The sequence below is a fragment of the Streptomyces sp. M-16 genome, from assembly GCF_052114405.1.
Lineage (GTDB): Bacteria > Actinomycetota > Actinomycetes > Streptomycetales > Streptomycetaceae > Streptomyces.
Map to the genome: position 1 here is coordinate 1 of NZ_JBFRER010000043.1, position 54,111 is coordinate 54,111.

The following is a 54,111-nucleotide window of genomic DNA, read 5'->3' on the forward strand; positions in this document are numbered from 1 at the left end:
GCCGGGAGCGGCCGCGGGCGCGGCCGCCCCGGCCGCCGCCGGCGGGCGGCCGCCCCGGTCAGGACGGCGAGCAACGGTACGCACCACACCCACAGGTGCGGCCGGTCCAGCAGCAGGGCCCGCCCGGCCGCCGACAGGTGGCGGGCCCAGAAGTCGGCGGAGGCCTGCGGGAGGACCAGCAGGCCGAGCAGCGCGGTCCCGGCGAAGCCGGCCAGCGCGGTCAGCCCGGCCCGGACGCGGCCGGTGAGCAGCAGGTACGGGATGAAGACCGCCGGGGTCAGGGTGATCCCGGCGGCGGTGCCCAGCGCGAAGCCCTTGCCGAGCGCGGCGCGCGGCCGGCCCAGGTCCCAGACGGCGAGGCAGGCGAGCGCCAGGTTGATCTGGCCGGGCAGCGGGCTCTGGAACAGCGGCTCCAGCCACAGACCGGCGATGGTGGCGGCGAGGACGGCGCCCGGCCGGGCCCGCAGGCCGGCGAGGCGGCAGGAGAGCAGGACCAGCAGGGCGAGAAGGCAGCCGTTCCCGAGGACGAGGACGGCCTTGAGCACCCCGGCGGGCAGCCAGGCGGCGGGCGTGAACAGGATCGTCGCGAACGGCGGATAAGCGGCGGGCGGACGCCATTCGGCCCCGGAGAAGCCGTACAGCAGGGCGTCGGCGGTCGGGATGCGCAGGACCACGCACAGCACGCCCAGCGCGAGCAGCGAGCCCGTGACCAGCACACCGACCAGGGGCGACGGCGAGCGGGCGGAATCGGAGCTGCGGGTCACGCGCGTGACCCTAGTGGATCAGCGCGGAGGTGCCGCCGGTATCAGGCCATCGCGGGCCGACCGGTCAGCGGCGTATGACGCCGGCGTCCTCGGAGTACTCGCCCAGGACGACGACGCTCACGGCGGTCGTGGCGAAGACCTTCGCGGCGCGCAGCACGTCGCCGAACAGGTGACGGTGCCGGGATTCGGAGGTGGCGGTCGCGCCGCTCGGGCGGCCGCCCTGAAGTGGGGTGAAGGTTGCGGTGCTCATGTATCCATGGTGCGCCTGTGCCGCCCGCTCCACATCGCCCTGCGGGCGGAACCGCACGGGCCCCGGCGTCCTCCTCACGGCCCATGCCGCCCTCTAGTGGCACCCCCGAGGTCTGACACTCCCCCGTATGACACCCGTACGGAGGTCCTGCCCCCACGGGACCTCGGACCCGGTAATCCGTTCGCGCCGGCCTGCCGCGCTGACTACAATCGCCGCTCTTGCCGCCTCCCGCCGCCGTACCGGGGAGAGCCACCCGCCGGACGGCAACCGGCGGGCTTCTGTTGCCGCACAGCTGGAGGCAGTCCCGTGCCCGCGCACGCCCCTGAAACCACCCCCGACGCCACGGCCGACCCGCTCGGCCGGGAACGCGGCCACCTGAGCGCCTCGCGCGCCGCCCTGCGCGCCATGCGCGAGGACGTGGAGGCCCTCGACATCCGCGACGTCACCGCGAACTGGGTCAACGCCATCGTCCTCCAGGCGCAGATCGACGACCGCATCAAGGCCCTCGCCGACCTCACCCACACCCCGCTCTTCTTCGGCCGCCTCGACTACCTGCACGCCCCGGGCGCGGACCTGGCCGAGGGCGCGGAGGGCGAACAGTTCTACATCGGCCGCCGCCACGTCCACGACGCCGACGGCGACCCGATGGTCATCGACTGGCGCGCGCCCGTCTCGCAGCCCTTCTACCGCGCCTCGAAGAAGGACCCGCAGGACATCGCGCTGCGCCGCCGCTTCGGCTACACCGGCGGCGAGCTCACCGCGTACGAGGACGAGCACCTGTCCGACCCGGCCGAGGCGGCCGCCGTCAGCAAGCTCCTCCAGCAGGAGATCGAGCGCCCGCGCGTCGGCCCCATGCGCGACATCGTCGCGACGATCCAGCCCGAACAGGACGAGATCGTCCGCTCCGGCCTGTCCGGATCGGTCTGCGTCCAGGGCGGCCCGGGCACCGGAAAGACGGCCGTCGGCCTGCACCGCGTCGCCTACCTCCTCTACGCCCACCGCGAGCGGCTGGCCCGGACCGGCACCCTCGTCATCGGGCCGAACCGTTCCTTCCTGCACTACATCGAGCAGGTCCTGCCCGCCCTGGGCGAACTGGAGGTGAAGCAGGCCACCGTCGACGACCTCGTCGCCCGCGAGGGCCTGGAGGTACGCGGCACCGACACCGCCCAAACCGCCGTGGTCAAGGGCGACGCCCGGATGGCGACGGTCCTGCGCCGCGCGGTCCGCTCCCACGTCACCGAGCCGGCCGAACCCCTCATGGTGGTCCGCGGCTCGCGCCGCTGGCGCGTCCCGGCGTACGAACTCGCCGAGATCGTCTCCGAACTCCAGGACCGCGACATCCGCTACGGGGCGGCCCGCGACGCCCTCCCGCAGCGGATCGCCCACGCGGTCCTCGTCCGCATGGAACAGGCGGGCGAGGCCCCCGACGACCGGGTGCAGGACGCGGTGGCCCGCAACGCGGCGGTGAAGGCGGCCGTCAAGGCGGTCTGGCCGCTGGTGGAACCGGCGAAGCTGGTGCTGCGCCTCCTGTCGGACCCGGAGTTCCTGGCCGCACACGCCGACGGGATCCTCACCGAGGACGAACAGAAGCTCCTGCTGTGGCCGAAGCCGTTCCGCAGCGTGCGGTCGGCGAAGTGGTCGGCGGCGGACCTCGTCCTCATCGACGAGGCCTTTGACCTGGTGGAACGCACCCACTCCCTGGGCCACGTGGTCCTCGACGAGGCCCAGGACCTGTCCCCGATGCAGTACCGGGCCGTCGGACGCCGCTGCACGACCGGCTCCGCGACCGTCCTCGGCGACCTCGCCCAGGGCACCACCCCGTGGGCCACCCGCAGCTGGGACGAGGCCCTCACCCACCTCGGCAAGCCGGAAGCGGCGGTGGAGGAGCTCACGGCGGGCTTCCGCGTGCCGCGCGAGGTGATCGCGTACGCGTCACGGCTGCTGCCCTCCATCTCGCCGGGCCTGGCCCCGGTGTCCTCGGTCCGCGAGACCCCGGGGTCCCTGGTGGTCTCCGAGACGGCGGACCTGACCGCGGACGTCGTGACGGCCTGCCGGGACTCCCTCGCGCACGAGGGCTCCATCGGCCTGATCGCGGCGGACGCGCGGATCCCCGTACTGGCGGAAGCGCTGCTGGCGGCGGGGCTGCCGTACCTGTCTCCCGGCGAGGAGACGACGGCGCAGTCGCGGCTGACGCTGGTACCGGCCTCGCTGGCCAAGGGCCTGGAGTACGACTACGTCGTCCTCGACGAGCCCGCCGCCATCGTCTCCGGCGAACCGGACGAACGCACCGGCCTGCGGCGCCTCTACGTCTGCCTCACCCGCGCGGTCTCGGGCCTCACAGCCCTCCACACGGCCCCCCTCCCCCCACCCCTGACCCCCTGACCCCCAGCCCCCGGCGCCTCAACCGCCGACGAGGCCGGCTTTGCCGGGCCACGAAGCAGCCGGGGGCGGGGACGGGGTGGGGTGTTGGCCGGGACGTAAAACGTGATGTGTTGGCGCGAGGTACCCAGCCGCCAACGCAGCCCCGGACAGGGCGCCATAAATCATGCAGTCCCGGACGACACCCCACCCCGGCACCGACCCCGGCCACCCCGCAGCCCCCGGCCACGGCAACGGCGTCCCCGACCCCGCCCGGTCACGGCAAAGGCCCGGCCAGGGCAACGGCCACCCCCACCCCGCCCGGCCAGGGCAACGGCTAGCCCACCGCCTCCCGCCACCGCGCCACCGCCGCCGCCGAGACCGGATGGTCCCAGCCCGACGGCCGCGCCGCGCCACCGATGTGGAAGGCGTCGACGCCCGCCTCGCGCAGCACCGGCACGTGACCGAGGCCCAGCCCCCCACCGACCAGCATCCGCGCCCCGTACCCCGGCTCACCCGCCCGCGCGGCCTCCGCCAGCAGCACGGGCAGCCCCTCCGAGACCCCGGCCGCCGACCCCGCCGTCAGGTAGGTGTCGAGCCCCGGCAGGTCGGCGAGCGCCTTGCGCAGCTGGTCGCGGTCCGCGGCCCGGTCGATGGCCCGGTGGAAGGTCCAGCGGCAGCCGTCCAGCTCCGCCACGACCGCCTCGACCGCCGCCAGGTCCGCGCCGCCGTCCGGGTTCAGGAACCCGAGGACGAACTCCGTCGCCCCCTCCGCCCGCATCCCCCGCGCCGCCTCCACCAGCCGGGAGACATCGCCGGCCGCGAACCCGTCGGCCTTGCGGAGCATCACGCGCAGCGGGATGTCGACCGCCGAGCGGATCGCCGCGAAGGTCTCGCGCGACGGCGTGAGCCCGTCGGCGGCCATATCGGTGATCACTTCGAGTCGGTCCGCCCCACCGGCCTGCGCGGCGACCGCGTCCTGCGCGTCGAGGGCGATCACCTCCAGGAGCGCACGGTTGCTCATTCGATGCCGTCCTTTGTTCCGGTTGTCCGGATAGGGAAAATAGGTCTAGTCCAATATCCAGGGTACGGGCCCACCACCGCACTCCACCAGCGCTATCGCGCCACCCCCACAATGTGCGCATGAACGCAGCCACCCCGCACAGCGGTGCCACCGCCGACACCGCCGCCCTGCGCGCCCGCTGGCGGGCCACCGCCACCGCCGCCGGAGCCGCCCACGACCCCGGCCCCTACGCCGACCGCCTCCTCGCCGCCTGGGCGGAGCCGCACCGCCGGTACCACACCACCGCGCACCTGGCCCACGTACTGGACCGCGTCGACGTACTCGCCCCGCACGCCGCCGACCCCAGCGCCGTGGAGCTCGCCGCCTGGTTCCACGACGCCGTCTACCGCCCCGACCGCTCCGAGAACGAGGAACGCAGCGCCGCCCTCGCCGAGCGCGCCCTCGTGGAACTCGGCGTGGACCCAGCCCGCACCGCCGAGGTCGCCCGCCTGGTCCGGCTCACCGTCACCCACGACCCCGCCCCCGGCGACAGCGACGGCGAGGTCCTCTGCGACGCCGACCTCGCCGTCCTCGCCGGTGCACCGCAGGCCTACGCCGCGTACGCCGCCGCCGTCCGCGAGGAGTACGCGTTCGTCCCCGACGAGGCCTTCCGCACCGGCCGCGCCGCCGTCCTGCGCCAGCTGCTCGCCCTCCCCCGCCTCTTCCGCACCCCCCACGGCGCAGAGCACTGGGAGGCCCCGGCCCGCGACAACCTCACGGCGGAACTCCGGCAGCTCACCTGACCCGACCGGGCCCCCGGCGCCTCCTCCGACCTGACACACTCCGCCCCGCCGGGAATGCGCCCTCCGCCCCGCCGGTTCGTGAAGGACATGCCCGCAGCCCCCGTACGCCCCCGCATGCCCGTTGCCGTCTACATCCTCGGCCTGTCCGTCTTCGCACTCGGGACCAGCGAGTTCATGCTGTCCGGGCTGCTGCCGCCCATCGCCGAGGACATGGACGTCACGATCCCGCAGGCGGGCCTGCTGATCTCCGCCTTCGCGATCGGCATGGTCGTCGGGGCCCCGCTGCTGGCCGTCGCCACCCTCCGTCTGCCGCGCCGCACCACCCTCGTCGCCCTCATCAGCCTCTTCGGCCTCGGGCAGGTCGCGGGCGCGCTGGCCCCCACGTACGGGCTGCTCTTCGCCTCCCGCGTGGTCTCCGCCCTCGCCTGCGCCGGGTTCTGGGCCGTCGGCGCGGCCGTCGCCATCGCCATGGTGGACCGGGACCAGCGGGCACGCGCCATGTCCGTCATGATCGGCGGACTCTCCATCGCCAACGTCCTCGGCGTCCCGGCCGGCGCCTTCCTCGGCGAGCGGTTCGGCTGGCGGGCCGCGTTCTGGTCGGTCGGAGCGGCCTCCGCCCTCGCCCTCGCCGGCATCCTGGCCCTGATCCCGAAGATCCCGCTGCCCGCCGAGAAGCCCCGCCTCGGCCGCGAGCTGCGCATCTACCGCGACCGCCAGGTGTGGCTGTCCATCGGCATCACCGCGCTGGCCGCCGGCGGCGTCTTCTGCGCCTTCAGCTACCTGTCGCCCCTGCTCACGGACGTGGCCGGGCTGGACGCGGCGTGGGTGCCGTGGATCCTCGGCCTCTTCGGCGTCGGCGCGCTCGTGGGCACCACCATCGGCGGGCGGATCGCCGACGCGCACCTGTTCGGGGTGATGATCTGGGGCATCACCGCCTCCACGGTCTTCCTCGCGGCGCTCACGGTCCTGGCCCCCAGCGCGGCGGCCGCGATCGCCCTGTCCTTCCTGCTGGGCGTCTCGGCGTTCTTCACCGCCCCCGCCCTCAACGCCCGCATGTTCAACGTCGCGGGCGCCGCCCCGACCCTCGCCGGAGCCACCACCACCGCGGCGTTCAACCTCGGCAACACCGGGGGCCCCTGGCTCGGCGGCACCGTCATCGACGCCGGACACGGCTTCGCGAGCCCCGCCTGGGCGGGCGCCGCCATGACCCTCGCCGCGATCGCCCTCACCGTGATCGCCCTGCGCCTGGACCGCCGTACGCCGCCCACCGCCAGCACGGTGATCGCCTCGGGCACCGCCGCCCCGGCCCCCGCGCCCCAGCCGGCCGAGGCCTGACCCACCCCGGCCGCCAAGGCCCGCGGCCCGTACCGGCGCCGGGCCCGGGGCCCGGGGGACCGGCCTCAGGCCGGGCGGCTCTTCGGCCGCCGCAGCCCCGCATCCGTCAGCCGGCGCACCAGCTCCTTGCTGCCGATCTCCACCGCCCCCGCCCCGACCGCGTCCGCGTACCGGTGCGAGGGCACGTCGTAGTGGTCCCGCTCGAAGGCCCGGGGCGGGCACCCGATGCCCGCCGCGAAGGCGTGCAGCTCCTCGTACGAGACGTCGCTGACCAGGTGCGACCACATGCGGCCGTGCCCCGGCCAGACCGGCGGGTCGATGTACACCGTCACGGGCGGCTCACCGGCCCGGATGGAAGACGGGCCCGAGGCCGCCCACCGCCGCCACCCGCACGCCCGCCTCGGAGCACACCCAGTGCGGATCAGGCCCCAGCTCCGGCTCCACGTCCAGCGCGTGCGGCTCCCCGTGCGCGCACACGGGGCACAGCGGCCAGCGTCCGTACTTCTCCAGCAGCGCGTCCTTCACGTCCTGCGCGACGAGTCCGGCAAGGTAGTCGACCCCCTCGGGCCACTGCTCCACCCACCACCGGCGGTGCGTGACCGAGTCCTCGACGAGGGAGACGACGTCGGCATCGGCGACCTCGCCGGCGGCGATGTCGGCGAGAACAAGTGCACGGGCGACATGCAGCGCCTGTTCCAGGGGGGTCGCGTGGTCCATGCGCCCATTGTGGACCCGTACCGGGCCGGTGGCTAAGGCCCTTTCGCCGGGGGTCCGAAGTCCCGGCGCGCCGGGACCCCGTGCACCTTGACGCCCCCAGTCCGCGAAAATAGCTTTCAAGGGTGAGCCAGAGCGCGAAAGAAACCTTCGCCACCGCACCGGCACCCTCACCGGCCACCGATCCGGCCGGTCCGGCCCCCGACGCGGCCCCCGCGCCCACCCCCTCCGCCCTGCGGGCCCGGATCCGCGGGCTCGGAGCGTCCATGACACGGTCCGTGCGGGTCGTCGCCGAAGCCGTCGCCGCCGATCCCGCCGGGTGCTCCCGGCTCACCGTCACCGCCCTCGCCGAACGCACCGGCACCAGCGAGGCCACCGTCGTCCGCACCGCCCGCCTCCTCGGCTACCCCGGCTACCGCGACCTGCGCCTGGCCCTGGCCGCGCTCGCGGGCCGGCAGGAGTCCGACGCGGCCCCCGCCGTCACCGCCGGCATAGCCGTCGACGACCCCCTCTGCGACGTCGTCGCCAAGCTGGCCCACGAAGAGGCGCAGACCCTCGCCGACACCGCCGCCGCACTCGACCTGGCCCAGCTGTCCGCCGCCGTCGACGCCCTCGCGACCGCCCGTCGCATCGACGTCTACGGCGTCGGCGCCTCCGCCCTCGTCGGCCAGGACCTCGCACAGAAGCTGCTGCGCATCGGCCTGATCGCACACGCCCACCACGACCCCCACCTCGCCGTCACCAACTCCGTCCAGCTCCGGCCCGGGGACGTGGCCGTCGCCGTCACCCACTCCGGCGGCACGGGCGACGTCATCGACCCGCTGCGCCACGCCTTCGAACGGGGCGCGACCACCATCGCCGTCACCGGCAGCCCCTCCTCGCCCGTCACCCACTACGCCGACCTCGTCCTGGCCACCTCGGCCGCCCGCGAGAGCCGGCTGCGCCCGGCCGCCATGTCGAGCCGGACCAGCCAGCTCCTCGTCGTCGACTGCCTGTTCGTCGGCGTCGCGCAGCGGACCTACGAGACGGCCGCGCCCGCGCTCGCCGCGTCCTACGAGGCCCTCGCCCCCCGCCACCGCGCCACCGCGCCCCGCACCGCCCGCCAGGAGTCCCGCCCATGACCGCGTACGCCGCCCTCCGCGCCCAGCTCGACACCCTGACCACCGAGGCCTTCCGCCCCGAACTCGCGGACATCGACCGGCTCCCCACCCTGGAGATCGCCCGCGTCATGAACGCCGAGGACGCCACCGTCCCGGCCGCCGTGGCCGGCCGGCTGCCCCAGATCGCCGCCGCCGTCGACGGGATCGCCGCGCGGATGGCCCGTGGCGGGCGCCTCGTCTACGCGGGCGCGGGCACCGCCGGCCGCCTCGGGGTCCTGGACGCCAGCGAGTGCCCGCCCACCTTCAACACCGATCCGGAGCAGGTCGTCGGCCTGATCGCGGGCGGCCCCACCGCGATGGTCAAGGCCGTCGAGGGCGCCGAGGACTCCGCGGAGCTGGCCGCCGCGGACCTCACCGCCCTCGGCCTGACCACCGACGACAGCGTCATCGGCATCTCCGCCTCCGGCCGCACCCCGTACGCGATCGGCGCCGTCGAGTTCGCCCGCTCCCGCGGCGCGCTCACCGTCGGGCTGTCGTGCAACGCCGGCTCCGCCCTCGCCGCGGCCGCCGAGCACGGGATCGAGGTCGTGGTCGGCCCGGAGCTGCTCACCGGATCCACCCGGCTGAAGGCGGGCACCGCGCAGAAGCTCGTCCTGAACCTGATCTCGACCGTCACGATGATCCGCCTCGGCAAGACGTACGGGAACCTCATGGTCGACGTGCGCGCCTCCAACGAGAAGCTGCGCGCCCGCTCCCGCCGCATCGTCACCCTGGCCACCGGCGCGCCCGACGCGGAGATCGAGGCCGCCCTCACCGCCACGGACGGCGAGGTCAAGAACGCCATCCTGGTGATCCTCGGCGGCGTCGACGGCCCGACCGCCGCCGCCCTCCTCGCCGCCTCCGGCGGCCACCTGCGCGCCGCACTCGCCGAGGCCCGCTGAACCCCGCCCGTACCGCTGAACCCCACCCGTACCGCTGCCTCACCCGTACCGATGGACCCCGCCCGCTCCCCCGACGCAAGGCGAACCACCACCATGTCCACTGACAAGAACCGCGCCACAGCCGCCGCGATCCTTCCTCTGGTCGGCGGCCCGGACAACATCACCTCCATCGCCCACTGCATGACCCGCCTGCGCATCGCACTGCGCGACCGTTCGCTCGTCCGGCACGAGGAACTCAAGGCCCTCCCGGCGGTCCTGGGCGTGGTCGAGGACGACACGTACCAGATCGTGCTGGGCCCCGGGACCGTCGCCCGCGTCACCCCCGAGTTCGAGGCCCTGGTGGCCGAGGCCCGCACGCAGGCCGCCCCGGCGCCCGCCCCCGGAACCGCCCCCGCACCCGCCCCGGCACCCGCCGCGGCGCCGCACCCCGCCGTCACCTCGGCCGAACTGGCCGACCGTGGAGCGGCGCTGAAGGACGCCCAGAAGGCCCGCAACGCCACCCCGTTCAAACTGTTCCTGCGCCGCGTCGCGAACATCTTCGTCCCGCTGATCCCCGCCCTCATCGGCTGCGGGATCATCGCGGGCCTGAACGGCATGCTCACCAACCTCGGCTGGCTCCCGGCGCTCGTCCCCGCCCTCGCCGCGATCTCCTCCGGCTTCATGTCCCTGATCGCGGTGTTCGTCGGCCACAACACCGCCAAGGAGTTCGGCGGCACCCCGGTCCTCGGCGGCGCGGCCGCCGCGATCATCGTCTTCCCCGGCGTCGCGAAGATCGACGCCTTCGGCCAGCACCTCTCCCCCGGCCAGGGCGGCGTCCTCGGCGCGCTCGCGGCGGCGCTGCTCGCCGTCCAGGTGGAGAAGTGGTGCCGCACGTGGGTGCCCGAGACCCTGGACGTACTGGTCACCCCCACCCTCACCGTGCTGGTCTCCGGCCTGGTCACCCTCTTCGGCCTGATGTTCCTCGCCGGCGCGGTCTCCACCGCCATCGGTACCTTCGCCACCTGGCTGCTGGCCACCGGCGGCGCCTTCGCCGGGCTCGTACTGGGCGGGCTCTTCCTCCCCCTGGTGATGCTGGGCCTGCACCAGGCCCTGATCCCCATCCACACCACCCTCATCGAGCAGACCGGCTACACGGTGCTCCTGCCCATCCTGGCCATGGCGGGCGCGGGCCAGGTCGGCGCGGCCATCGCCGTCTACTGCCGGCTCCCGCGCAACCGTTCGCTGCGCACCACCATCAAGTCCGCGCTCCCGGCCGGTTTCCTGGGCGTCGGCGAGCCCCTGATCTACGGGGTCTCCCTGCCACTGGGCCGCCCCTTCGTCACCGCCTGCGCGGGCGGCGCGGCGGGCGGGGCCTTCGTGGGCCTCTTCAACCAGCTCGGCATCGGCTTCGGCTCCACCGCGATCGGCCCCTCGGGCTGGGCCCTCTTCCCGCTGCTGGCCGGCAAGGCGGGCATGGGGGCCACCGTCGCCGTCTACGCGGGCGGCCTCGCCGTCGGCTACCTGGTCGGCTTCGCCGCGACCTACTTCTTCGGCTTCACCCGGCAGATGCTGGCCGAGCTCGACACCGACCCGGACCCGGCGGCGGACAGCCCGGCCGCCGGTCCGCGGAAGCAGCCGGTGCCGGCGTAGGGACGGACCGCGGGGCGGCGGCGGTGCCCCGGCGCCCTCGCCGCTGCGGTTGGCGCTGAAGTCGTCGTCCAGAGGCGATCATTCGCCCCTGTCGCCCCGGTCCGCACCCCCGGGCACGGACCTGGAGAATCCACCCGTACGGGCGACCGGGCACCCGATGTGCCGAGGTCACGGGTTCGGGCCCGCGCCGGCTCCGCTCCCCCGGGGCCCCAAGGCCCGCGCCCCGCGCCGCTTTCAGGCCCGGTACACCCGCAGCTGCGAGACCTCGTAGGACATCCGCGTCAGCTCCGGGCCGGGCGCCGGGTGGTACCGCCCGGCCGACACCGACAGGTTCACGATGAGGTACGCGCGCCAGCTGCGCCCCACGCCCCGGCGGTCGGAGAAGACGCGCGCGCCGTTGACCCACCAGACGACCGAGGTCCTGCCGAACTCGACCACCAGGTCGACCCAGGCTCCGGGCCGGACGGCGGGGTCGCGGTAGTAGCGGTGTGCCTCGCGGACGTGGTTGGAGAGTTCGAGCAGGTCGGGGTTGTCGGGGTGGTACTCGAAGACGTCGATCTCCTGGCCGCCGTCGCGCCAGGTCCAGATCGCGGGCCAGGCTCCCGTCTCGGCGGGCAGCCGTACGCGCGCCTCCAGCACGTCGCCGGTGCGGACCATGAACCCCTCGTCACTGCCCTCGGTGGTGAGCAGTCCGGTGTCCCAGTTCCCGTCGGGGCGCAGGGTCGCGAGGAAGGTCCCGCCGCGGCTGTAGGCGGGGTCGGCGACGAGGTGGTCGAGCTTGTTGTCGCCCGGGTTGACCGGGCCGCCGTCTGGATAGGCCCAGGAGCGGCCGGCCACCCACTGGGTGGTCGAGGTGAAGTCGGCGGTGAAGGCGGGGGTACGGCGCGGGGCGAGCCCGGGCAGCCCTCCGCCTCCACCTCCGGGAGCGAGGCGGCGCGTCAGGCGCCGCAGCCATCCGAACGTTTCCGGTTCCATACGGGCGTTGTGCCCGCCCGACGGCGGCTCACGCGGCCGTTCTCACTCAGAGTAATCATATGATTGCGCTGCGGAAAGGAAGGCCCTGATCAGGTCCGGGGACTTCACCCCGCGCTCGCTCTCGACCCCGCTGGAGACGTCCACACCCCAGGCCCGGGTCGCCGCGACGGCCTCCCGGACATTGCCCGGATTCAGCCCGCCGGCCAGCAGCCAACGGCCCTCGGGGGCGACGAAATCCGCAGAACCCCAGTTCCAGGGCTTGCCGGAACCCGGGTCGGGCGCGTCGATCAGCAGCAGGTCCTCCCCGTACTCGCCGCAGCGCTCCACCCGCGCGGCGGTGGCGCGCAGCAGGGTGCGGCCCGGCGCGCGCAGGGCCTCGTAGTGCGCCGGCGGCTCGTCCCCGTGCAGTTGCACGCCGCGTACGCCGCTCTCCTCGGTGAACCGGCGCACCTCCTCGACGGACTGCCCCCGGAACACCCCGACGGTGAGCACCCCGGCGGGCACCCGCGCGGCCAGCTCGCGCGCCGCAGCGGCCCCGATGGTCCGGGGGCTGCCGGGCGCGAACACGAACCCGACGGCATCGGCCCCGGCCTCCACGGCCACGTCGACGTCGCGGGCCGTCTTGAGCCCGCAGATCTTCACGAAGAGATCGCTCATACCCCCAGTCAACCAAAGCCCCCCGATCGGCGGCGCCCCGTCTCGGCACCCGGGCGCGACCGGCCGCGCCCCACCCTTCGCGATCGACACCAGCGGCTTCCGGGCCACCCGGAAACGCCCGAGGGCGGCACCCCCCGCAGGGGGTGCCGCCCTCGTTCGAGAACAGCCGATCAGCCAGGGGCCGATCAGAAGTCCATGTCACCGCCCGGCATGCCGCCGCCCGCGGGGGCACCGGCCTTCTCGGGCTTGTCGGCGATGACGGCCTCGGTCGTCAGGAACAGCGCGGCGATCGACGCGGCGTTCTGCAGCGCGGAGCGCGTGACCTTCGCCGGGTCGATGATGCCCTCGGCGATCATGTCGACGTACTCGCCGGTGGCGGCGTTCAGACCGTGGCCGACGGCCAGGTTGCGCACCTTCTCCACGACGACGCCGCCCTCAAGACCACCGTTGACGGCGATCTGCTTCAGCGGGGCCTCCAGCGCGAGCTTCACGGCGTTGGCGCCGGTCGCCTCGTCACCGGTGAGCTCCAGCTTCTCGAAGACCGAGGAGGCCTGCAGCAGGGCCACGCCACCGCCGGCGACGATGCCCTCCTCGACGGCCGCCTTCGCGTTGCGAACGGCGTCCTCGATGCGGTGCTTGCGCTCCTTGAGCTCGACCTCGGTCGCGGCACCGGCCTTGATGACGGCCACGCCGCCGGCCAGCTTCGCGAGGCGCTCCTGGAGCTTCTCGCGGTCGTAGTCCGAGTCGGAGTTGTCGATCTCGGCGCGGATCTGGTTGACGCGGCCCTGGACCTGGTCGCTGTCACCGGCACCGTCGACGATGGTGGTCTCGTCCTTGGTGATGACGACCTTGCGGGCGCGGCCGAGCAGGTCGAGACCGGCGTTCTCCAGCTTGAGGCCGACCTCCTCGGAGATGACCGTGCCGCCCGTGAGGATGGCGATGTCACCGAGCATGGCCTTGCGGCGGTCGCCGAAGCCCGGGGCCTTGACGGCGACGGACTTGAAGGTGCCGCGGATCTTGTTGACGACCAGGGTCGACAGGGCCTCGCCCTCGACGTCCTCGGCGATGATCAGCAGCGGCTTGCCGGACTGCATGACCTTCTCCAGGAGCGGCAGCAGGTCCTTGACCGAGCCGATCTTGGAGTTGACGATCAGGATGTACGGGTCGTCCAGGGACGCCTCCATACGCTCCATGTCGGTCGCGAAGTAGGCCGAGATGTAGCCCTTGTCGAAGCGCATGCCCTCGGTGAGCTCAAGCTCCAGACCGAAGGTCTGCGACTCCTCGACGGTGATGACGCCTTCCTTGCCGACCTTGTCCATGGCCTCGGCGATGAGCTCGCCGATCTGGGTGTCGGCGGCGGAGATGGAGGCCGTGGAAGCGATCTGCTCCTTGGTCTCGACGTCCTTGGCCTGGGCGAGCAGGGCGGCGGAGACGGCCTCGACGGCCTTCTCGATACCACGCTTGAGGGCCATCGGGTTGGCACCCGCGGCCACGTTGCGCAGACCCTCGCGGACGAGGGCCTGGGCGAGGACGGTGGCGGTGGTCGTACCGTCGCCGGCGACGTCGTCCGTCTTCTTGGCGACTTCCTTGACCAGCTCGGCGCCGATCTTCTCGTACGGGTCCTCGAGCTCGATCTCCTTGGCGATGGAGACACCATCGTTGGTGATCGTGGGGGCGCCCCACTTCTTCTCAAGGACGACGTTGCGACCCTTGGGGCCAAGGGTGACCTTGACGGCGTCGGCGAGCTGGTTCATGCCACGCTCGAGACCGCGCCGGGCCTCCTCGTTGAACGCAATGATCTTGGCCATCTGAAGTGGTCCTCCCGGACAGGGGTGGATTGCTCCGGACCGCGCCCGCGCCCGCGACGGACGGCCTGCGGAGCCGGCGGTTCCTTCCCGCCGGACCCGTCGGGCCTCACCGACCCGGTCCTCGTCTTAGTAGCACTCTCACCTGGAGAGTGCTAACGCCAATGATTAGCACTCGACCCCCGCGAGTGCAAGCGGCTTCGGGCAATGCCGGGCGGCTTCCGGCCTCTCCGGCGGGGCGACGCACGAGGGGCCCGCATCCCGTGACCGGGATGCGGGCCCCTCGTACGTCTGTTGCGTCGGTGGTCGATCGCGCTCGGTCTCAGCCGGCAGCAGCGAGCTTGACCATGTCCGCCTGCGGACCCTTCTGGCCCTGCGAGATCTCGAACTCGACCCGCTGACCCTCTTCAAGGGTGCGGTACCCGTCCATCTGGATGGCGCTGTAGTGGACGAACACATCCGCACCACCGTCGACCGCGATGAAGCCGTAGCCCTTCTCCGCGTTGAACCACTTGACGGTGCCCTGAGCCATGCCTAACTCCCCTATTACTGGCCCTTGCGCGGTACCGCACTTCGCGGTCCCGGGTCAGAACTTGCGCCGGAACGCCTCGACCGGGGCTGAATGTATCCGCACCGCTGCTGTCTGCAACAGGTCAATCCGACGAGAATTCTGGACACGCGGAAACATAGAAATAGAGTGAAAATTTGGCATATGGCAGGGCAACTCGGGCCAGACAATCTTCGCCAAAGCCCCAAAGGGCGCACGCATGTTGACTCAATGTCAACCCTCACGGGGCCCGCTCATATGCGGCGGGCAAGAGCACCGGAGGGGACTTCCCCAACTCTACCGCGCCCAATCAAGCAGAATTGCCCCCTCCGCTTATTAGCGGAGGGGGCAATTCTACTTTTCGGGGTCTCAGCCGCCCGCGACGGCAGGAATGATCGAGACGCCGGCGCCGTCCGGCGTCGCCGCCTGCAGGCCGCCCTCGAAGCGCACGTCGTCGTCGTTGACGTAGACGTTCACGAAGCGGCGCAGCTTGCCCTGGTCGTCCAGGACGCGCGCGGCGATGCCCGGGTGGCTCTTCTCCAGGGACTCGATGACCTCGGCCAGGGTCGAGCCCTCGGCCGGGACCTCGGCGACGCCGCCGGTGTAGGTGCGCAGGATGGTGGGGATGCGGACGTTGACGCTCATGGCGCTACCGCCTTTCCGGGAGTCGTGGGAAGGGTCAGGCCAGGCCGGCGGCGCGGAACGCGTCYAGGCTCGGGCGGATGGTGGCGGTCTGACCGCTGTCCGCGGCCACCGCCTCCAGGGTCTTGAGGCCGTCACCGGTGTTCAGGATCACGGTGGTCAGCGCCGGGTCGAGCTGCCCGTTCTCGATGAGCTTCTTCGTCACACCGACGGTCACGCCGCCCGCGGTCTCGGCGAAGATGCCCTCGGTCTGCGCCAGGATCTTGATCGCCTCGACGACCTGGGTGTCGTTGACGTCCTCGACGTAGCCACCGGTGCGGCGGGCGATGTCCAGGACGTACGGGCCGTCCGCCGGGTTGCCGATGGCCAGCGACTTGGCGATGGTGTCCGGCTTCTGCGGGCGGACCACGTCGTGGCCGGCCTTGAAGGCGGTGGAGACCGGGGAGCAGCCCTCGGCCTGGGCGCCGAAGATCTTGTACGGCTTGTCCTCGACCAGGCCGAGCTTGATCAGCTCCTGCAGACCCTTGTCGATCTTCGTCAGCTGGGAACCGGACGCGATCGGGATGACGATCTGGTCGGGCAGCTGCCAGCCGAGCTGCTCGCAGATCTCGTACGCCAGGGTCTTGGAGCCCTCGCCGTAGTACGGGCGGAGGTTGACGTTGACGAAGCCCCAGCCCTCGCCCAGCGGGTCGCCGATGAGCTCGGAGCAGAAGCGGTTGACGTCGTCGTAGTTGCCCTCGATGCCGACGAGGTCGCCACCGTAGACACCGGCCATGACGACCTTGCCCTGCTCCAGGTCGTGCGGGATGAACACGCAGGAGCGGAAGCCGGCGCGGGCGGCCGCGGCGCCGACGGCGCCGGCCAGGTTGCCGGTGGAGGAGCAGGACAGGGTGGTGAAGCCGAAGGCGCGGGCCGCCTCGACGGCGATGGCCACGACGCGGTCCTTGAAGGAGTGCGTCGGGTTGCCGGAGTCGTCCTTGACGTACAGCTTGCCGGTGACGCCCAGCTCCTTGGCCAGGTTCCGGGCGTCCACGAGCTTGGTGAAGCCGGGGTTCAGGCTGGGCTTGGAGGCCACGTCGGCGGGGACGGGCAGCAGCGGGGCGTAGCGCCAGATGTTGTTCGGGCCGGCCTCGATCGCGGCGCGCAGCGCCTCGGGGTCGCCGAGCGGCAGGTCGTAGGCGACTTCCAGCGGGCCGAAGCACTCGACGCACGCGAAGATCGGGCCGAGCTCGAAGCGGGTGCCGCACTCGCGACAGGAAAGGCCGGTGGCGGGTCCGAGATCGACGGAACCGAGGTCGGTAGAGGTGGCGACAGTCTGTGCAGCCATGACGGCGAGGCCCTTTCTCCTCATCTTCCCCATGGCGCACTTCGCCATGAGACGGAATTGGCACCTTCCCTAGCCGGGGACCTCGCGGGGGTGCGTGTCGAAAACGCATCGCGAGAACCGACTGGAGGGTTGCCGGGGCTTCAACGGGCCGTGTCCCTCTGCCCCTCTGGATGAGCGGTATGGCACCGGCACACGCGCTCTGTGGCGCGCCGGTGCGTTTGTGCGCGGGGACCCCGGCATGCCGTGGTCCCTCGCGTTGTTCAAGACTGTAACCGAAGGGCAGGGCGGTTGAGACAGCCGTCCGAACCGCGAGATGGATCACATATCGGCCGATATCGCCGAGGGTCACCGAGGAACCAGGGAGTGCTGAGGGTGCTGGATGAGGTGGAGCGCTGGCTGGCAGACCGCTCCTGGTCCGCCGCCGACCGACCGCTCGACCAGCTGCTCGACCGGAAACGGGCGGCCGGGACGACGGTCAGCGTGGTGCTGCCCGCGCTCGACGAGGAGGCGACGGTCGGGGAGATCGTGGAGGTGATCCGGCGCGATCTGATCGACGGCCTGCCGACCCCCCTGGTCGATGAGCTGGTGGTGGTCGACTCCGGGTCCAGCGACCGTACGGCGGAGGTCGCGGCCAAGGCCGGCGCCCGGGTCGTGCACCGGGACGCGCTGCTGCCGCGGATCCCCGCGCTGCCCGGCAAGGGCGAGGTGCTGTGGCGTTCGCTGCTCGCCACCACCGGTGACGTGGTCTGCTTCGTCGACGCCGACCTGCGGGACTTCTCGTCGTCCTTCGTCTCCGGGATCGTCGGCCCGCTGCTGACGGATCCGCAGGTGCAGTTCGTCAAGGCCATGTACGACCGCCCGCTCGCGGACGCCCCCGGCCAGGGCGGCCGGGTGACCGAGCTGGTCGCCCGCCCCCTGCTCAACCTGCACTGGCCGCAGCTGGCCGGCTTCGTGCAGCCGCTCGGCGGCGAGTACGCCGTACGGCGCTCCCTGCTGGAACGCCTCCCCTTCCCCGTCGGCTACGGCGTCGAGCTGGGCCTGCTGGTGGACGCGCTGCACACGGTCGGGCTGGACGCGCTGGCCCAGGTCGACGTCGGGGTCCGGCTGCACCGGCACCAGGACGGGCGGGCGCTGGGCCGGATGGCCGCCGCGATCTACCGGACGGCGCAGGTCCGGCTTTCGCGCGCGCACCTCGTGCGGCCGGAGCTGACCCAGTTCGAGCGGGGGCCGGACGGGTTCGTTCCGCGCACCTACGCGGTGGACACCGAGGAGCGGCCGCCGATGGCGGAGATCAAGGAGTACGCGGGCCGCCGCGTCGCTTGACGGCCGCCGGAGCGGTGCCGCACACGAGTTTGAGCCGGGGCGGACCGGGCTAGGTTCGCCCCATGGCTTCTCAGGTACTCGTCGCCGCGAACCGCGGCCCGCTCTCCTACGTCCTCTCCGACGACGGCACGCTCAGTGCCCGGCGCGGCGGGGGCGGGCTCGTCTCCGGCCTGTCGGCGGCCCTGGCGAAGCAGCCGGGGGCCCTCTGGATCTGCGCGGCCCTCTCCGACGCCGACCGGGAGGCGGTGCGCCGGGGCACCTCCGAGCCGGGGGTGCGGATGCTGGACATCGACCCGGCCGTGTACGACGGCGCGTACAACGGCATCGCCAACTCGGTGCTCTGGTTCACCCACCACCACCTCTACGACGTCCCGCGCGAGCCGGTCTTCGACGCGGCGTTCCGCCGGCACTGGGAGGCGTACGTCGCCTACAACCGGACCTTCGCCGAGGCGCTGGCCGAGGAGGCCGCCGAGGGGGCGCGCGTCCTGGTGCAGGACTACCACCTGGCCCTGGTCCCGGGGCAGCTGCGCGAGCTGCGCCCCGACCTGCGGATCGCGCACTTCACCCACACCCCGTGGGCGTCGCACGAGTTCATGGGGATGCTCCCGGACGACGTCCGCTCCCAGCTGGTGTGGGGCATGCTCGGCGCGGACCAGCTGGGCTTCCACGCCTGGCGCTGGTCGGTGAACTTCATTACGGGGGCCAACGCGGACGACGCGACCGGCATCGCGGAGCCGTCCCTGCCCAGCGGGGTCCCGGAGCGCGGGGTGTGGCACCGCAAGGCGGCCGCCGACGGGCGCGGACACGGCCCGAAGCGGTTCACCGAAGTCCGGCAGTACCCGCTCGGCGTCGACGCGGACGACCTGCGCGCGCTCGCGCACCGGCCGGTCGTGGACGACAGGCTGGCCGCGCTGCGGGCGGAGGTCGCGGGCCGCATGACGATCGTCCGCGTGGACCGCACCGAGCTGTCGAAGAACATCCTGCGCGGGCTGCTGGCCTACCGGGAGCTGCTCGTCACGCACCCCGAGTGGCGGGAGCGGGTGGTGCACCTGGCCTCCGCGTACCCGTCCCGGCAGGACCTGGCGGTGTACCGGGCGTACACGGACTCGGTGCGGGAGCTGGCGGCGGAGATCAACGAGGAGTTCGGGACGGCGGACTGGCAGCCGGTGCTGGTGTCGGTCGAGGACGACTTCGCGCGCTCGCTGGCGGCGTACCGGATGGCGGACGTGGCGCTGGTCAACCCGGTGCGGGACGGCATGAACCTGGTCGCGAAGGAGATCCCGGTGGTCTCGGAGGACGGCTGCGCGCTGGTGCTGTCGACCGGGGCGGGGGCGCACGAGGAGCTGAAGGGCGACGCGATCACGGTGAACCCGTACGACGTCACCGCGACGGCCGAGGCCCTGCACGAGGCGCTGTCCATGCCCCGGGCGGAGCGGGCGGAGCGGACGAAGCGGCTGGCCGCGGCGGCCACGGCGCTGCCCCCGGCGGCCTGGTTCGAGGCTCAGCTGGCGGCGCTGGCCGGGGTCTGAGCGGGGGCGGTCGCGGTCGCGGGCCGCAGGCCCGGGAGGCACAGGGCGAGGGCGCCGAGGAGGAATCCGTAGCAGGAGACCAGGCCGTGGCCGTTGGCCTGGGCGAACCAGAGGACGAGGCCGAGTGCGGGCACCCCGGCGGCGAGCAGCAGCTCCTTGGTGGGGCCGGCCGCGGGGTTCCCCTCGGCCGCGGCGACGCGGCGCGAGCGCAGGGCGCGGAGCAGGAGGGCGGCGGCGAGGGTGGCCCCGAGGAAGTAGGTGGCGCCGGAGCTCCCGGCGAAGTTGCGGGGGTCGGTGCTGTGGTGGCCGCCCACGCCGAGCAGCGCGTCGAGGTGCTCCGGCAGGAGGATCCCGGCGAGGAACAGGGCCAGGGTGCGGGGAGCTCCCCAGAACCAGTCGGCCAGCGCGGCGACGGCGGCGAGGGTGGCGATGTTCCAGGCGCCGCCGAGGAGGCCGCCGTTCTGCATGAACACGGCGGTGACGACCCGCCACCACCCGCTCTCGGCGGGGTCGTCGTCGAGGGCGTCCATGGCCCCGGACCAGCACAGCTGCGTGACGACCCCGGCGAGGGCGAGGGCGGTCAGGGCCACCGCCGCCCAGGGGATACGGCGCCCGCGCAGGGTGTCCCGGCCGAGGAGGTCGAGGCCCCCGTTGAACATCATCACCATCAATGCCGCCGTGGTCACGTTGAACACGATCGCGCCCATCGCCGCCACCCCCCTCCGGTCGTCGTGGGATGACAGTAGCCCTTCGGACGGGCATTTTCAAACAGTGTTAGAAATGGGCGTAGGCTGGCCCCGTGAAGCTGACGAAGGAACGCATCATCGACGCGGGCATGGCGGAGTTCGCCGAGTCCGGCTACCACGGCCTGTCCATGCGGCGCGTGGCCCAGCGGCTCGACGCGAAGGCGGGCAGCCTCTACTACCACGTGCCCAGCAAGGGCGTGCTGGTCCGGCTGATGGCGGACCGGGTGGCGCGGCAGGCCTACGACGCCGGCACCGCAGCCCTCGCCGCGCTGGATCCCGGCGCGGGCTGGCAGCAACGGGTGGAGGCCCAGGCCCTCACGTTGCGCGACGGCATCCGGCGCCACGCCGGGGGCGCGGTGATGTTCGCCGACAGCCCGAAGGTGCTCAGCACCGGGGCGCTGTCGGTGATGGAGCGGCTGCTGGAGACGCTGCGCGCGGCCGGCGTGCCGGAGGCGGACTGCGCCGTCGGGGCCGACGCGCTGCTCAGCCACCTCACGGGCTTCGTGCTCCAGGAGCAGAGCGAGTCCCCGGAGGCGCCCGTCGGGCCCGAGGACGTCGCCGCGCTGCTGGAACGCTTCCCGCTGACGGTGGCCGCCGCCTCGGCCCACGGGGAGGACGAGAAGTTCCTGCTCAGCGTGCGCCTGATCTGCGCCGGCCTCGCGACGCTGATCCCCTGATCCCGTGGTCCCCTGATGCCGTGGTCCCCTGATCCCGTGGTCCCCTGATCCCGTGGTCCCGCACTCCCCGCACGGGCGGGCCCCCGGGCCCGGCGGGTCAGGCGGTGCGGAGGGCCCCGGCGAGGGTCGCGAGGAAGGCCGTCACGGCGGCCGGGCCCGGGAGGACGAGGTCGGCGCGGGCGGCGAGTTCCGGGACCTCCGCGGAGCCGCTGCACACCAGCAGCCCCGGCAGGCCGTCGGCCCGGCGCTTCTCGACCGCCGAGAACGCCGCGAGGTCCCCGAGGTCGTCCCCCGCGTAGAGCACGGCCCCGGCCTGCCGCTCCTCCAGGAACTCCGTCAGGGCGACGCCCTTGTCCATGCCCGGCGGACGCAGCTCCAGCACGGCCCGGCCGGGCTCGACCATCAGCCCGTGGCGGGCGGCGAGCTCCGCGAGGGGCTCCCGCAGGGCGGCGAACGCCGCCTCCGGGTCCTCGGCCCGCCGGGTGTGCACGGCCAGCGCGCGGCCCTTCTCCTCGATCCAGGTCCCGCGCCACGCGCCGATGGCGTCGAGGAAGCCCGGCAGCTCGGCCCGCAGGGCGGCCACTCCGGGGTGTTCGGCGGGGGCGTGCACGATGCCGGTGACGGCGTCCCAGCGCTCGGCACCGTAGTGGCCCAGGACGACGAGGTGTTCCAGACCGGGTACTCCGGCGAAGCCGCCGTAGCGGACGGCGACCCCGGCCGGGCGGCCGGTGACCACGGCGACGGCCGCGACCCGCGGGGCGAGCGCGGCGAGCGCCGGTACGGCGTCCGGGTGCGCGCGGGCCTGGTCCGGGTCGGGGACGATGTCGGCGAGGGTGCCGTCGAAGTCGAGGGCGACGACGGCGTCGCGGGGTGCGCGGAGGAGGGCTTCGAGTCCCTCGCGTCCGGCTGCGGTGGCGGGCACGGGCATCGGCAGGTCGTGCGGATGGCTCCCCATGCAGATGACCCTACCGGCGACGCCCGGACGCGCCCACCCCTTCGCGGACAGTCACCTACCGCCGGGCCCGCTGGGCCTCGCGGATCCGCCGGAGCCGGTTGACGGTGCCCGGTGCGTGTTCGAGCGCCCGTGGATCGTCCATCAAGGCGTTGAGCAGCTGGTAGTAGCGGACGGGGGTCAGGCCGAGCCCTTCCCGTATCGCCCGCTCCTTGGCGCCGGGCCCGGGCCAGGTGCGGCCTTCGTACGCGAGCACGGCGGCCTCCGTGGCCGTCAGCCGCCCGTCGTCCGTCATACGGCCAGATTAACGCCGCCCGCCGACAGTGCCCCCGCGCGGGGCGCCGGCGGCGGGCGCCGCCGCCTCAGTGGTCGCCGTCCGCCTTGCGTGCGCTCGTCGCGATGTCCTCCAGGACCTTCTCGGGCTGTCCGCCCGGCTGGACGACCTGTCCGATCTTCTGCTTGATGTCCTCGCTGACCCCGGCCCAGGACTTCTTGCCGACCGGGTAGAGGCGGGACGTCGGCAGGGCGGTCAGGAAGGTCTTCAGCTGGGCCGCCGAGCCGCCCGTGCTCGCGTCCATGGCCCGGTAGCCGCTGGTGGTGACGGGCAGCAGGTCGTACATGGACGTGAAGGCGGTCACGTTCTTCGCCGAGTACAGGTGGTCCAGGAACTTCCCGGCCTCCTTCTTGTGGCCGTTCTTGAAGGCCATCACCCAGTCCGCGACGCCCATCGCGGAGTGGTCGGCACCGTCGGTGGTCGGCATCGGCACCATGCCGAACTTCACGCCCTTGCCCGCGGCCTGCTTGAGCAGGGTGGGGTGGCCGTTGAGCATGCCCACCTCGCCGCGGGTGAAGGCGTCGAAGGCGGCCTGGCGGTCCAGCTTGCCCGGCTCGACCGGGCCGGTCAGGCCCTGCCCGACCATCTTGTCGCGCAGGAACTCGAAGGACTTCACGTTCTCCGGGGAGTCGATCGCGTACGCCTCCTCGTTGTCGGTGTAGCCGCCGCCGCCCGCGAGCATCCACATCATCGACTCGGCCTGGGCCTCCTCGCGGCCCAGCGGCAGCGCGAAGGGGGTGGGCACGCCCGCGCCCTTGAGCTTCTTGGCGGCCGCCTCCAGGTCCGCCCAGCTCTTGGGCTGCCAGGGGGTCGAGCCGTCCTTGGGTATCACTCCGGCGTCGCCGAGCAGCTTGGTGTTGTAGAAGAGCAGCCGGGTGCTGGCCACGAAGGGCATCCCGTACTGGACCCGCTTGACCTTGCCCGCGTCGGCGAGCGGTGCGAGGAAGTCGGCCTCGGTGTTGACGGAGAGCAGCTCGTCGGCGGTGTAGAGCTTGCCCGCCTCGGCGTAGTCGGCGTAGGCGCCGATCTGCGCGATGTCGGGGGCCTTGCCCGCCTTGACCATCGCGGCGACCTTGGCGTCGACCTCCGACCAGGAGTAGACGCTGACCTCGACGTGCACGCCGGGGTTGTCCTTCTCGAAGGAGGAGGCGAGTCCCTTCCAGTAGGTCGCGGAGGAGTTCTGCGGATTGTCGCCGTAATCGGCCGCCACGACCCGCAGGGTCACCTCGTTGTCCCCGCTGAGACCCGACACGGTTCCACAGCCCGTCAGCGTCGCCGTCAGGCACAGTGCGGCCCCGGTAGCGGCCAGGCTCAGGTAACGGCCCTTCACGGTTCTCGATCCACCCCTGTTTGTACGTACGATTCGACGTAAGGTCTACACCACTTTGACGGCTCCTCCACAACCGGAACGGCGTGGCGCCCGGACTGTGTCCGGACCGTATCCGGACCAGGGTCCCGAATTTGTATGGCGGCTCAACAATCCCTTCAATGGACTAGACCTTTCCCTCCCGAGCACGCGAGACTGTCTCCTGTGAAACCCGTGAAACACGTCATCGCCCTCGATGTGGGCGGCACCGGGATGAAGGCCGCCCTCATCGCCCGGGACGGCAACCTGCTGCACGAGGCGCGCCGCGCCACCGGCCGCGAGCGGGGCCCCGAAGCCGTCGTCGAGACGATCCTGGACTTCGCCGACGAGCTGCTGCGCCTGGGCCTCGAACGCTTCGGCACGACCGCCTCCGCCGCCGGAGTGGCCGTCCCCGGCATCGTCGACGCCGAACGGGGCATCGCCGTCTACGCCGCCAACCTCGGCTGGCGCGACGTCCCGCTGCGGGCGCTCCTCGGAGCCCACCTGGGCGGCGTCCCCGTCGCCCTCGGGCACGACGTCCGCACCGGCGGGCTCGCCGAGGGCCGCATCGGCGCGGGCCGGGGCACCGACCGCTTCCTGTTCGTCCCGCTCGGCACCGGCATCGCCGGTGCCATCGGCATCGCCGGCCGCATCGAGGCCGGCGCGCACGGCTACGCGGGCGAGATCGGCCACATCGTGGTCCGTCCCGGCGGTCCCGCCTGCGGCTGCGGCCAGCACGGCTGCCTGGAGACCCTGGCCTCCGCCTCCGCCGTCTCCCGCGCCTGGGCCGCCGCCTCCGGCGACCCGGCGGCCGACGCGGCCGACTGCGCCAAGGCCGTCGAGTCCGGCGACGCGCGCGCCCGCGAGGTCTGGCTCACCGCGATCGGCGCCCTCGCCGACGGACTGGTCACCGCGATCACCCTGCTGGACCCGAGCACGCTGATCATCGGTGGCGGGCTGGCCGAGGCGGGGGAAACCTTGTTCACACCACTTCGGACGGCCGTCGAGGAGCGCGTGACGTTCCAGCGGCTGCCCGAGATCGTTCCGGCGGCCCTCGGGGACACCGCCGGATGCCTGGGCGCAGGGCTGCTCGCCTGGGACCTACTCGCCACGGAGGTACCTGCCTGATGTCCGGAAGCGCACACAGCACCGTTCTCTCCGGCGCCAGGGTGGTGCTGCCCACCGGGACCGTCGCGGGAGGCCGGGTCATCGTCGAGCGCGACCGCATCGCGGGCAGCGCCCACGAGGGCGCCGAGATCGTCGACCTGTCCGGGCACTGGATCGTCCCCGGCTTCGTGGACATGCACAACCACGGCGGCGGCGGGGCCTCCTTCACCTCCGGCACCGCCGAGGAGGTCCTCCGGGGCGTACGCACCCACCGCGAGCACGGCACCACCACCCTCACCGCCTCCACCGTCACCGGCGACCTCGACGAACTGGCCCGGCGCGCCGCCCTGCTCGCCGAGCTCACCCAGCAGGGCGAGATCGCCGGCGTCCACTTCGAGGGCCCCTTCATCAACCCCTGCCGCAAGGGCGCGCACAAGGCGGACCTGCTCCGCGACCCCGACCCGGCCGAGGTCCGCAAGCTGGTCGACGCCGCGCACGGCACCGCCCGGATGTTCACCCTCGCCACCGAACTGCCGGGCGGACTGGACTCCGTACGGCTGCTGGCCGAGCACGGGGTCATCGCCGCGATCGGCCACACGGACTCCACGTACGACCAGACCCGCCAGGCCATCGACGCCGGCGCGACCGTCGCCACCCACCTCTACAACGCGATGCCCGGCCTGGAGCACCGCGCCCCCGGGCCGATCGCCGCCCTGCTGGAGGACGAACGGGTCACCGTCGAGCTGATCAACGACGGCACCCACCTGCACCCGGCGATGCTGGAGCTGGCCTTCCACCACGCCGGCGCCCACCGCGTGGCGCTGATCACCGACGCCATGGACGCGGCCGGCTTCGGCGACGGCACCTACCACCTCGGTCCGCTGGAGGTCGAGGTCAAGGACGGCGTCGCCCGCCTCGTGGAGGGCGGCTCCATCGCGGGCTCCACCCTGACCCTGGACACCGCCTTCAAACGGTCGGTGACCGTCGACCGGCTGCCCGTCGAATCCGTGGTCCAGGCGATCTCGGCCAACCCTGCGAAACTCCTCGGCCTCTACGACGAGGTCGGCTCGCTGGAACCGGGCAAGTACGCCGACCTGGTCGTCCTCGACGCCGCGTTCGACCTCAAGGGCGTCATGCGGCGCGGCGAATGGATCGTCAACCCGCTGTCCTGAGCGGCCTTCCGGCGGTACGGAGCGACGCGGCGGGCCCTCGGGACTGGGCCCGCCGCCCGGTATTTGGCATGATCCCGGCATTCACCGAGACCGGGGCTGGCCATGATCCTCACCGTGACGCTCAACACCGCACTCGACGTCACCCACCGGGTGCCGCGACTGCTCCCGCACGCCTCCCACCGGGTCACCGGCGTCGCCGAACGCCCGGGCGGCAAGGGCCTGAACGTGGCCCGCGTGCTCGGCGCGCTCGGCCACCCGGTGACCGCGACGGGCTTCGCGGGCGGACCGGCCGGCACGCTCGTACGCGAACTGCTCGCCGGCTGCCCCGGGGTCACCGACGCCCTCGTCCCCTGCTCGGGCACCACCCGGCGCACCCTGGCCGTCGTCGACGAAACCACCGGCGACACCACGCAGTTCAACGAACCCGGCCCGCAGATCACCGCCGGGGAATGGTCCGCCTTCCTGGACCGCTACACCGAACTCGCCGCCGGGGCACGCGCGGTGGCCCTGTGCGGCAGCCTCCCCCCGGGCGTCCCGGTCGGCGCCTACGCGACCCTCGTACGGACGGCCCGCACCGCCGGGGTCCCGGTCCTGCTGGACACCAGCGGCGAGGCCCTGCGCCGCGGCGTCGCCGCCCGGCCGGAGATCATCAAGCCGAACTCCGCGGAACTGGCGGAGCTCACCGGCTCCCGCGAGCCGCTCCCCGCCACCCGCGACGCCCGCCGCCGGGGCGCCCACGCGGTGGTCACCTCCCTGGGTCCCGGAGGGCTCCTCGCCGCCACCCCCGACGGCACCTGGCAGGCGGCCCCGCCCCGCCCCCTGTCCGGCAACCCCACCGGCGCGGGCGACTCCGCGGTGGCGGGCCTGCTCTCCGCCCTCACGGAGGGCCTGGACTGGCCGGCCCGGCTCACCCGCGCGGTGGCCCTCTCGGCGGCCACCGTCCACGCCCCGGTGGCGGGAGAGTTCGACCCCCGCACCTACGAGGAGGTACGGGGGTCGGTGAAGGTCACGCCGCTCCGGTAGCGCGTCGCGAGGGGGCGGCGCGGGGCACGCCCCCTGCGGCGCCAACTCGCATCAGCCCTTGGTGTGCCCCTGGCCCAGCCTCAGCTGGTCGAAGATCACGTCGCACTGGTTGCCGGCCTCGCACGAGATCTTCATCGCGTTCGACCCCTTCTTCAGGGTTATGAACGCGAACGTGCGGGTCCACCCCTTGTCCCACGCCCCGGCCTCGGCCTTCGCGAAGTTCGCCAGGTTCAGGGACTGGTTCGGGCTCTGCCCGTTGACCGTGAGGGTCGTCTTCGCGTCCTTGCCGGGCACCGCGTAGTTCACGAACAGCGTGTAGTCGCCGGCCTCGGGGACCTCGACCGTCCAGGTCAGCGCGGCACCCGGCGTGTTGAAGTTGCCGACGTACTGGCCGCCCGCACTCTTCGACCCCTGCACCGTGCTCTGCAGCACCGCACCACCGGTGAGCGCCATGCCCGCGCCGGCGGCCTCGCCCTTCGGCAGCGGGCTCTGGGAGGGCTCCGGGGAACCGCTGGGATCGGTGCCGCCGGGGTTCTTCTGGGGCGCCGACGGCTGCGGGGACTGGGACGACGCCTTGTTGTCGCCCTTCTTGTCGTCGCCCTTCTTGCCGAAGATCAGCGCGGCGCTGATGCCGATCGCCACCGCGGCGACCACCGCCACCGCGGCGATCAGCAGGCCCTTGCGGCTGGAGCCGCCGCCCCCGCCGTGGCCGCCGCGGCCGCCGGGCAGGGGAACGTGCTGGGTGTGCTGCTGCTGCGCCGGAACGCCGTAGCCGCCCGCCTGGAGCGCCTCGGGAGCCTGGTACTGGGCCTGGTAGGCCGGGGCCTGCTGCTGCGGCGGGACCGCGCCGCGCTGGCCGCCGTACGTCCGCTCGCCCACCGTGCGCACCTGGTTGTACGAGGTACGGGGGACGCCGGGCTGCGTGCCGGGCGGGCCACCGACCGCGGGGCCGGGGTAGCCGTATCCGCCGCCCTGACCGGGCGGGGTGGCTCCGGCGGCCTGGCCGTCCGCGTAGAGGTAGCCGAACGGGTCGTCGTCCTCGGGCTGGTTCGCCCCACCGTGCGGGCCGTTGTGCGCGGGCGTCGTCATCGCAGGTCACTCCTTTCGACCCACGGGAGCCTACCCCGAACACGTGCGCCCACGAGCGGCCGATCAGGTTACCCGGCCCGCCGGTGTGCCTTGGAACGGGACCTTTTCTCGATGTACATCCGCTGGTCGGCGGAGCGCAGCACCTCGTCCGCCGACATCCCGCAGCTGGCCCAGCCGATCCCGAAACTCGCCCCCACGCGGACCGCGCGGCCGTCCACCCGGATCGGCGGGATGATCGCGTTGCGCAGCCGTACGGCGAGGTCGGCGGCGTCGGCGGCGCCCAGTCCGTCGGCGAGGACGACGAACTCGTCACCACCGAGCCGGGCGACGGTGTCACCGTCCCTGACGCACGTCGTCAGCCGCCGGGCGACCTCGATCAGGACCGCGTCGCCCGTGTGGTGACCGAACCGGTCGTTGATCGACTTGAAGCCGTCGAGGTCGCAGAAGAGGACGGCGAGCCCCTTCGTCCCGTCGTCGACCTCCGTGGCGGGCGCCACGATGTGGACGTGGTGGTCGTACGGGCCGTCCGCGTGGGACGTGAAGGCGCCGGAGAAGTCGAAGGGGTCCGTCCCCGGCGCCGCCCCGGAGCCCGGGACGGCGCCCGCCCCGACGCCGGGGGCCGGGAAACCGTAGTCGGAGCCGTCGTGCCCGTCGGGGCGAAACCCGTGCTCCCCCGCACCACCCGCCTCGGGGCGCGTCTCGAAGGCCGCGTCGAGCGCCTCCACCGCGGTGGCCCGCACCGACTGGGGCCGCCGGCACAGCCGGGCCCCGAGCCGGGAGCGCAGCTCGGCGCTGTTGGGCAGGCCGGTGAGGGAGTCGTGGCTGGCGCGGTGCGCGAGCTGGAGCTCGTGCCGCTTGCGCTCCTCGATGTCCTCGACGTGCGTGAGCAGGAAACGGGGACCGTCGGCGGCGTCCGCGACGACGGAGTTGCGCAGCGAGACCCACACGTACGTGCCGTCGCGCCGCCCGAGGCGCAGCTCGGCGCGCCCGCCCTCGGCGGAGGTGCGCAGCAGGGTGCCGATGTCCTCGGGGTGCACGAGGTCGGAGAAGGAGTAGCGGCGCAGGACGGAGGCGGGCCGGCCGAGCAGGCGGCACAGGGCGTCGTTGGTGCGCAGCAGCCGGCCGTGCTGGTCGCCGCCCATCTCGGCGATGGCCATGCCGCTGGGCGCGTACTCGAAGGCCTGGCGGAACGACTCTTCGCTGGCGCGCAGCGCCTGCTGCTCGCGTTCCAGCCGGACCAGGGCCCGCTGCATGTTCGCCCGCAGCCGTGCGTTGCTGATCGCAATCGCCGCTTGGAAGGCGTACATCTGGAGCGCTTCGCGGCCCCATGCGCCGGGGCGGCGCCCGTTGCGCGGTCTGTCCACCGAGATGACACCCAGAAGTTCCCCGCCGGTCGCATACATCGGGGCGTACAGCCGGTCCTCGGGGTGCCATTCGTCCTCGAAGCGCGGATCTGGGCCGTCGGTGTGCCACTGGGGGACGTCGTCCTCGATCAGGACCCAGCCCTCGGTGTGCGGAATGAAGCGCAGCCCGTCCCAGTCCTCGCCCATGGCCAGGCGGCGCTCCCAGGAGGGGCGGGAACCGACGCGGCCGGTGATCAGGGCCTCGGCGGCCGGATCGCCGGCGAACGCGGCGACGACGAGATCCCCGTCGGGGCGTACGAGATTGACACAGGCGAGCTCGTAGCCGAGGCCGCGCACGATGCCGTCCACGACGGTCTGCAGAGTGTCCGCCAGGCTACGGGCCGTGTTGAGTTCGGCCACCACCTGGTGCAGCTGCCGCAGGGTCGCAAGACGGACGTACGGCTCCGACTCGGTCTCCATTGCTCGCTCTCCCCGAGACCTCGACAGCAACTCCAGGTTTGTCATCGGCGTTTCGTTGCGGTGTCCCGTCCACTGAATCACAGTGAGCTGTGCGGCAGGTACACAGGGTCAACAAATCTTGCCCTCTGTGACTCAAGTCACATGAGATGAATAACCGCGCACTCCGGGCGCGTTGGGGAGTAGGAGCGCTCCCGCTCCTTTTCGTGAGCAAACGATACGCCCGGCCTAGGCCTCGGGGCGGGGACGCGACTCGGACCACCGCCCGATGTGCGCCGCACGGCGGCGGGACTAGCGTTCGGGTCGTGCCGAAGACGACCCTTGTGACCGACCCGACCCCTGCGACCCCCGCGACCCGGGTCGCCCCCGAACCGTCCGCCACCCCTCATCCTGAGGGTGTGAGCAACGACGAGTTCCGGGCGGCCATGTCCCGGCTGGCGGCGGGCGTGTGCCTGATCACCGCACACGAGCCCCCTTCGACCGCCGACGGGCCGCGCGGCGAGGACGTCGGCATGACCGCCACCGCGTTCATGTCGGTCTCCCTGGACCCGCCGCTGGTGCTGGTGAGCCTGCGCGAGGACTCCCGGATGGACGACCTGCTGGCGGAGCAGCCGCTGTGGGCGGTGTCCGTCCTCGCCGACGGGCAGCTCCAGGTGGCGGGGCGCTTCGCCATGAAGAACCGGATCAGCGACCGGCTGCTGTTCGAGGGCCTGCCCGCGGTACGGGGGGCGCTCAGCGGGGCGCCGCTGCTGTCGGGGGCGCTGGCCACGCTGGAGTGCCGCACGGAGTCCCGCGTCGAGGCGGGCGACCACACCCTGGTCATCGGGCGCGTCCTCAGCGCCACCGTGCCGAACCCGGACGCACCGCCGCTGACGTACTTCCGGGGGCGCTACCGGCACTTGGCGCCGTAGCCCCGGCCCTGGCCGGGCGGGGTCGGGGGTGGCCGTTGCCCCGGCCGGGGGCTGCGGGGTGGCCGGGGTCGGTGCCGGCAGAACCCAGCCCCGCCGGCGATTGAGGCGCGGGGTACGGGGTACGGGGCGGGGGCCCGGTTACCAGTCTCGGGCCGTGCGGCCCCGCTTCGTTTCGCCGCGGGCCTTCTTCTCCCGCAGACGCCGCTCGTTGATCCCCCGGGGGATCTTCGTGGCGCGGCGCGCCTTCGGCGGTGGGGCCGTGGCCTCCGCCAGGAGCGAGGCCAGCCGGACCAGGGCCATCTCCCGGTTGCGGAACTGCGAGCGGTGCTCGGAGGCCCGTACCGTCACCACCCCGTCCACCAGCCGGGACGCGAGCCGCTCCAGCGCCCGTTCCTTCCACACGTCCGGCAGCGCCTTGGTCGCCGCCACGTCGAAGAGCAGCTCCACCCGCGAGTCCGAGGTGTTGACGTGCTGGCCGCCCGGCCCGGAGGAACGCGAGAAGCGCCAGGCGAGCTCCGCCTCGGGGAGCACGACCGAACCGCGGATGACATAGGGACCAGGCATGCCCCTATGATCGGCCCCCGCCGCGGCCCCCGTCACCCCGATTTCGGGGCGCCCCGGGCGGTTCGGAACCTACCGGACCCCTCCCTGCGTTATGAAGGACAGCAGTAACGTGGCCACGACCACTGAGCGCGGTCATGTGACGAGGAAGGGACACCAGTCAAAATGGCAGTAAGCCTGTCCAAGGGCGGCAACGTTTCGCTCACGAAGGAGGCCCCCGGCCTCAGCGCCGTCACGGTCGGCCTCGGCTGGGACGTCCGTACGACGACCGGTGTCGACTTCGACCTGGACGCCTCGGCCATCGCCGTCAACGCGACCGGCAAGGTCGTCTCCGACGGTCACTTCGTGTTCTTCAACAACAAGTCCACCCCGGACCAGACCATCGTGCACACCGGCGACAACCGCACCGGTGAGGGCTCGGGCGACGACGAGTCCATCAACGTCAACCTCGCCGGCCTGCCCGCCGACGTGGACAAGATCGTCTTCCCGGTCTCGATCTACGACGCCGAGTCCCGCAGCCAGAACTTCGGCCAGGTCCGCAACGCCTACATCCGCGTCGTGAACCAGGCCGGCGGCGCCGAGATCGCCCGCTACGACCTCTCCGAGGACGCCGCCACCGAGACCGCCATGGTCTTCGGCGAGCTCTACCGCAACGGTGCCGAGTGGAAGTTCCGCGCGGTCGGCCAGGGCTACGCCTCCGGCCTCACCGGCATCGCCCAGGACTTCGGCGTCAACGTCTGATCCGCGTCCGGCCCGGTGAAACCCCCTTCCCCGAGCCCGGGGCAGGGGGTTTCGCTACCGTTCGACGGGTGATCCTGCAACCGCTCGTGCCCGTGGACGGCGCCCTGCCGGGCCCGGTCCTCACCGAGATCGCCACGCTCTACGCGACGAACCGCGCGTTCTTCGAACTGAGCGGCGACTTCCCCGACCCCGCCCGCATCACCGTCGAGCAGGTCGCCGTCGCACTCGCCGACGAACTCGCCACCGACGGCGCCGAGGTGCTCCTGGCCCGCTCCGCGGGCCGGCTCGTCGGCCTCGTCGTCACCCTCGCCCACCACCCCGACCCGGCCTCCGGGGACCCGGACCCGTGGATCGGCCTGCTCCTCATCGACTCCACCGCCCACCGCGAGGGTCACGGCCGCACGGTGGCCGGCCTGGTCGAGGACCGCTTCCGCACCGCCGGGCGCGCGGGCGTACGGATCGCCGTACTGGAGGACAACGCGGCCGGCCTCGCCTTCTGGCAGGCCCAGGGCTACACCGTCCTGCGCCGGGCCAAGGACCGTGAACGGGGGCGCCCGTGCCGGGTGATGCGCAAGGAACTCTGACTCAGCGCGCGGTGGGACGGTCCTCGCCGTAGAGCCAGACGTCCCACACCTCCTTCAGGTCGTGGCCCGTGCGCCGCTGCGCGTACGCCGTGAAGTCGGCCGTGCTCGCGTTCCCGTGCCGGTGGTCGGCGGCCCAGCCGCGCAGCAGGTCGAAGAACGCCGGGTCGCCGACCTCCTGGCGGATCCGGTGGAGCACCATCGCACCGCGGTAGTACACCGGGTCGTCGGAGATGTGCTCCGGTCCGGGCGGGGAGCCCGGCGGGAAGGCCGCCCAGTCGCCGTCCGCGTGCGGGTCGACCGAGGTGTCGCCGGCCAGGAAGGCGTCGAAGCGCCGCTGCGCGCTCACCCCGCCGTGTTCCTCCGCCCACAGCCACTCCGCGTACGTCGCGAAGCCCTCGTTGAGCCACATGTCCTTCCAGGACTTCGGTGACACCGAGTTCCCGAACCACTGGTGCGCCAGCTCGTGCAGGACCGTTTCCTCGTCGGGAGCGCCCGAGTAGACCGGCTTCGTCTGCGTTTCCAGCGCGTACGTGAGGGTCTGCGCCGGCATCACGATCGAGCCGACGCCGCCGAAGGGGTAGGGGCCGAACTTCGCGGTCCCCCAGTCAACGATCTGCGGCAGCCGGGCCAGCGCGGCCTCGCTGCCCGCCACCTCGCCGGGCGCGACCGCGTCGTAGACCGGGACGCCCGAGGGGGTCCGGCCCGTCGTCACCTTGAACCGGCCGATGGCGACGGTCGCGAGGTAGCTCGCCATCGGATCGGGGCTGTGCCACGCGAACTCGGTCTGCCCGTCGGCCACTTCCTTGCGGGAGCGCAGCTCGCCGTTGGACACGGCCTCGTAGCCGTGCGGGACGGTGACGGTGATGTCGTACGTGGCCTTGTCGCTGGGGTGGTGGTTGCCGGGGAACCAGCCCATCGACCCCACGGGCTCGCCGACCGCCACGGCGCCGCCCGCGCCCGCGATCCAGCCCTCCTTGGAGCCGTCCGGGTCGACGACGGGCTTGGGGCGGCCGCCGTAGTCGATCTCCGTACGGAAGACCTCGCCCTTCTTCAGGTCCTTGGCCGGGCGGACCGTCAGCTCGTTGCCGGTCCGGTTGTAACGGGCGCCGGTGCCCTGGACGTCCACGCTCTCGACCTTGAGGCCGCTCAGGTCCAGGTTGAAGGAGCTGAGGCCCTGTTCGGCACGGGCGGTGATGACGGCGGTGGCGTGCAGCAGGCCGTCGGCGGGGTCGTAGGCGAGGTCGAGGTCGTAGTGCTCGACCTGGTAGCCGCCGTTGCCGGCGCGGGGGAAGTACGGGTCGCGCAGCCCGGACGCGCCGGGCCGCCCCTGCACGGTGGCGCCCGTACATCCCGTGGCCAGGGCGGCGAGGGAGAGGAGGGCTGCGAGTGCGGGGGCGGCCAGGCGGGTGAGGCCGGTGCGGCCGGGGAGCGCGGGGTGTTCCACGGGTCCGATCCTAAGCGGGTGCCCCGGACGGGGGGCGGGGCCGCGGTCGGGCGCCGGCGGAGCCACCCGGTCGCTGGTCCCTACTTCTCGCCGAGGGCGTCGGCACCGGCCTTGGCGAACTTCTCGTCCAGGTCGCCGCTCGGGGCGCCGGCCACGCCGATGCCGGCGACCGGGGCGCCCTTGGCCTGCACCGGGGTGCCACCGGCGAGGAAGAGGGTGCCGGGGATGTCCTTCAGGTTCGGGGTCTGCGCGAGGCGGCCGGCGAGCACCGAGGTCGGGGCGTTCCAGGACACGGCGGTGAAGGCCTTGCGCTGGGCCGACTCGTAGGACTGCGGGCCCGCGCCGTCGCCGCGCAGGGTGACGATGGTGTTGCCGTTGCGGTCCACCACCGCGACCGTCACCCTCTGGTTCTCCTTCTCCGCCGCCTGGAGCGCGGCCTGGGCGGCGCGGGTGGYGGCGTCGACGGTGAGGTGGGTGGAGGTGGTGAAGTTCCGGTCCTCGTCCTTCTTGGCCGCGGCCTGGACGGGGGCGGGGGTGGCGCTCGCGCTGACGGCGCCGAAGGTCCCGGCGCCGAGGGCGACGGCGAGGGCGGTACCGGTGAGGACGCGGGTGCGGGTGTTCATGGCTGCTGCTCCTGGTGGTCATCGGCTCGACTGGCTGCTCCAAGCCTCCGCCGGAACCACCCGCGCTCCCGTCCCCGTACCGGCTCGCGGGGACGAGCGCACCGGTTGACGCGGGGGTCATCCGATCGGTCGATGCGGCTGCCCCGGCCGGGCGGTTCTCCTGGGGGGCGGGCCTCGGCCGGCCTTGCCCTGGCGGGGCGGGTGGGCCGGGCACCGCCAGGTGTCTTCCGGTCCCGGCCGGCACGTCCGGCCCCGCCGGCGTCTGAGGCGCGGGGAGCCGGGGCCGGCCCCCCGGCAGCGGACCCGCACCCGAACGGCGACGCCGCCACCGTCCGGCCCCGGCCGGTACGTCCAGCCCCGCCGGCGATCGGGGGCACGGGATCCGGGGGCACCCCGCCCGCCCGATCAACGGCCCGGCCGGGGCGACGTCACAATGGATACCGCCCTTCCAGCACCAGGAGCCCCACCGTGCGCAACCCCCCGCGGCCGCACCCCACCGCCTCCGACGACACCCGCGGCCTGGCCACCGTCATGCACGCGGCGTTCTTCCTGCTCCTCGGCGCCTCGGTGGCCCGCTTCCTGCTCCGGCACCCCGGCGAACCCCGTACCCCCTGGGTCATCGCCCTCAGCATCGCGCTGGCCCTGCTCCACGTCCTCGGGCCCGCCGTCGGCGCCACCCGTACGCTGCCCGCCACCGCGCCCCCGACCCCGCTGCGCCGCCGGCTGTGGCTCGGGCTGGTGGTGGCCACCTGGGTCGTGCTCGTCGTCCTCGCGCCGAGCTTCGCCTGGTGCGCCGTCCCTCTCTTCTTCACCGCCCTGCGCACCCTGCCCCCGCGCGCCGCCGTGGTCCTCGTGGCCCTGCTCACCGTCTTCGTCGTCGCGGCCCAGCTGAAGCTCTCCACCGCCTTCGACCCGAACCTCCTGGTCGCCCCGCCCGCCGTCGCCGCCCTCGCCACGGCCGTCTTCGTCCACATGGAGCGCCAGGCGCAGGAGCAGCGCGCGCTGATCGACGACCTGATCCGGACCCGCCGGGAGCTCGCCGCCACCGAGCGCCGTGAAGGCACCCTGGCCGAGCGGCAGCGACTGTCGATGGAGATCCACGACACCCTGGCCCAGCACCTGTCCAGCCAGCAGATGCTGCTCCAGGCGGCGGACCGCACCTGGGAGAGCGACCCGGGCACCGCCCGTGCGCACGTCCGTACCGCCACGGACATCACCGCGCGCGGCCTGGCCGAGGCGCGCAGGCTCGTCCACGACCTGGCTCCGCCCGAGCTGGAGAACGGCACCGGCCTGGCCGAGGCCCTGCGCGCGCTGGACGCGGGTCCGGGCATCGAGGTCCGCTTCCACCTGGAGGGCACCCCGGTACCGCTCCCGGACCGCGCCGAATCGGCCCTCCTGCGCATCGCTCAGGGGGCCCTGGCCAACGTCCGCGAGCACTCGGGCGCCCGTACGGCCGCCCTGACCCTGAGCTTCCTCGGCGACCAGGTCGTCCTGGACATCGCGGACGACGGCGCCGGCTTCGCCGAAGCCCGTCCGGCCTCCTCCGGCCGCGGGCACGGCCTCCCGGCGATGCGCGCCCGGGTGCGTCAGCTGGGCGGAACCCTGACGATCGAATCCACCCCGGGCGAGGGCACCGTCCTCTCGGCCGTGATCCCCCTGGAGCCCACCCGATGACGACGATCCTCCTCTGCGACGACCACGTGGTGGTCCGGGCCGGCCTGCTCGCCCTGCTGGGCAGCGAGCCGGACATCGAGGTGCTGGGTGAGGCCGGCAGCGGTGCGGAGGCGGTCGCGCTGGCCGCGAAGCTCCGCCCGGACGTGGTCCTGATGGACCTCCAGCTGGGCGAGGGCATCGACGGCGTCGAGGCCACCCGCCGCATCACGGCCCTGCCGGAGCCGCCGCACGTGCTGGTCCTGACCACGTACGACACGGACGCGGACATCACGCGGGCCATCGGCGCGGGCGCGACGGGCTACCTCCTCAAGGCGGAACGCCCCGAGGAGCTGTTCGCCGCCATCCACTCGGCGGCAGCGGGCCGCACCACCCTGTCCGCGCCCGTCGCGAGCCGCGTCATGGCCCACATGCGGGGCACCCGCCCGACGCTCACGGACCGCGAACTGGACATCCTGGGCCAGCTGGCCCGCGGCCTCGGCAACCGGGACATCGCCCGCGCCCTGTTCATCAGCGAAGCGACGGTCAAGACCCACCTGGGCCGCATCTACGACAAGCTCGGCGTCGACACCCGCGCGGGCGCCGTCTCGGTGGCCAAGGAGCAGCGCCTCCTGCCGTCCTGACGGGCTCCCCGTCAGCGGCCGTGGCCTTCGGGGTGACCGCCGCCGTGCCGGCCGTCGGGGCGGCGTCGACACCCGCGCGGGCGCCGTCTCGGTGGCCAAGGAGCAGCGCCTCCTGCCGTCCTGACGGGCTCCCCGTCAGCGGCCGTGGCCTTCGGGGTGACCGCCGCCGTGCCGGCCGTCGGGGCCGACGATCGTCCACGGCCGCATCAGGTCGTCGGCCTCGTGTTCCAGGATGTGGCAGTGGTGGACGTACGGCTGGCGGGCCCGGCGCCCCGGCGGCTCCGCCCGGCGGAAGCGTCCCGGCGGGGCCGCCGGCCGGGGTCACCGGCGACCGCCCGCACGCGGGATTGACGGGATCCGGACACCCGGGCCCGGTCTTCGGACAACCCGGCCCGGATTTCCGTCGCGGGCCTGCCGGACCGGCTCCCCCCGATGGCACGCTCACTCGCGCCACCCCCACCCGCACCCGCGAAGGAGTTCCCGTGTCCCACCCCACGCCCTCCCGCCGCACCCGCCTCGCGACCGCCGCCTTCCTCGGCGCCGCCCTCGCCCTCACCGCCGGCACGGCGACGGCGAACACCACGCCCACGGCCCCTACCGCTACCGGCACGGGCACCGGCACCGGCACCGGCACCGGCCAGTACTCCGGCACCGTCCCCCTCGGCACCACCCCCGCCGGCGCCGCCTACCAGCTCCGCGACCCCTCCCGCGGGGGCCAGCGCACCCTCGACGCCCTCAACCAGACCTCCGGCCCCGGCGTCCTGTTCACCGACGCCGACAACGTCTGGGGCACCGGCTTCCCCTCCAACCGCCAGACCGCCGCCGTCGACGTCCACTACGCCACCGCCGTGACCTGGGACTTCTACCGCGCCGCCTTCAACAGAAGCGGCGTACGCGGCGACGGCGTCGCCACCACCTCCCGGGTCCACTACGGCACCGGCTACGGCGGCGCCTTCTGGGACGCGAGCTGCGCCTGCGTCTCGTACGGCGACGGCACCACCCCCGGCCGCCCGCCGACCTCGCTCGACATCGTCGGCCACGAGCTCGCCCACGGCCTGATCGGCTCCACCGCCAACTTCACCGCCGCCGGAGAGCCGGGCGCCCTCGGCGAGGGCACCGCCGACATCCTCGCCACCGCCGGCGAGTTCTTCGCCGAGAACAAGGCCGACGTCGGCGACTACCTCCTCGGCGAGCGCGTCTACGACGGCCCGCCCCGCCGCATGGACCGCCCCAGCGCCGACGGCGTCTCCCGCGACTACTGGTCCGCGGACATCGGCAGCCTCGACCCGTACGCCGCCTCCGGCCCCGCCCGTCACTTCTACTACCTCCTCGCCGAGGGCAGCGGCCCCAAGGAGATCAACGGGGTCGCCTACGACTCCCCCACCCACGACGGCTCCAAGCTCCTCGGCATCGGCCGCGACCGGGCCACCCGGATCTGGTACCGGGCCCTGACCCTCCACATGCGGTCCTCCACCGACTACGCCGCCGCCCGCACCGCCACCATCCAGTCGGCCATCGAGCTCTACGGCGCCGCCGCCCCCGAAGTCGCCCGCGTCGCCGCCGCCTGGAAGGCCGTCAACGTCGGCTGACCCCGGCCCACGGCGCCGGGAGGGGCCCACCCGTGACACCATCGGGGACGTGCTCGACATCGGCTACTCCCTCTCCCGGCGCTTCCCGGACCCCCCGCAGACCGACTACCGCTCGGCGGACGTCCGGACCCTGCGGCACGACCTGTTCTGCGGCGACGTCTACCTCGCGGACACCGTCAAGGACACGGAGGTGTCCACAGCCTGGGGATGGGTGCCGGTCCTCGACTTCGCCTGGGCCCTGTGCGACATCGTCGAGAAGCTCGACGAGGACCCCCGCGGCAGCCGCTCCGCCAACCGCCAGTACGCCGAACTCGACTTCACCGAATCCGCGGACCGGATGCTCTTCGAGCGGCGCTTCGGCTGGGTCGACGTCGAGGCCGACTGGATGGATCCGGAGGAGCCCCCGCTGACCTTCAGCCACCGCCTGCTGCGCCGCGAGGCCCGCGACTTCCTCCACGACCTGATCGCGGACCTCATCGACATGCACGACGGCCTGGCCGACAACCCGGTCATCTGGACCCTCCAGTCCCGCTTCCCCCGCGTCCCGGCGTAACCCCGACAGAGCAGGCCGCCGGGGCCCCCGGGGACCGGCATCCCTGACCCCGAGGCCCCGGCGCCCGGGACGCCCGAGCTCCGGAACCCCCGCGGCCCCGCACCCCCGGACCCCGGCGCCCCCGTCACCCCCCGGACACCGACGCCCGGGACTCCCCGCGCCCCCGGCACCCCCGCCCCCCCCAGGCCCCCCGGCGCCCGGGAGGCGCAGCCGCGCCCCGCCTACCCCTCCACCCGGAGCCCCAGCTGCGCCGCCAGGGCCGGGGCCAGGTCGAACAGCTGCGCCGGACTGATCACCGCCCCGGACAGGGCCTCCACCCCGCGCGCGATCCCCAGCTCCGACGCCGCCCGCAGGTCCACGTCGGCCATCCGCGCCCCCGTGAAGTCCGCCCCCCGCACCACGCAGCCCCGGAACTCCACCCGCTCCATCACCGCACCCCCGAAGTCCGGCTCCACCAGCACGCACCCGTCGAAGACCACGTCCTTCAACCGCGCCGTCCGCAGGTTGAGGTAGTCGATCTTCCCGCCCCGTACGAGCACCCGCTCCAGCACCGCCCCGTGCAACTGCGCCCCGCCGAGCCGCGCCTCCACCAGCTCCACGTCCCGCAGCGACGCCCCCGCCAGATCCGTCCCGACTCCCCGGACCCCCTCCAGCACCGAGTCCAGGATCCGCGCCTTCGCCAGCCCCGCCCCGTCCAGCGCGCACCGGCGCAGCGCGCAGTCCATGAACCGCGCCCCGACGCCCTCCTCCCCCGCCAGATCGAGGTCCGCGAACTCCAGTCCGTCGTAGTCCCCGTCCGGCTCCAGCCCACCGCCCTCCCACGCCACCAGCCCCGGCAGCCGGACCTCCGGCCGCCTCGCCGCCTTGACCGCCTTGACCGCCTGCCCACGCACCCGCTCGTTCCGCACCATCCCCCCATCGTGACCCACGGGACCGACAACGGAACGCCCTTGACCTCAACCACGCTTCAGGTCCCAGGCTGGCGCGCATGCACACCATGCGCGCCATCCGGCTCCACGCCTTCGGCCCCGCCGAGAACCTCTCCTACGAGACCGTCCCCCGCCCCGTCCCCGGCCCCGGCCAGGTCCGCATCGCCGTCGCCTCCGCCGGCGTCCACCTCCTCGACGTCAACCTCCGCAAGGGCATCGAGGGGCCCGCGGCACCCCTGCCCGCACTCCCCACCACCCCCGGTCGCGAAGTCGCCGGCACCGTCGACGCCCTCGGCCCCGGCACCGATCCCGCCTGGCTCGGCCGGACCGTCGTCGCCCACCTCGGCTTCGCCCCGGGCGGCTACGCCGAGTACGCCGTCACCGACGCCGCCCGCCTCCACCCCGTCCCCGAGGGCCTCGACACCGCCCAGGCCGTCACCATGATCGGCACCGGCCGCACCACCCTCGGCATCCTCCAGTTCGCCGACCTCGGCCCCGGCTCCACCGCCCTGATCACCGCCGCCGCCGGCGGCATCGGCACCCTGCTCGTCCAGTGCGCCAAGAACGCCGGCGCCACCGTCGTCGCCCTCGCCGGAGGCCCCGCCAAGACCGCCCTGGCCGCCGCCAACGGCGCCGACCTCGCCGTCGACTACACCGCCGACGACTGGGCCGACGCCGTCCGCGCCCACCACCCCGACGGCGCCACCGTCCTGTTCGACTCCGTCGGCGGCGCCACCGCGCGGACCGCCCTCGGCCTCCTCGCCCCCGGCGCCCGCCACCTCGTCCACGGCCGGTCCTCCGGCCCCCTCACCCTCACCGACGCCGAACAGGACGACCTCACCGCCCGCGGCATCACCACCCGGGGCGTCCTCGGCCCCGCCATGCTCGAAGCCGTCGGAGCCCCCGACCCGATGCGCGTCCTGGAAACCCGCGCCCTCGAAGAAGCCGCCACCGGCCGGCTGCGCCCCGCCGTCCAGCGCTACCCCCTGGCCGAAGCCGCTGCCGCCCACCACGCCCTCGAAACCCGCGCCACCACCGGCAAGGTCGTCCTGGAGCCCTGACCGATCCCGCCCGGGCCCTCCCGGCCCGCTCGCCCGGCACCGCACCCCGCCGCACCACCGAGGCGCGGTGCCAGACCGCACCCGCTCGACCGACAGGATCCGCACGCGACGCCCCGCCACCGGACCCCCGTCACGACGCCCCCCGCACCCGCGCCGCCTCGCCCCGGGCGAACGCCGCCTCCGCCCGGTACCGCCGACGGTCCTGCGGAAACACCAGCACCCCCGCCAGCCCCTCCGAGGCCACCGCCACCTCCTCCCACCACCCGGCCAGTTCCGCCGCCGGGCACCCCGGAGCCGGTCGCCGCCCCCGCACCTCCCGCAACGCCTCCAGAGCCGATCCCAGCTCCCGCGGCACCTCCCCAGCGCAACCGCGCACCCCGCTCACCCCGTACGCCCCAACAACACCTCCGCGACTGCCACTTCCCGCTCCGGCAGCGCCACCTCCCCGTCCTCCACCTCCCACAGACAGTTCTGCACCACCCGCCCCAACGTCCACGCCCGCGCCCGCTCCCGCTCCAGCCCCACCACCTCCGTCAGCAGGTCGAACCGCCACCCGACCTCCCGCGCCCGGAACCCGTTCACCAGCGCCGGCAGCAAGTCGAACCCCGGATCCCCCGCCAGCGGCTTCGGATCGATCGCCAGCCACGGCTCCCGCACCCCCGCCAGCACGTTGTCGAAGTGCAGGTCCCAGTGCAGCAACCGGTCCCCCGGCTCCCCCGCCACCTCCGCCAACGCCGCCGCGCAGTCCCGCAGCAACCGCCGCTCCCCCGCGTCCGCCAGCCCCCCGGCCGCCTCCGGCACCCCCGCCAGCAGCCCCTCCGCGACCTCGCCCAGCCCCCGCAGCCCCTCCGGCGCCCGCACCGACGTCAGCCGCGCCAGCAACTCCGCCACCACCGTCACCGCCGCCCGCGCGTCCCGTTCCACCAGCTCCGACAGGTGACGCCCCGCGTCCAGCCGCTCCAGCAGCAACGTCCCCGTCGGCCCGTCCCACTCCAGCAGCTCCACGCAGCCCCGCCCGCCCCACGCGCGCAGCGCGACCGGCTCCCCCGCGCTCTCCTCGTCCGGGACCAGCAGCTTCAACGCCGCCTCCGTACCGTCCGCCCGCACCACCGGCAGCACCAACGCCGTCATCCCGTGCATCGCGGGCCCCGTCACCCGCAGCCCCCACCGCTCCAGGAACTCCGCCGCCCGCCCCGGCAGCCCCGCGATGAACTCCCGTCCCGCCGCGCCGCCGTACCGCAGCTGCACCTCGACCAACCCGGCCGGAATCTCCACCATGAGCCCGACCCTACGCAGCTACGCCCCGACGCCCGCGTCCTTGAGGGTCCGCGCGAAACCGGCCGCGTCGAACATCGACCCGTCCTTCGCCCCCACCGGCTTCCCGTCCACCAGCACCGCCGGCGTCCCCTGCATCCCCGTCGCCTCGAAGGCCTCCTCCGCCCCGGCGACCCACCCCGTGTGCGTCTCCTCGGCCACGGCCCGGTCGAAGGCCTCCCCGCGCAGCCCCGGCACCCGCTCGGCGATCCGCAGCAGCAACTCGTCGGTGAACCTCCCCTTCGGCTGGCTCGCGAAGACCGCCGCGTGGTACTCGGCGAACTTCCCCGCGTCCACCGACGCCCGCAGCGCGTTCACCGCCTTCACCGAACCGCTCGCCCCGCCCCGGTCGAGGAAGGAGGCCAGCAGGTACTCGATCCTCACCCCACCCTCGTCCGCCAGCTTCAGCAGCGTCTCCCCGCCCGCCGCCTCGAACTTCGCGCAGGCCCCGCACCGCGGATCCACCAGGACCTGGACGGTGCGCGGCGCCCCGGGCCGCCCCACGACCACCTTCCCCCCGTCCACGGCGGCGGGCAGCTTCGCCAGCCGGTCCGCGATCGGGCTGGTCCGCACGACCGCCGAAGCCGACGACCCCGCGTCCGAAGCCGCTCCGCCGCCCGCTCCGCAGCCCGCCACCGCGCCGCCCAGCAGCGCCGCCGCCGCTGCCGCCGCGACGAGCCGTCCCGCGCGCCCTGCCCTCCGTACACCCGGTATCACCCGACGACACCCTCTCCATAAAAAACTCATAAACCCTAAAACCGACAAACCCCCTTCGACACCCTACGCAACGCCCCGCACCCCCCACATCGGCCATCCGGCCTGCCAACGCCCTCCGAAACACGACACCCCGCCCCTGGACACCCCTCGAACACCCCGTGTACCAACTCCCCCATGACGATCAACGGCGGTATCTCCTTCTGGTACGCGACCGACACCACCGCCCACCAGCCACCCCGCGCCCCCCTCACCGCCGACGCCACGGCAGACGTCGTCATCGTCGGCGGCGGCTACACCGGCCTGTGGACGGCCTACTACCTCAAGCGCGCCGCCCCCGATCTCCGCGTCACCGTCCTGGAGCAGAAGTTCTGCGGCTACGGCGCCTCCGGCCGCAACGGCGGCTGGCTCTACAACGGCATCGCCGGACGCGACCACTACGCCGCCCTCCACGGCCACCAGGCCGCCCTCCGCCTCCAGCACGCCATGAACGACACCGTCACCGAGGTCATCGACACCGCCGCCAAGGAGGGCATCGACGCCGACGTCCACCGCGGCGGAGTCCTCGAAGTCGCCCGCACCCCCGCCCAACTCGCCCGCCTCAAGGCCTTCCACGCCGCCGAACTCGGCTTCGGCGAGAGCGACCGGGTCCTCTACGACGCCACCGACACCCGCGCCCACATCGACGTCGCCGACGCCGTCGGCTCCAGCTGGACCCCGCACGGAGCCCGCATCCACCCGCTCAAGCTGGTCCGCGGCCTGGCCGCCGCCTGCGAACGCCTCGGCGTGGTCATCCACGAATCCACCCCCGTCACGGAACTCGCCCCCCGCCGGGCCGTCACCCCGTACGGCACGGTCCGCGCCCCGTACGTCCTGCGCTGCACCGAGGGGTTCACCGCCGCGCTCAAGGGCCAGAAGCGCACCTGGCTCCCCATGAACTCCTCGATGATCGCCACGGCCCCCCTCCCGCAGTCCGCCTGGGACTCCCTGGGCTGGTCGGACCGGGCCGTCCTCGGAGACATGGCCCACGCCTACATGTACGCCCAGCGCACCGCCGACGACCGCATCGCGATCGGCGGCCGCGGCATCCCGTACCGCTTCGGCTCGCGCACCGACAACGACGGCCGCACCCAGCCGGCCACCATCGCCTCCCTGTCCTCCCTCCTCTTCTCCTTCTTCCCGCAGCTCACCGGTACGGAGATCACCCACGCCTGGTCGGGCGTCCTCGGCGTCCCCCGCGACTGGTGCGCCACCGTCACCCTGGACGCCACCACGGGCCTGGGCTGGGCGGGCGGCTACGTCGGCTCCGGCGTGGCCACCGCCAACCTCGCCGCCCGCACCCTGCGCGACCTGGTCCTCGGCGAGAGCACCGACCTGACCGCCCTGCCCTGGGTCCACCACCGCGTCCGCCGCTGGGAGCCCGAACCCTTCCGCTGGCTCGGCGTCCACGCCCTCTACGCCGCCTACCGCGAGGCGGACCGCCACGAATCGACCACCCACCGCCCCACGACGACTCCCCTGGCCCGCCTCGCCGACCGCATCTCGGGCCGCGGCTGAGATACGCGGAAGGCCCCGGGTGATCACCCGGGGCCTTCCGCTTATGTACGAATTCCCTTGATCAGATGCCATCTGACCTGGGACGGAGCCGCCTGTCGGAATCGAACCGACGACCTTCCCATTACAAGTGGGGCGCTCTACCAACTGAGCTAAGGCGGCACAACCTCCACCCGCGACACCGCCGCGCGTGGAGCCGCCATCACTCTACACAGCGCCCGATTCCCCAAGCCATCAGATTGAACCCTCCCCCGCAACCCCTCACGCACACGTTCGTTGAACGAACCGATGTGCCGTTCTGAAGATCAGACCATGGGAGGGGAGATGGCGGACCGAGTAACAGGAGAGGAAGCCCGACGGATCAAGCGCGACCTCCTCGGGGTGGGCGACCGGACCGAGCGCCGGAAGCGGGCCGCGGCGCCGATGAAGGGGCTGATCGGACAAGCGGGCAAACAGCAGCGCGCCTACCGCTTCCGTTTCTATCCGACCGCCGACCAGGCGGCCCAGCTCACGCAGACCTTCGGCGCCTGCCGCTGGGTCTACAACGAAGGCCTCGCCCTCCGGGTGAAGGCCTGGGAGGACCACCGGGTCTCACTGGGTTACGCGGAGACCTGCCGGGCCCTGACCGGGTGGAAGCGCGTACGGGGGACGGCGTGGCTGAAGGAGACCTCGTCCACGGTCCTCCAGCAGTCCCTACGACACCTGGACTCGGCCTTCTCACGATTCTTCAAGGGCTCGGCGAAGTATCCGCGGAGGAAGTCCAAACACCGCTCGAAGGACTCGGCGACCTACGTCCGCACCGGCTTCCGGTGGGTCGAAGACCCGGACCGTCCCGGTACGGCCTCGGTCATGCCGGCCAAGCAGACGGCGCCACTCGACATCCGCTGGTCGCGCGCCCTTCCCCCGGGCCAGTTACCGGTGAAGCTGAACGTCACCCGGGACCGAGCCGGCCGGTTCTTCCTGTCCGTACTGGTGGAGGAGGCGGTCGTCCCGCTGCCCACGATGTTCGTTCCGGGCGGTCGGGAGCCCAAGGCCGTGGGCCTCGACCCCGGCCTCGCGACGCTGGTGACGATGGACGACGGGGAGAAGCTCCCGCACCCCGCCTCCTGGCGAAATACGAGAAGCAGCTCGCGACCCTCCAGCGTGACCTGCACCGGAAGCAGAAGGGTTCGAAGAACCGGGGGAAGGCGCGCGAGCGGATCGCCCGCCTCTACGCCTCGATCGGTGACGTCCGTCGTGACCAGCTGGACCAGCTGACGACCCGCCTCGTGCGCGAGAACCAAGTGCTCGTGGTGGAAGACCTACCCGTCGCCAACCTCCTGCGTGCGGCAACAGGCAGGAACAGGCGCCGCAAAGCGGCCCTGAACCGTTCGATCCTCGACGCCGCCTGGGGTGAACTGCTGCGCCAGCTGCATTACAAGTGCGCGTGGTACGGGCGGACGCTGGTCATCGTTGACCGCTTCTTCCCGTCGACCCGGCGCTGCTCCGCCTGCCACTCGAAGGGCGCGAAGCTCGACGTATCGGACCGTGAGTGGACCTGCGTGGAGTGCGGAGCCACCCATGACCGGGACACCAACGCGGCTGTGAACCTCCGGGACGAAGGGATGCGGCTGTACTGGGCGGCGGCGATGGCCCTGCCTCCGGGGCAGGTACCGCCAAGTGTGATCAAAGCTTCGGAGCTGCTGGACCTCGTACCGGCGGCATAGCGAGGTGAAGCAGTACGGACCGACGGACCGTCGGCCGCAACGCCTGTGGAGCCTGTGTAGGACCGACCAGGTGCGACCCTCAAGGTCTCACCGGGCCGGCGGCGGGCGTCGAAACAGGAACCACTGCTCGCGAGGGCAGTGAGGCGTGGGAGTGCCACGGCCCAAAGCCGGTGCTCTGCCCCGCCCGGCCCGCAATCCGGCCCGTCAGATTGCTGACAGGAGGCTTCACAGCCGGTAGCGTCGGGCGGAGTCCGCTTACTGGACTAGACCTTCCACTCGGATCGTCCGGCACGTTCCTGCCGGTAGAAGGGATTCACCACCATGGCTTCTGTGACTTTCGACCGCGCGACCCGGCTCTACCCGGGCGGCGACAAGCCCGCCGTCGACCAGCTGGAGCTGGAGATCGAGGACGGCGAGTTCCTCGTCCTCGTCGGCCCCTCCGGCTGCGGCAAGTCCACCTCCCTGCGCATGCTCGCGGGTCTGGAGGACGTCAACGGCGGCGCCATCCGCATCGGCGACCGCGACGTCACGCACCTGCCGCCCAAGGACCGGGACATCGCGATGGTGTTCCAGAACTACGCGCTGTACCCGCACATGACCGTCGCCGACAACATGGGCTTCGCGCTCAAGATCGCCGGCGAGGACAAGGCCACCATCCGCCGCAAGGTGGAGGACGCGGCGAAGATGCTGGACCTCACCCAGTACCTCGACCGCAAGCCCAAGGCGCTCTCCGGCGGTCAGCGCCAGCGCGTCGCGATGGGCCGCGCCATCGTCCGCAAGCCGCAGGTCTTCCTCATGGACGAGCCGCTGTCGAACCTCGACGCCAAGCTCCGCGTGTCCACCCGCACCCAGATCGCCGCCCTCCAGCGCGACCTCGGGATCACCACCGTCTACGTCACCCACGACCAGGTCGAGGCCATGACGATGGGCGACCGCGTGGCGGTCCTCAAGGACGGTCTGCTGCAGCAGGTCGACACCCCGCGCAACATGTACGACCGGCCGGCGAACCTGTTCGTCGCCGGGTTCATCGGCTCCCCCGCCATGAACCTCGTCGAGGTCCCGATCACCGACGGCGGCGTGAAGTTCGGCGCGAGCGTCGTCCCGGTCTCCCGCGCGGCGCTGTCGGCGGCCGCGGACGCCGGGGACCGCACGGTCACGGTGGGCGTGCGCCCCGAGCACTTCGACGTCGGCGACGCGGGCGGCCTGACGATCACCGTCAACGTGGTCGAGGAACTGGGCGCCGACGGCTACGTCTACGGCAGCGCCCTGCTCGGCACCGACAAGACCCCGCAGGACATCGTGGTCCGCGTGGGCGGACGCCAGGTCCCGGAGAAGGGCTCGACGATGCACCTGGTGCCGCGCGCCGACGAGATCCACGTGTTCTCGACGTCCACCGGTGCCCGCCTGTCCGACTGACGCGCACCCACGCGCACGCACGCGCAGGAGGGGCGTCCCGCCAAGGGGCGCCCCTTCGGCGTCAGTTGTGGACCGCGGCGCGGGCCGGCGGCACGGAGCCGGGCACCGGCAGCCGCGCGGACGGGGGCACGAACCGCGGCAGACCGGGCCATTCGGCCGCACCCGTCAACCCTTGATTCGAAAAGCCACGTCGAACCATCCCCCGACCGAGTGACTAAATGTCGCCAAATCCTCACCGAACGCTACTCTCGCCCTCGTGACCCACACTGCCCGCCGAATCGGCCGTTCCCTCGCCCTGGTCCTGCCCGTCGTCCTGGTCCTGTCCGGGACCCTCGCGGTCACGATGGTCCCCTGGGCGGACAACTCCCCTTCCCAGATCCTGACCGCCTCCGCCGAGGACGTCTCCGTCCCCGCGAAGCCCCGCGCCGCGCAGGACGTGCTGCGCGACCGGCTGCTCGGTGAAATCCGGCAGGGCGAGGAGCCGGGTGACGTCCTGACCCACCTCCAGCAGGAGGTGGACAAGCGCCCTTCGCTCGCCGACCACTGCGTGGGCATCGCGCGGGCCCTGGGCCGGGCCGCCGTGGACGCGTACGGGCCCACGAAGGCCCAGTCGTTCGCGCGCCCGGTGTGCGACACCTCGTACGCCTCGGGTGTCGCCTCGATGGGCTGACGCCCGCCGCGCCTGCCTCCGCCGGGGCAGGGGCCGTCCCTACGCTGACGGCCATGAGCGATGTTCCCCCCGCACCTCCCGCCTCTACCGTTTCCTCCCAACCCATTGACCGCGCGGCCGCGTTCCCGGCCCCGCCCACCCAGGCGGTCGTCCTGGCGGGCGGCCAGGGATCGCGGCTGCGTCCGTATACGGACGACCGTCCGAAGCCGATGGTCGAGATCCCCGGGACGGGACTGCCGATCATCGGGCACCAGCTGGCCTGGCTGGCGGCGGAGGGGGTCACCGACGTCGTCGTCTCCTGCGGGCACCTCGCGTACGTGCTCCAGGAGTGGCTGGCGCGCGCCCCGCTGCCGCTGCGCGTGACCACGGTGGTCGAGGAGGAGCCGCTGGGGCGCGGCGGCGGCCTCAAGTACGCGGCCCGGCACCTGCCTTACGGGGACCGGCCGTGGTACGCGACCAACGGGGACGTGTGGACGCGGTTCCCGCTGCGCGAGATGGCGGCCTTCCACGAGGAGCGCGGGGCGACCGCCACGCTGGCGCTGGCGCGGCCGCGGATCCCGTGGGGGGTGGTGGAGACGAACGAGTTCGGGCAGGTGCTGGACTTCATCGAGGCGCCGCCGTCGCCGTATTTGGTCAATGCCGGCGTGTACGTGTTCGCCCCCGAATTCACGGCGCTGCTGCCCGATTTGGGGGACCACGAGCGCACGACGTTCCCGCATCTGGCGCGCGAGCGGCGGCTGGCGGGCTTTCCGCTGCCGCAGGGGGCCTACTGGCGGGCGATCGACACGGCGAAGGACCTGACCGAGGCGGCGCGGGAGTTGGCGGCGCAGAACGCCGCCTGAGCCCCCTGCGCGCCGCGGCCCGCCCGCACCGTCCGCCCGTCCCGCAGCCGGCCCCCGGCGTCCGGCCCCCGGACGCGGCCCTCGTACGCGGCCCCCGTACGCGGCCCCCGACGCGGAAGGGCCCGGCGCGCTCGCTGGCGTGCCGGGCCCTTCGGGGTGGGAGGGGTCAGCCGAGGAGGCCGCCGACGAGGCCGGGCTTCTTGGCCGGAGTGTCCCCGCCGCCCCGGCTCCCGGTGGAGGAGGCCGGCGGCTGCTGCGGGCTGGACTGCTTCGGGGTGCTGCTGCGCGGCGTCTGGCCGCTGCCGCCGCTCCTGGTGGCGCTGGGGGCCCCGGAACCGGTGCCGGTCCCGGCGGTCTCCCGGGTGCTGGAGCCGGTACCGGTGCGGCCGGGCTTGGCGGAGGGGGTGGGGGCGGACGCGGAGGGGGTGGCGGCCTGCTTCGAGGGCTGCTGCTGCTTGGCCGCGGGCCCGGATGGCTGGACGGGGGCCTGGGGCAGCGGGCTGCCGGGGAGGTAGTTGCTGGGGGCCTGGCCGGGGCCGGGGACGGTGACGACGGTGCTGGAACGGACGGCGCCGCCGAGGACGGAGCCGATGAGGAGGGTGAGCCCGCAGACGACGGTGGCCATCACCGCGCCGCGGCGCAGGACGCGCCGGCGCAGCCGCCAGAGCTCGACGCGGGGGCCGAGGGTGCGCCAGGCCTCTCCGGAGAGGCGGCCGTCGAGGGAGTAGACGGGCGCGCCGGCGATGATCAGCGGGCTCCAGGCGGCCAGGTAGATGATGTCGGGGGCGTCGTAGGCGGGGACGGTCTTCCAGCTGACCGTCATCAGCAGGGCGGCGGAGAGCAGGGCCCCGATGCAGGCGGCAAAGCGCTGCCAGAGGCCGAAGACGGTCAGGACGCCGACGATGACCTGGAAGAAGGCCACGCTGAGGCCGGCTCCCACGGGGTGGGCCAGCGCGAAGTCGCGCAGGGGTTCGGCCAGGGCCCAGGGGTGCAGGGTGTGGAGCCAGCTGACCATGGAGCCGCGTTCGCCGCCGTCGAAGTAGACGGGGTCGCACAGCTTGCCCATGCCGGCGTAGATGGAGATGAAGCCGAGGAAGACGCGCAGCGGGAGCAGCACGACGCCGAGGTTCATCCGGCGGCCGGGGTAGTAGGAGGCCTGGGCGCGGGGGTCGGCGGGACCGCGCCGGGAGTCGGTGTCGGGGTACTGGGGGTACTCGGGGTACTGGGGGTACTGGGGGTACTGCGGGGGGTACTGCGGGTCGTGCGGCCGGTGGGGCAGGTCCCGTACGGCGGTCAGCGGGCGGGTCTCGTCCCGGTCGCCGTAGGTCCGCTGGCCGATGACGGTGGGGGTGGCGAGGGTGTCGTCGGCGAGGTCGTGCGCGAGGTCGACCCGGGGGATGGTCTGGGTGGCCCCGCCGTCGTATTCGTCGTGTCCGCGGCCGGCCTCCCGCACGGCCTGGAGGAGCCCGCCCGTGGCCGCGGCGTCGCCGGGGGCGGACTTGCCGCTCCAGACGACCGGGGCGCGGCGGCGGGTGGCTCCGGCGGCGGCGACCACGGCGGCGCCGAGTACGGGCGCGCGGCCGGGGGCATTCGCGGGCTTGGAACGCGCGCTCGGGCTCGGTGCGAGCCGCACGCGGAAGCTGGCGTGGTTGACGATGACCTGTGCGGGGTCGCACGGCACCTTGACCATGCTCAGCGCGGGCTGGTCGTCGAACCCTGACGTTCTGGTGTCCACACTCATCTAACCGAGTGATCAGTGTTTAGGACACTGCCTTGACAGCAGGGATCTGTCCGAGACCCGTCAAGATCAAGTCACCCCGCCCGGAACGGGCGGGGTGACACGCTCACGAGTGACTCCCCGTGAGGCAAGTGGATCAAGCGGCGGGGCGGGCGGGCCCTGCCCCGGGGCCGTCGGAAGTGCCCGGCCCCGGCCCTGGCGCCGTCAGACGCGGCTGGCCTCGGCGCGGCGGCGGGCGGCCTCGTAGAGGACGACGCCCGCGGCGACACCGGCGTTGAGCGACTCGGCGCCGCCCGGCATCGGGATGCGGACGAGGTAGTCGCAGTTCTCGCCGACGAGACGGCCGAGGCCCTTGCCCTCGGAGCCGACGACGATGACGACGGGACCGGCGAGCGCTTCGAGGTCGGCGACGGAGTGCTCGCCCTCGGCGGCCAGGCCGACGATGGCCAGACCGGCCTTCTTGTAGTCCTGGAGGGCCCGGGTCAGGTTGGTGACGCGGGAGACCGGGGTGCGGGCGGCGGTGCCGGCGGAGGTCTTCCAGGCTCCGGCGGTCATGCCGGCGGCGCGGCGCTCGGGGATGACCACGCCGTGGCCGCCGAAGGCGGAGACGGAGCGGACGATCGCGCCGAGGTTGCGGGGGTCGGTGACGCCGTCGAGGGCCACGATCAGCGGGTCGTCGCCGTTGTCGTAGGCGTCGGCGGTGAGGTCCTCGGGGTGCGCGTACTCGTAGGGCGGGACCTGGAGGACCAGGCCCTGGTGGTTGAGCCCGTTGGTCATGCGGTCGAGCTCGGGGCGCGGGGCTTCCATCAGGTTGATGTTGCCGCGCTCGCCGGCGAGCTGGATGGCCTCGCGGACGCGCTCGTCGTTGTCGATGAACTGCTGGACGTAGAGGGTCGTGGCGGGCACGCCGTCGCGCAGCGCCTCGAAGACCGGGTTGCGGCCGACGACCATCTCGCTGGTGCCCTTGGGGCCACCGCGGCGCGGGGCCGGGCGGCGCTTGGCGGCCTGGCGGGCCATGGCGCCCGCGATGCGGTTGGCCTTGTGCTTCTTGCGGTCCTCGGCCTTGGGCGTGGGGCCCTTGCCTTCCAGGCCCTTGCGCCGCTGGCCACCGCTGCCGACCGTGGCGCCCTTCTTGTTGGACGTGCGGCGGTTCCTGCGCTGGCTGTTCCCGGCCATGACCTCTACCTGTTTTCGTTGGTGCTGCGATATGTACGTATGAAGAGTGTGCCGCCCGGAAGGCCGGGCGGCACAGTCGGACTGCTCCGGAGGGCCCTGTCGGTGGTACGCGCCTAGCGCGGGCCGAGGGTCCAGCGGGGTCCGGTGGGGCTGTCCTCGATGACCAGGCCGGACTGCTGGAGCTGGTCGCGGATGGCGTCGGCGGTGGCCCAGTCCTTGCGGGAGCGGGCGGACTCGCGCTGCTCCAGGACGAGGCGCACGAGGGTGTCGACGGCGCCGTGCAGGTCCTCGCCCCGGTCGGCCGCCTCGCCGGCCCAGTGCGGGTCGAGCGGGTCCAGGCCGAGGACGCCCAGCATGGCGCGCACCTCCGAGAGACGGGCGATGGCCGCGTCCTTGTCGTCGGCGGCGAGGGCGCTGTTGCCCTGGCGGACCGTGGTGTGGACGATGGCGAGCGCCTGCGGGACGCCCAGGTCGTCGTCCATGGCCTCGGCGAAGCCCGGCGGGACCTCGGCGGCGGCCTCGACGGGCCCGCCCGCCTTCTCGATGACGCGCTGGTAGAAGCCCTCGATGCGAGCGAAGGCGGACTCCGCCTCGCGCAGGGCCTCCTCGCTGTACTCGATCATCGAGCGGTAGTGCGGGGTGCCGAGGTAGTAGCGGAGCACGATCGGGCGCCACTGCTTGACCATCTCGGAGACGAGGACCGAGTTGCCGAGCGACTTGGACATCTTCTCGCCGGACATGGTGACCCAGGCGTTGTGCACCCAGTACGTGGCGAACTCGTCGCCGAAGGCGCGGGCCTGGGCGATCTCGTTCTCGTGGTGCGGGAAGATCAGGTCCAGGCCGCCGCCGTGGATGTCGAAGGCCTCGCCGAGGTACTTGTGCGCCATGGCGGAGCATTCGAGGTGCCAGCCGGGACGGCCGCGGCCCCACGGGGTCTCCCAGGAGGGCTCGCCGGGCTTGGCGGACTTCCACATGGCGAAGTCGCGCGGGTCGCGCTTGCCGGTCTCGCCGGTGGACTCCGGCTGGCGGATGTTGTCGAGCTCCTGGCGGGAGAGCGACAGGTAGCCGGGGAAGGACTTCACGTCGAAGTAGACGTTGCCCTCGGACTCGTACGCGTGGCCGCGCTCGATGAGCCCGCGCATCATCTCGACCATCTCGGGGACGTGACCGGTGGCGCGGGGCTCGTAGGTCGGCCGCAGGCAGCCCAGGGCGTCGTAACCGTTGTTGAAGGCCAGCTCGTTGTCGTAGCCGATGGACCACCACGGGCGGCCCTGCTCGGCGGACTTCGCGATGATCTTGTCGTCGATGTCGGTGACGTTGCGGATGAAGGTGACGTCGTAGCCGCGGTACGCGAACCAGCGGCGCATCACGTCGAAGTTCAGGTAGGACCTGATGTGCCCGATGTGCGGGGCGGCCTGCACGGTCGCGCCACAGAGGTAGATCGAGACGCAGCCCGGAACGAGCGGGGTGAAGTCGCGGATCTGCCGGGCGCTGGTGTCGTACAGGCGAATAGTCACGGCATCCAGGGTAGTGGGCCTCTAGCAGTGCCCCGCGACCCTTTGGGCACCCGGGGGCGGGTTTGTTGGCGAAGAGGCGCGGACGGGGGCCCCGCGAGGTCCCGTACGGGCGGTTTACCCGCCTTGCCCGGCACCTTCCGCCGCCCGCGGCGCCCCGGGCAGCCGCGCGGCCTCGACCGGGGCGCGAGGCCCCGGCCCGGCGGGCCG

51 protein-coding genes, 1 tRNA gene, 1 pseudogene and 1 riboswitch are annotated in these 54,111 nt (G+C 73.2%); of the genes and pseudogenes, 25 read left to right on the top strand and 28 right to left on the bottom strand.

What is annotated here, in order from left to right:
* Positions 1 to 764 (bottom strand): glycosyltransferase 87 family protein (locus tag AB4039_RS20500; RefSeq protein ID WP_442271437.1); only part of this gene is annotated, 764 nt, incomplete at its 3' end.
* Between the two features lie 64 nt (positions 765 to 828).
* On the bottom strand, positions 829 to 1,014 hold the full coding sequence (locus AB4039_RS20505; RefSeq protein WP_266840749.1) for a hypothetical protein: 186 nt from the start codon (positions 1,012 to 1,014) through the stop codon (positions 829 to 831).
* A gap of 306 nt (positions 1,015 to 1,320) precedes the next feature.
* Here AB4039_RS20505 and AB4039_RS20510 point away from each other — a divergent pair, with 306 nt between their 5' ends.
* Positions 1,321 to 3,396, top strand: a complete 2,076-nt coding sequence (locus AB4039_RS20510; RefSeq protein ID WP_442271438.1) for a HelD family protein — start codon at positions 1,321 to 1,323, stop codon at positions 3,394 to 3,396.
* A 313-nt stretch (positions 3,397 to 3,709) separates the two neighbouring features.
* On the opposite strand, the gene AB4039_RS20515 is transcribed toward AB4039_RS20510, so the two are convergent.
* Entirely contained in the window at positions 3,710 to 4,396 is a 687-nt protein-coding gene (locus AB4039_RS20515; protein WP_266840745.1) for a copper homeostasis protein CutC, read from the bottom strand.
* 119 nt (positions 4,397 to 4,515) lie between these two features.
* On the opposite strand from AB4039_RS20515, the gene AB4039_RS20520 reads away from it, so the two are divergent.
* Both AB4039_RS20520 and AB4039_RS20525 read left to right on the top strand, forming a co-directional pair.
* Positions 4,516 to 5,178, top strand: coding sequence for a hypothetical protein (locus AB4039_RS20520; RefSeq protein WP_266840743.1), 663 nt, complete (start codon positions 4,516 to 4,518; stop codon positions 5,176 to 5,178).
* Positions 5,179 to 5,292: 114 nt separating this feature from the next.
* A complete protein-coding gene (locus AB4039_RS20525; protein ID WP_266841794.1) occupies positions 5,293 to 6,513 on the top strand; it encodes a Cmx/CmrA family chloramphenicol efflux MFS transporter in 1,221 nt (406 codons plus the stop codon).
* Positions 6,514 to 6,578: 65 nt separating this feature from the next.
* Here the strand turns inward: AB4039_RS20525 and AB4039_RS20530 are convergent, their stop codons facing one another.
* Both AB4039_RS20530 and AB4039_RS20535 read right to left on the bottom strand, forming a co-directional pair.
* The gene (locus AB4039_RS20530; RefSeq protein WP_266840741.1) at positions 6,579 to 6,845 is read right to left on the bottom strand and encodes a DUF4031 domain-containing protein; all 267 of its coding nucleotides are present in this window, start codon (positions 6,843 to 6,845) and stop codon (positions 6,579 to 6,581) included.
* 7 nt (positions 6,846 to 6,852) lie between these two features.
* The gene (locus tag AB4039_RS20535; RefSeq protein ID WP_266840739.1) at positions 6,853 to 7,230 is read right to left on the bottom strand and encodes a hypothetical protein; all 378 of its coding nucleotides are present in this window, start codon (positions 7,228 to 7,230) and stop codon (positions 6,853 to 6,855) included.
* A gap of 230 nt (positions 7,231 to 7,460) precedes the next feature.
* Here AB4039_RS20535 and AB4039_RS20540 point away from each other — a divergent pair, with 230 nt between their 5' ends.
* From AB4039_RS20540 to AB4039_RS20550, 3 genes are all read left to right on the top strand, one after another.
* Positions 7,461 to 8,348, top strand: a complete 888-nt coding sequence (locus AB4039_RS20540) for a MurR/RpiR family transcriptional regulator (RefSeq protein ID WP_266841792.1) — start codon at positions 7,461 to 7,463, stop codon at positions 8,346 to 8,348.
* A complete protein-coding gene (gene murQ, locus AB4039_RS20545; RefSeq protein ID WP_266840738.1) occupies positions 8,345 to 9,268 on the top strand; it encodes an N-acetylmuramic acid 6-phosphate etherase in 924 nt (307 codons plus the stop codon). The genes AB4039_RS20540 and murQ overlap by 4 nt, the downstream gene beginning before the upstream one ends.
* A 93-nt stretch (positions 9,269 to 9,361) precedes the next feature.
* Complete coding sequence (locus tag AB4039_RS20550) at positions 9,362 to 10,897, top strand: PTS transporter subunit EIIC (protein ID WP_442271439.1); 1,536 nt, start codon at positions 9,362 to 9,364, stop codon at positions 10,895 to 10,897.
* 234 nt (positions 10,898 to 11,131) lie between these two features.
* Here the strand turns inward: AB4039_RS20550 and AB4039_RS20555 are convergent, their stop codons facing one another.
* From AB4039_RS20555 to thrC, 6 genes are all read right to left on the bottom strand, one after another.
* Entirely contained in the window at positions 11,132 to 11,872 is a 741-nt protein-coding gene (locus AB4039_RS20555) for a beta-glucanase (RefSeq protein WP_442271440.1), read from the bottom strand.
* A gap of 42 nt (positions 11,873 to 11,914) precedes the next feature.
* Positions 11,915 to 12,529, bottom strand: coding sequence for a phosphoribosylanthranilate isomerase (locus AB4039_RS20560; protein ID WP_442271441.1), 615 nt, complete (start codon positions 12,527 to 12,529; stop codon positions 11,915 to 11,917).
* Between the two features lie 185 nt (positions 12,530 to 12,714).
* Complete coding sequence (groL, locus tag AB4039_RS20565) at positions 12,715 to 14,337, bottom strand: chaperonin GroEL (protein WP_266840732.1); 1,623 nt, start codon at positions 14,335 to 14,337, stop codon at positions 12,715 to 12,717.
* 319 nt (positions 14,338 to 14,656) lie between these two features.
* Entirely contained in the window at positions 14,657 to 14,866 is a 210-nt protein-coding gene (locus AB4039_RS20570; protein WP_030232479.1) for a cold-shock protein, read from the bottom strand.
* A 384-nt stretch (positions 14,867 to 15,250) separates the two neighbouring features.
* Positions 15,251 to 15,526, bottom strand: coding sequence for a MoaD/ThiS family protein (locus tag AB4039_RS20575; protein WP_266840729.1), 276 nt, complete (start codon positions 15,524 to 15,526; stop codon positions 15,251 to 15,253).
* Between the two features lie 34 nt (positions 15,527 to 15,560).
* A complete protein-coding gene (gene thrC / locus AB4039_RS20580) occupies positions 15,561 to 16,850 on the bottom strand; it encodes a threonine synthase (protein WP_442271442.1) in 1,290 nt (429 codons plus the stop codon).
* A 17-nt stretch (positions 16,851 to 16,867) separates the two neighbouring features.
* A riboswitch (SAM riboswitch) is annotated at positions 16,868 to 17,027 on the bottom strand.
* Positions 17,028 to 17,222: 195 nt separating this feature from the next.
* On the opposite strand from thrC, the gene AB4039_RS20585 reads away from it, so the two are divergent.
* Positions 17,223 to 18,173: a glucosyl-3-phosphoglycerate synthase gene (locus AB4039_RS20585; RefSeq protein WP_266840726.1), complete on the top strand. Its 951-nt coding sequence runs from the start codon at positions 17,223 to 17,225 to the stop codon at positions 18,171 to 18,173.
* A 62-nt stretch (positions 18,174 to 18,235) separates the two neighbouring features.
* Entirely contained in the window at positions 18,236 to 19,702 is a 1,467-nt protein-coding gene (locus AB4039_RS20590) for an alpha,alpha-trehalose-phosphate synthase (UDP-forming) (RefSeq protein ID WP_442271443.1), read from the top strand.
* Here AB4039_RS20590 and AB4039_RS20595 read toward each other — a convergent pair.
* Complete coding sequence (locus tag AB4039_RS20595; RefSeq protein ID WP_442271444.1) at positions 19,675 to 20,409, bottom strand: hypothetical protein; 735 nt, start codon at positions 20,407 to 20,409, stop codon at positions 19,675 to 19,677. The two genes, AB4039_RS20590 and AB4039_RS20595, sit on opposite strands and share 28 nt — an antisense overlap.
* A 92-nt stretch (positions 20,410 to 20,501) precedes the next feature.
* Here AB4039_RS20595 and AB4039_RS20600 point away from each other — a divergent pair, with 92 nt between their 5' ends.
* A complete protein-coding gene (locus tag AB4039_RS20600; protein ID WP_266840721.1) occupies positions 20,502 to 21,125 on the top strand; it encodes a TetR/AcrR family transcriptional regulator in 624 nt (207 codons plus the stop codon).
* Between the two features lie 97 nt (positions 21,126 to 21,222).
* Here AB4039_RS20600 and otsB read toward each other — a convergent pair whose 3' ends face one another.
* The 3 genes from otsB to AB4039_RS20615 form a co-directional block, all read right to left on the bottom strand.
* Complete coding sequence (otsB, locus tag AB4039_RS20605; RefSeq protein ID WP_266840719.1) at positions 21,223 to 22,080, bottom strand: trehalose-phosphatase; 858 nt, start codon at positions 22,078 to 22,080, stop codon at positions 21,223 to 21,225.
* Between the two features lie 55 nt (positions 22,081 to 22,135).
* Positions 22,136 to 22,372: a DUF3263 domain-containing protein gene (locus AB4039_RS20610; RefSeq protein ID WP_030232458.1), complete on the bottom strand. Its 237-nt coding sequence runs from the start codon at positions 22,370 to 22,372 to the stop codon at positions 22,136 to 22,138.
* Positions 22,373 to 22,439: 67 nt separating this feature from the next.
* Positions 22,440 to 23,741, bottom strand: a complete 1,302-nt coding sequence (locus AB4039_RS20615) for an extracellular solute-binding protein (RefSeq protein WP_266840718.1) — start codon at positions 23,739 to 23,741, stop codon at positions 22,440 to 22,442.
* A 210-nt stretch (positions 23,742 to 23,951) separates the two neighbouring features.
* Between AB4039_RS20615 and AB4039_RS20620 the strand changes: the two genes are divergently transcribed.
* From AB4039_RS20620 to AB4039_RS20630, 3 genes are all read left to right on the top strand, one after another.
* Complete coding sequence (locus AB4039_RS20620) at positions 23,952 to 24,884, top strand: ROK family protein (protein ID WP_266841790.1); 933 nt, start codon at positions 23,952 to 23,954, stop codon at positions 24,882 to 24,884.
* Positions 24,884 to 26,035 (top strand): N-acetylglucosamine-6-phosphate deacetylase, encoded by a 1,152-nt coding sequence (nagA, locus tag AB4039_RS20625; protein WP_266840717.1) that lies wholly within the window; start codon positions 24,884 to 24,886, stop codon positions 26,033 to 26,035. Before AB4039_RS20620 ends, nagA begins: the two co-directional genes overlap by 1 nt.
* 102 nt (positions 26,036 to 26,137) lie before the next feature.
* The gene (locus AB4039_RS20630) at positions 26,138 to 27,058 is read left to right on the top strand and encodes a 1-phosphofructokinase (RefSeq protein ID WP_266840716.1); all 921 of its coding nucleotides are present in this window, start codon (positions 26,138 to 26,140) and stop codon (positions 27,056 to 27,058) included.
* 51 nt (positions 27,059 to 27,109) lie between these two features.
* Here the strand turns inward: AB4039_RS20630 and AB4039_RS20635 are convergent, their stop codons facing one another.
* Positions 27,110 to 28,147: a CBM35 domain-containing protein gene (locus tag AB4039_RS20635; protein ID WP_266840714.1), complete on the bottom strand. Its 1,038-nt coding sequence runs from the start codon at positions 28,145 to 28,147 to the stop codon at positions 27,110 to 27,112.
* Positions 28,148 to 28,215: 68 nt separating this feature from the next.
* Positions 28,216 to 29,970 carry a diguanylate cyclase CdgB gene (cdgB, locus tag AB4039_RS20640; RefSeq protein ID WP_266840712.1) on the bottom strand — a complete coding sequence of 585 codons (1,755 nt, stop codon included), beginning with the start codon at positions 29,968 to 29,970 and terminating at the stop codon, positions 28,216 to 28,218.
* A gap of 422 nt (positions 29,971 to 30,392) precedes the next feature.
* On the opposite strand from cdgB, the gene AB4039_RS20645 reads away from it, so the two are divergent.
* Positions 30,393 to 30,878 (top strand): flavin reductase family protein, encoded by a 486-nt coding sequence (locus AB4039_RS20645; protein ID WP_442271453.1) that lies wholly within the window; start codon positions 30,393 to 30,395, stop codon positions 30,876 to 30,878.
* A gap of 138 nt (positions 30,879 to 31,016) precedes the next feature.
* Here the strand turns inward: AB4039_RS20645 and arfB are convergent, their stop codons facing one another.
* Positions 31,017 to 31,442 carry an alternative ribosome rescue aminoacyl-tRNA hydrolase ArfB gene (gene arfB, locus AB4039_RS20650; protein ID WP_266840711.1) on the bottom strand — a complete coding sequence of 142 codons (426 nt, stop codon included), beginning with the start codon at positions 31,440 to 31,442 and terminating at the stop codon, positions 31,017 to 31,019.
* A 162-nt stretch (positions 31,443 to 31,604) separates the two neighbouring features.
* On the opposite strand from arfB, the gene AB4039_RS20655 reads away from it, so the two are divergent.
* Entirely contained in the window at positions 31,605 to 32,180 is a 576-nt protein-coding gene (locus AB4039_RS20655; protein ID WP_266840710.1) for a TerD family protein, read from the top strand.
* A gap of 68 nt (positions 32,181 to 32,248) precedes the next feature.
* Positions 32,249 to 32,764: a GNAT family N-acetyltransferase gene (locus AB4039_RS20660; protein WP_442271445.1), complete on the top strand. Its 516-nt coding sequence runs from the start codon at positions 32,249 to 32,251 to the stop codon at positions 32,762 to 32,764.
* Position 32,765: 1 nt separating this feature from the next.
* On the opposite strand, the gene AB4039_RS20665 is transcribed toward AB4039_RS20660, so the two are convergent.
* Positions 32,766 to 34,208, bottom strand: a complete 1,443-nt coding sequence (locus AB4039_RS20665) for a M1 family metallopeptidase (protein WP_442271446.1) — start codon at positions 34,206 to 34,208, stop codon at positions 32,766 to 32,768.
* Positions 34,209 to 34,288: 80 nt separating this feature from the next.
* Positions 34,289 to 34,831, bottom strand: coding sequence for a GlcG/HbpS family heme-binding protein (locus AB4039_RS20670; RefSeq protein ID WP_442271447.1), 543 nt, complete (start codon positions 34,829 to 34,831; stop codon positions 34,289 to 34,291).
* 531 nt (positions 34,832 to 35,362) lie between these two features.
* Between AB4039_RS20670 and AB4039_RS20675 the strand changes: the two genes are divergently transcribed.
* From AB4039_RS20675 to AB4039_RS20690, 4 genes are all read left to right on the top strand, one after another.
* Positions 35,363 to 36,505: a sensor histidine kinase gene (locus AB4039_RS20675; RefSeq protein ID WP_266841786.1), complete on the top strand. Its 1,143-nt coding sequence runs from the start codon at positions 35,363 to 35,365 to the stop codon at positions 36,503 to 36,505.
* Complete coding sequence (locus AB4039_RS20680) at positions 36,502 to 37,125, top strand: response regulator transcription factor (protein ID WP_266840705.1); 624 nt, start codon at positions 36,502 to 36,504, stop codon at positions 37,123 to 37,125. The genes AB4039_RS20675 and AB4039_RS20680 overlap by 4 nt, the downstream gene beginning before the upstream one ends.
* A gap of 482 nt (positions 37,126 to 37,607) precedes the next feature.
* Positions 37,608 to 38,714 (top strand): M4 family metallopeptidase, encoded by a 1,107-nt coding sequence (locus AB4039_RS20685; RefSeq protein WP_442271448.1) that lies wholly within the window; start codon positions 37,608 to 37,610, stop codon positions 38,712 to 38,714.
* A 49-nt stretch (positions 38,715 to 38,763) separates the two neighbouring features.
* On the top strand, positions 38,764 to 39,267 hold the full coding sequence (locus AB4039_RS20690; protein WP_266840703.1) for a hypothetical protein: 504 nt from the start codon (positions 38,764 to 38,766) through the stop codon (positions 39,265 to 39,267).
* 221 nt (positions 39,268 to 39,488) lie between these two features.
* On the opposite strand, the gene AB4039_RS20695 is transcribed toward AB4039_RS20690, so the two are convergent.
* The gene (locus AB4039_RS20695) at positions 39,489 to 40,178 is read right to left on the bottom strand and encodes a pentapeptide repeat-containing protein (protein ID WP_266840701.1); all 690 of its coding nucleotides are present in this window, start codon (positions 40,176 to 40,178) and stop codon (positions 39,489 to 39,491) included.
* Between the two features lie 86 nt (positions 40,179 to 40,264).
* Between AB4039_RS20695 and AB4039_RS20700 the strand changes: the two genes are divergently transcribed.
* Positions 40,265 to 41,257 (top strand): zinc-binding dehydrogenase, encoded by a 993-nt coding sequence (locus AB4039_RS20700; RefSeq protein WP_266841784.1) that lies wholly within the window; start codon positions 40,265 to 40,267, stop codon positions 41,255 to 41,257.
* Between the two features lie 130 nt (positions 41,258 to 41,387).
* Here AB4039_RS20700 and AB4039_RS20705 read toward each other — a convergent pair whose 3' ends face one another.
* From AB4039_RS20705 to AB4039_RS20715, 3 genes are read right to left on the bottom strand one after another with little or no spacing between them, the layout of a single operon-like run.
* Entirely contained in the window at positions 41,388 to 41,612 is a 225-nt protein-coding gene (locus AB4039_RS20705; RefSeq protein WP_442271449.1) for a hypothetical protein, read from the bottom strand.
* 26 nt (positions 41,613 to 41,638) lie between these two features.
* Complete coding sequence (locus AB4039_RS20710; protein WP_442271450.1) at positions 41,639 to 42,535, bottom strand: aminoglycoside phosphotransferase family protein; 897 nt, start codon at positions 42,533 to 42,535, stop codon at positions 41,639 to 41,641.
* 18 nt (positions 42,536 to 42,553) lie between these two features.
* Entirely contained in the window at positions 42,554 to 43,288 is a 735-nt protein-coding gene (locus tag AB4039_RS20715) for a thioredoxin domain-containing protein (RefSeq protein WP_266840696.1), read from the bottom strand.
* 174 nt (positions 43,289 to 43,462) lie between these two features.
* Between AB4039_RS20715 and AB4039_RS20720 the strand changes: the two genes are divergently transcribed.
* Complete coding sequence (locus tag AB4039_RS20720) at positions 43,463 to 44,842, top strand: NAD(P)/FAD-dependent oxidoreductase (RefSeq protein ID WP_442271451.1); 1,380 nt, start codon at positions 43,463 to 43,465, stop codon at positions 44,840 to 44,842.
* An 86-nt stretch (positions 44,843 to 44,928) separates the two neighbouring features.
* Here AB4039_RS20720 and AB4039_RS20725 read toward each other — a convergent pair.
* A tRNA-Thr gene (locus AB4039_RS20725) sits at positions 44,929 to 45,001 on the bottom strand.
* 261 nt (positions 45,002 to 45,262) lie between these two features.
* Here AB4039_RS20725 and AB4039_RS20730 point away from each other — a divergent pair.
* The 4 genes and pseudogenes from AB4039_RS20730 (at position 45,263) to AB4039_RS20745 (ending at position 49,473) form a co-directional block, all read left to right on the top strand.
* Positions 45,263 to 46,545 (top strand): annotated as a pseudogene (locus AB4039_RS20730) (RNA-guided endonuclease InsQ/TnpB family protein).
* Between the two features lie 321 nt (positions 46,546 to 46,866).
* Positions 46,867 to 47,961 (top strand): ABC transporter ATP-binding protein, encoded by a 1,095-nt coding sequence (locus tag AB4039_RS20735; RefSeq protein WP_266840693.1) that lies wholly within the window; start codon positions 46,867 to 46,869, stop codon positions 47,959 to 47,961.
* A 256-nt stretch (positions 47,962 to 48,217) separates the two neighbouring features.
* Positions 48,218 to 48,631: a hypothetical protein gene (locus AB4039_RS20740; RefSeq protein ID WP_266840692.1), complete on the top strand. Its 414-nt coding sequence runs from the start codon at positions 48,218 to 48,220 to the stop codon at positions 48,629 to 48,631.
* A gap of 53 nt (positions 48,632 to 48,684) precedes the next feature.
* Complete coding sequence (locus AB4039_RS20745; RefSeq protein WP_266840690.1) at positions 48,685 to 49,473, top strand: nucleotidyltransferase family protein; 789 nt, start codon at positions 48,685 to 48,687, stop codon at positions 49,471 to 49,473.
* 166 nt (positions 49,474 to 49,639) lie between these two features.
* Here the strand turns inward: AB4039_RS20745 and AB4039_RS20750 are convergent, their stop codons facing one another.
* The 3 genes from AB4039_RS20750 to cysS all read right to left on the bottom strand — a co-directional run bounded on the left by AB4039_RS20750 (position 49,640) and on the right by cysS (position 53,904).
* Positions 49,640 to 51,214 (bottom strand): DoxX family membrane protein, encoded by a 1,575-nt coding sequence (locus tag AB4039_RS20750; RefSeq protein WP_442271452.1) that lies wholly within the window; start codon positions 51,212 to 51,214, stop codon positions 49,640 to 49,642.
* A 201-nt stretch (positions 51,215 to 51,415) separates the two neighbouring features.
* Positions 51,416 to 52,387, bottom strand: a complete 972-nt coding sequence (gene rlmB / locus AB4039_RS20755; protein ID WP_266840687.1) for a 23S rRNA (guanosine(2251)-2'-O)-methyltransferase RlmB — start codon at positions 52,385 to 52,387, stop codon at positions 51,416 to 51,418.
* A gap of 113 nt (positions 52,388 to 52,500) precedes the next feature.
* Entirely contained in the window at positions 52,501 to 53,904 is a 1,404-nt protein-coding gene (cysS, locus tag AB4039_RS20760; protein WP_266840686.1) for a cysteine--tRNA ligase, read from the bottom strand.
* Positions 53,905 to 54,111: the final 207 nt, after the last annotated feature.

Bases quoted from the DNA above. Each gene is read 5' to 3' on its own strand.
- arfB (WP_266840711.1), bottom strand. From the start codon at position 31,442: ATGCCTGGTCCCTATGTCATCCGCGGTTCGGTCGTGCTCCCCGAGGCG.
- AB4039_RS20575 (WP_266840729.1), bottom strand. From the start codon at position 15,526: ATGAGCGTCAACGTCCGCATCCCCACCATCCTGCGCACCTACACCGGC.
- AB4039_RS20695 (WP_266840701.1), bottom strand. From the start codon at position 40,178: ATGGTGCGGAACGAGCGGGTGCGTGGGCAGGCGGTCAAGGCGGTCAAG.
- AB4039_RS20750 (WP_442271452.1), bottom strand. From the start codon at position 51,214: ATGAGTGTGGACACCAGAACGTCAGGGTTCGACGACCAGCCCGCGCTG.
- AB4039_RS20720 (WP_442271451.1), top strand. From the start codon at position 43,463: ATGACGATCAACGGCGGTATCTCCTTCTGGTACGCGACCGACACCACC.
- AB4039_RS20570 (WP_030232479.1), bottom strand. From the start codon at position 14,866: ATGGCTCAGGGCACCGTCAAGTGGTTCAACGCGGAGAAGGGCTACGGC.
- AB4039_RS20535 (WP_266840739.1), bottom strand. From the start codon at position 7,230: ATGGACCACGCGACCCCCCTGGAACAGGCGCTGCATGTCGCCCGTGCA.
- AB4039_RS20630 (WP_266840716.1), top strand. From the start codon at position 26,138: ATGATCCTCACCGTGACGCTCAACACCGCACTCGACGTCACCCACCGG.
- AB4039_RS20515 (WP_266840745.1), bottom strand. From the start codon at position 4,396: ATGAGCAACCGTGCGCTCCTGGAGGTGATCGCCCTCGACGCGCAGGAC.
- cdgB (WP_266840712.1), bottom strand. From the start codon at position 29,970: ATGGAGACCGAGTCGGAGCCGTACGTCCGTCTTGCGACCCTGCGGCAG.
- AB4039_RS20680 (WP_266840705.1), top strand. From the start codon at position 36,502: ATGACGACGATCCTCCTCTGCGACGACCACGTGGTGGTCCGGGCCGGC.
- AB4039_RS20700 (WP_266841784.1), top strand. From the start codon at position 40,265: ATGCGCGCCATCCGGCTCCACGCCTTCGGCCCCGCCGAGAACCTCTCC.
- AB4039_RS20525 (WP_266841794.1), top strand. From the start codon at position 5,293: ATGCCCGTTGCCGTCTACATCCTCGGCCTGTCCGTCTTCGCACTCGGG.
- AB4039_RS20655 (WP_266840710.1), top strand. From the start codon at position 31,605: ATGGCAGTAAGCCTGTCCAAGGGCGGCAACGTTTCGCTCACGAAGGAG.
- AB4039_RS20645 (WP_442271453.1), top strand. From the start codon at position 30,393: ATGTCCCGGCTGGCGGCGGGCGTGTGCCTGATCACCGCACACGAGCCC.
- AB4039_RS20745 (WP_266840690.1), top strand. From the start codon at position 48,685: ATGAGCGATGTTCCCCCCGCACCTCCCGCCTCTACCGTTTCCTCCCAA.
- AB4039_RS20595 (WP_442271444.1), bottom strand. From the start codon at position 20,409: ATGGGCGCGATCGTGTTCAACGTGACCACGGCGGCATTGATGGTGATG.
- groL (WP_266840732.1), bottom strand. From the start codon at position 14,337: ATGGCCAAGATCATTGCGTTCAACGAGGAGGCCCGGCGCGGTCTCGAG.
- AB4039_RS20735 (WP_266840693.1), top strand. From the start codon at position 46,867: ATGGCTTCTGTGACTTTCGACCGCGCGACCCGGCTCTACCCGGGCGGC.
- nagA (WP_266840717.1), top strand. From the start codon at position 24,884: ATGTCCGGAAGCGCACACAGCACCGTTCTCTCCGGCGCCAGGGTGGTG.
- AB4039_RS20675 (WP_266841786.1), top strand. From the start codon at position 35,363: ATGCACGCGGCGTTCTTCCTGCTCCTCGGCGCCTCGGTGGCCCGCTTC.
- AB4039_RS20610 (WP_030232458.1), bottom strand. From the start codon at position 22,372: ATGACGGACGACGGGCGGCTGACGGCCACGGAGGCCGCCGTGCTCGCG.
- AB4039_RS20710 (WP_442271450.1), bottom strand. From the start codon at position 42,535: ATGGTGGAGATTCCGGCCGGGTTGGTCGAGGTGCAGCTGCGGTACGGC.
- AB4039_RS20550 (WP_442271439.1), top strand. From the start codon at position 9,362: ATGTCCACTGACAAGAACCGCGCCACAGCCGCCGCGATCCTTCCTCTG.
- murQ (WP_266840738.1), top strand. From the start codon at position 8,345: ATGACCGCGTACGCCGCCCTCCGCGCCCAGCTCGACACCCTGACCACC.
- AB4039_RS20635 (WP_266840714.1), bottom strand. From the start codon at position 28,147: ATGACGACGCCCGCGCACAACGGCCCGCACGGTGGGGCGAACCAGCCC.
- AB4039_RS20520 (WP_266840743.1), top strand. From the start codon at position 4,516: ATGAACGCAGCCACCCCGCACAGCGGTGCCACCGCCGACACCGCCGCC.
- AB4039_RS20590 (WP_442271443.1), top strand. From the start codon at position 18,236: ATGGCTTCTCAGGTACTCGTCGCCGCGAACCGCGGCCCGCTCTCCTAC.
- AB4039_RS20560 (WP_442271441.1), bottom strand. From the start codon at position 12,529: ATGAGCGATCTCTTCGTGAAGATCTGCGGGCTCAAGACGGCCCGCGAC.
- AB4039_RS20555 (WP_442271440.1), bottom strand. From the start codon at position 11,872: ATGGAACCGGAAACGTTCGGATGGCTGCGGCGCCTGACGCGCCGCCTC.
- AB4039_RS20505 (WP_266840749.1), bottom strand. From the start codon at position 1,014: ATGAGCACCGCAACCTTCACCCCACTTCAGGGCGGCCGCCCGAGCGGC.
- rlmB (WP_266840687.1), bottom strand. From the start codon at position 52,387: ATGGCCGGGAACAGCCAGCGCAGGAACCGCCGCACGTCCAACAAGAAG.
- otsB (WP_266840719.1), bottom strand. From the start codon at position 22,080: ATGGGGAGCCATCCGCACGACCTGCCGATGCCCGTGCCCGCCACCGCA.